This window comes from Patescibacteria group bacterium (genome assembly GCA_018900835.1).
Classification (GTDB): domain Bacteria; phylum Patescibacteriota; class Minisyncoccia; order Minisyncoccales; family PEYH01; genus PEYH01.
Genome location: JAHIFQ010000004.1, coordinates 56,896 through 98,907, shown reverse-complemented (window position 1 = coordinate 98,907; position 42,012 = coordinate 56,896). Strand labels below are relative to the sequence as shown.

The window sequence follows — 42,012 nt, the reverse complement described above, 5'->3', positions numbered from 1 at the left end:
TCTTCTAATTTTGAATTTTGAATTGTGGTTTTGGCTTTTGGGTTTTGGGTTTTGGGTTTTGTTGCAAGAGTAACAACTCTCGCAACAAGATTCCCCAATCCCTTCGCCAAATCCGCATTATATCTTTCTTCAAATTTTTCAATAGTAAAATCGCTGTCATCAAAAGGAGACGCCTCTCTTAAAAAGAAATATCTCGCCACATCTATTCCATATTTTCCTACTAATTCTTTTGGGTCAACAATATTTCCCAAACTTTTAGACATTTTCTGCCCTCCCACAGCGACATAGCCGTGGACAAATAGAATATTAGGCAGCGATAACCCAGCTGACAAAAGGGCTGCAGGCCAGTAAAGGGCATGAAAAATTAAAATCCCTTTTCCAATAACATGAATTTTATTGTTATTTTCCTGCCACCATTGCTGGAAATTTTTATCATCAATCCCATATCCTAAAGCACTGATGTAGTTTATAACCGCGTCAAACCAACACCAAATTTTCTGTGTCTGGTCGTCGGGCACAGAGATGCCCCAATTTCGCGCCCTTTCAGACGAGCGGGAAATACAAATATCTTCAAGCCCCTTATTAATAAAGCCCAATACTTCATTTTTGCGGGTTTGCGGAACAACTTCTAATATATCTTTTTCTATTAAGCCCTTAAGCTGTTCTTCATATTTAGAAAGCTTAAAAAAATAATTCTCTTCTTCTATAAGCTCTGGTCTTGTCTTGTGTTCCGGACACAATCCGTCAATTAGTTCTTCTTGTTTATAGAATCGTTCGCACCCTACGCAATAAAGACCCTTATACTTCTTTTTATAAATATCCTTTTTACACTCCTGCCATAATTTATAGACCGCCTTAATATGCCTTTCCTCAGTAGTTCTTATAAAATCATCAAAGGATAAATTGAGAATTTCTTTGAGCTCACGAAATTTTTCAGCATTATTTTTAGCAAACTCTTCAACTGATATTCCCGCTTCTTCGGCTGCCAGGGAAATTTTTAACCCATTCTCATCAGTGCCTGTTAAAAAGAAAACCTCGTCGCCCAAAATGCGATGATATCGCGCCAAAACATCTGCCTGTATTATTTCCAATGCAAACCCTATATGTGGAGCAGAATTAACATAAGGAAGCGCAGTTGAGATATAGAATTTTTTATTTTTCTTTTCCATTTCTTTTCACAATAACAACGAATTCTCCTTTTATCTTATCTTTTTCTATCTTTTCAATCACTTTGTCAATTCTTCCGCGATAAATTGTTTCAAACTTCTTGGTCAGCTCTCTGCCAACAATCGCCTCAATTTCAATGTCTAACTCTTGGAGTTGTTTGAGGGACTTTATAATCCTGTAGGGTGATTCGTAAAGAATTACCGGATATTTAGAATCAATAACTTCTTTAAAAAACTTATTTCTTCCTTTTTTCTGGGGCGGAAAACCAAGAAATAAAAACTTGTCCATAGAGATGCCTGCCACTGAAGCGATTGTTGCGAGCGCAGATGGTCCGGGTATTGGTATAATGCTCACTCTCTCACCCAGCGCTTGAGTTATTTCTTGTATCAACTTGTTCCCTGGGTCGGATATGCCAGGCGTGCCAGCATCGCTTATAAGAGCAATATTTTTGCCATTGTTTAATAATTCTATGATTGATTCTATTTTTGCTAATTTCGAATGTTGATGATAGCTTATCAATGGCTTTCTTATCTCGAAATGATTTAATAATTTTTGGCTCACCCTTGTGTCTTCGCATAAAATAAAATCAGCCCTTTTCAGCACTTCAAGGGCCCGGAAAGATATGTCTTGAAGATTCCCTATTGGAGTTGCAATAACAAAAAATTCTGGCATTTTAATTCACAATAACCGCTGTTCTATGGCCTCTTTTTTTTCAAGAAATCCTTGAATAATCTCAAAAAACATTCCCACTAAGGGGATGGCTAAAATCGCTCCCAAAAGTCCCCAGAGCTTAGCGCCAACTAATAAAGATATCAAAACAAGCGAAGGTGAAAGCCGTAAAAATCTTTTGCTTAAAATCGGCATAATGATATAGTTTTCTATCTCTTGCGCGACAAAGAATATGATGAGAAAAATAATTGCTTTTGGCAAACCAGCGATTGTTAAAATAAACAATGAAATAGCAGTCCCGCTCAAAAACGGACCAATTGTTAAAATTATATTAAAAACGCCGGCAAAAAGACCGAAAAAGGCGGCATACTTAATATTCAAAGCATAGCAAGCGATTCCTGTTGCCAGACCTATGAAAAAACAACAAATAATTCTCACACCAAACCAAGCAGCCACTTTTTTCTGGCTTCTCTGCCAAACAGTCAAAATTTTTGTTTTATAGCGGTGCGGGAAAACGAGCATTATTGCTTTTGCCAAGCCCTCTTCTTCAAGCGACAGAAAAAAAGCAATAGAAAAAATGACTATTGTAGTCACAATCCCTCCAAAGATTGCTCCAATGGCAGTGAATATATTGGATGAGGCGCTGGACAGGCCTCTGCCCAATGCTTCGGTGAATGACTGGAAGTTCTGCAATGCCTCTATTTTTAAACCGCTGAAATACGGGGATGCTTGGTCAAAATATGTCGGTAGGTTGACGCTAAAATGTTGTAATTCCGAAAAAAGCAAAGGAGCGAGGATGTATATAAACACTCCAAGAAAAACAAAGGTGCTCAAATAAATCAAGATTGCCGCCAGTACTCTTGGGATGCGAAATTTACGAAGAAAATTTATGGCTGGATTAAATAGAATAGAAATTACCAATGCAAAAATAAACCAAATAAGAATATCTCTTACCAAAAAAACAAAATAAATTACGGCTAATGCAGATATAATTTTTAAAATAGTTGCCCAGGAAATATCTAAAACACGGGAGCCATTAGTTCCACCCATGCTGTCTGAAATATAATCTATTTGCCCATCCTCGTTCATTGTGTCGCTTGTTTATTATATTAATATTAGAACTCTTTTAGTAAGTTTTCAAATATCTTTTTGTCTTTAAACGGACCGAGCAAGGCAAGGTTTAATTTCTCGGGCTGAAAAATATCTTGAGCGACTTCTAATATATCCTCTGGTTTAATTTTATCAATCTCTTTAAAAATTTGCTTTTGGCTCAAAATTTTATTTTGTAAAAGCTCCTGTGCTCCATAAAAAGAAGCTAATGCGTCAGACGCTTCCAATGAAAGCGCCATCTTGCCCTTGATATAATCCTTGGCTTTCTGGAGCTCTGCTTTTGACACGGTTTTTTCTTTCATATTCTTATATTCCCCCAGAATCGCCCTGATTGCCTTATCAACATTTTTATTATCCACTCCTGCTCTTGTTAAAAGGAATCCTGTGTTTGGGTCGCTCTCTGGCAAGGTGACAATATAATAAGCGAGTCCAAGTTTTTCCCGCACTTCTATAAACAAGCGGGAGCTCATCATCCCTCCCAACATTATAGCTAATAATTCCATAGCATATCTTTTTGGATGAAATAAGTTATACGCTCTGACTCCAAGGCAAAGGTGCGTTTGGTCGGTCTTTTTAAAATAAATCAATGAATTCGGTTTTTTCTGGCTTTCAATTACTTTCGGCTTGGGGCGGATTTTGCCTTTTGATAATTTAGAAAAATATTCCCTTATTTTTTTCTTTGCTTCCGGTGTGTCAAAATTCCCAGCTATACAGACCAATGAATTTAAAGTAGTATAATGGGTTCTCCAATAAGATAATAGTTCTTGTCTGGTAATTCCTCTTACGCTTGATTTTTCTCCTGCCACGCTCCATCCAGCTGGCTGGTCTCCATAAAGCAATTTCTTCCAGAGGTTCACGATATGCGCCATTGGATTATCATGATACATATTGATTTCCTCTACAATCACTCCTTTCTCTTTTCTCATTTCTTTTTCAGGCAAAATAGAATTTAAATAAATGTCTGCCACCCAATCCAGCGCCAAATCAAAATGAGACGCCTCCACTTTAGCGAAATACCCTGTGTATTCTTCGCTCGTAAAAGCGTTGTAACTCCCGCCCACCTTGTCCAGCGATTCAGCGACATCTGTGGAAGTAGGGCGTTTTTTTGTGCCCTTAAAAAGCATATGCTCTAAAAAATGAGAGATGCCATTTGTCTCTTTTGTTTCATTTTTGCTTCCTGTTTTTACCAAAAACAAAACCGTCACTGCTTGAGTGTTTTTATCCGGCACAGTAATTATTCTTAATCCGTTTTTTAAAACTGTTTTCTGATACATATGAGCAATAATTGAAATGATTGATTACCGCTATTTTACAATATCACACTTAGGCAAAACAAAGAATAAAGAAGCGCCAATTACGACGCTTCTTTATTCTTTGTTTCTTATTATCTATTCCTCATCTTCTGACTCTTTGTCTTCTCCGAGATCCTCTTCATCCTCTTCTAGAGATAGTCCTTCAACTTCCTCTTCTTCGGACTCATTATCCCAGTCGTCGAATAATAATTCGTCGTTAATCATTATTTTTATGGGCTCACTAATATCTTGAGAAAAATCTTTCTCTCTGATATTCTCAAGTCCAATATATTATCCGAATGATTATGAGAGACCAACCTCATAAAACCATTCTGAAAAAGATTATATTCTAACTAAAAAAGCTGTCAAGTGGACTTATCCAGAGGTGCCTAAAAAAAGAAACACGCGATGCGAGCCAAAACAAAAGGCACCTCAAGGGTGCCTTTTGTTTTATTTCTTTTTCTTTTTCTTTGCTGGCATTTGACCAACGGCCGTCTGGGGCAAAGAGAATAATATAATTATTCTCTACCTTGCTAAACCGTTTTCAATGAAAGGCGGTAAGGAGACCAACCCTTAATATCCCTTTCTATTATTAATAATAGATTACACACAATGCGTGTCAATAGAAAAAGTTATTAACAATTAAAAAAATATATTAATGAATCTCTAATTTTTTATTAAATCTTTTTTCTGTGAAAAAACGCACAAATAACGCGGATATTATGCCTATAATCATTCCACCCACAATGTCAGAAGGATAGTGAACCCCAGAGATAACACGGCTCATATTCATAAATATCGCTGCAATAAAAAAAGTTATACCCAATTTTTTATTGTAAAAATAAATCGCTGTTGCCATTGCGAAAAAAAATGCCGAATGCCCAGAGGGAAAAGAATATCCGTTAGAAAATATCAATTGATGAATACTATTAAAAATGAACGGCCTTGGACGATGATAAAAAAGACGAATAAGTCCTGTGATACAGACACGAGATACAATAATGGAGACAATAGTTGTCAAAAAAGCACGAATTTTTTCCTGCTTATTTTTCAAGCAATAAAAAAGAAAAATGAAAAATAAAACAACTAAAAAATATTGGATATATTGGGCGAAAAAAATAACAATAATATCAAAAACACGCGATTTGTCCGTCAACCCATTTAAGAAAAAAAATATATTTAAATCCAACGACATATGTTAATCGCATTATTTTTCTTTCACAGCACTCTCGCCTGCCAAAAAACCAGTGCTCCAGCATGACTGGAGATTGAATCCGCCAGTTGGTCCGTCTATATCAATAATTTCGCCGGCAAAATATAAATTGTCAATTATCTTTGACTTCATTGTTTGACTATCTATTTCTTTCAGACAAACCCCTCCCTTGGTGACTATCGCTGAATCAAATTCCAATAATCCCTCCACAGTCATTTCCAAATTTTTTAAAATTTTTGCCACGCGATGTCTTTCTTCTTTGGTTATACTGTTTACTTTTTTCTCTTGGTCTATTTTAGACATTTTCACTACAATGCCTATTAATTTACGAGGCAATAAATCATCTAAAGAATTTTTAAATGATTTATTCTGATATTTTTGAAAATCCCTTTTAATGCGTTCGTCTAATTTTATTGAATCCAATGCTGGTTTTAAATCAATGGCTATTTTTACTTTTCCATTTTTCAACAACTCCCCAACTTGCTTACTTATATCCAAGATAATCGGTCCGCTCAAGCCGAAATGAGTGAACAGGCATTCGCCAAATGCGCTACATTGTTTTTTATCATTCTGCCAAGCGCTTATTTCCACATTTTTCAAGCCCAACCCTTGAAGCTCCCACACCCAACTTTCCTTTATCTTTATCGGCACTAAGGCAGGGGATAACTCTTCAATTTTATGTTTCAAATCACTCGCCCATTTAAATCCATCGCCAGTTGAGCCGGTCAAAGAATACGATTTTCCTCCTGTGCAAAAAATATATTTTTTAGCAAAAATTTCGCTGTCCTTCAAAATTAATTTTTGAATTCTGTTTTTCCGTTGTTCAATTCCGATTACTTCCGAATTATAAGAGATTTTCACTCTTCCTTTTAGTAAATACTTAATCAACGATTTCAATATATCGTCTGCGTCATCGCTTTTCGGAAAGACCCTTTTTCCTCTTTCAATTTTTGTTTTTACTCCAAGTTTTTCAAAAAACTTAATAACTTTTTGCGGCCCAAAAACAAAAAAGGAATGGAATAAAAATTTTCCATTCTTGCCGTAATTTTCAACAAACTTATTCAAATTAAACTCGGCATTAGTAAAATTACATCTGCCTTTGCCGGTTAAAATCAACTTTCTGCCCGGCTTCTTGTTCTTTTCCAGCAAAATTACTTTTGCGCCAAGTTCTCCGGCCCTGCCTGCAGCAATCATCCCAGCCGGACCAGCGCCAATAACAGCCACATCAAAATCGTTTTCTCCTTTTGTCATTTTTTTCTTTTTATATAAATTTATCTTTCACTTTCTAATCGAGCTCTCAATAAAAAAATTGTTTCTGTTCGAAGTTTTGCCCGAGCCCAATCTTTCTGTGATTCGATAAGAGATTCGCCCAAGCCAACCAGAATATTCCGATTATCCATTTTCTCTAACTGTTCTGCGCACTTTTGTAGAAGTTCATTAAAAGGCAAACCAGACCTTTGTTCAATAATTTCTTTGTTCACCGGCCAGTTGTTCTTCAAGAAAAACCAGACATCATAAATATCGCGACTTGTTTTGCCAACTCGTTCATACATGGCCATGAGTTTATGGGCGAACATATCTTCCCTAACCATGACCAACATTGAAATGCCAAGCAGAGTTTTCAATTCATATCGTGAACCAAAATCTCGCCTATTTACCTCAATTTTAATATTCTGGGATTTTGTGTCATAAGAGATTATATTAATCAAATTGAAACGCTTAATCCGTGATTCAATAATTCTCCCATAGACAGTGGCGATTTTTTGGATTTTATCAAACACGGACTGCTCTTTACTTTCATCAAGTAAGTCAAAATCTAAATCAACCGAATAGCGATTCAATTCATAAAACAGGAGAGTAGCTGTGCCACCCTTAAACCCCAAATAAGGAGCAATCGACGTGTCAGAGTAAATGTCCTTCAAAATCTGAAGTAGTATATTTTTATGTTTTAAATAATCTAATGTCATGGTTGAATAAACTCGTCACAAGTATTTTATTTTGTGGCCTTATAATGTTCAAAATATTTTCCGACTTTTTTCTCCATCCTCTTATTGTTGTATATGGGCAAAATTTCAAATACCTTATCCCAATCCAACGCATCTAAATTATCAAAATGATAATCCTTGCTGACATATATCCTATCCAAAAAAGCGCGCTCTTTAGTCGCCGTAGCAATACCATCTTCGTGCTTGATGCCGATAATATTGCTCAACACATAATCTTTCATCCGAATAAAGGAAATTTTCTGGCTACCAACGCTAATTTCCCGAGTTATATAGGATGCGACGAAAATACTTTCATAGTATTGAAAATTTATTCCGGCGCGGGTCAATACCGTCTCGAAGCTAATGTATGCGGGAGTATAAATACGAGTTGCCAATTCAAAACGATTATAATCTTTGTCTTTGGCGTAGAGTCCGCGTCGAACCCTGATTAATTTACTGGCTCTGACATATTTATTTAATCGTCCAGTAATTATTTGCTCTCTTTCTTCTCCCCATAACAAAGCAACATCTTTGGTAGAAAAGATGGTCTTCTGAGAGCGTAACAAAACATCTAAATATTCGCCTTTAGTTGGTTTTTTATCCATATATGGACTGGAAATAGGCTTTAAGGTATTTTCCAGTTCAATTATATGATATCACAAACACCAAGTCAAGTCGAAAATGGAATGGAAAAAATAGTGTCATACGAAGAAAAAAATGTGAGAAAATGCAAAAGAAAAATGGTATAAAAATTAGAGTTGAAACCATTTTTCATTGACATTTTTCACTATCAGCAAATACCATTTTTTCATCAGCCATATCTTTGCTATCTGACTTAATCGTCTTAGTTTAATTTTTCAGAGAGGTATTCCAAGAGTTTGCCTATTTTCACTCTTTTTTGTTTCATTGTGTCCCTGTCGCGGACCGTGACATCATTATCATCCAATGTATCAAAATCAATGGTTACGCAGTAAAGCGTTCCTATTTCGTCCTGTCTGCGGTATCTCCTGCCAATAGAGCCGGACTCATCGTATTGTGCCATAAAATGTGGTTTCATAAGTTGGTATATTTCTTGAGCTTTTTTAGAAATATCCGGTTTATTTTTAACCAAAGGCAAAATCGCCACTTTAATCGGCGCTAATTTTTTATCAAGTTTCAAGATTATTTCCTCTTCTTTGGTCGCTTCTGTGGTTTTTGTCCTTCCGCCAGAAACCTCCTGATATGCTTCTGTAAAAAACGCCAACAAACTTCTTTCAACCCCAACTGATGTCTCAATTATATGAGGAATATATTCTTCTCCTGTTTCCGGGTCTTTATAGCTCAAGTTCTCGCCGCTATGTTTCTGGTGTTGGGACAAATCCCAATCTCCGCGGTTATGGATTCCTTCAATTTCATGCCAACCAAATGGAAAATTATATTCCAAATCAATCTGTCTTTTGGCATAATGCGCTCTTTCGCCATCAGGAATTTCCAACATTTTTAAATTTTCTTTTTTCACGCCTAAATCAAGATACCAATTCAATCTTTGCTCTTTCCAATATTCAAACCATTTATCCGCTTCTTTTGGATGGCAGAACCATTGCATCTCCATTTGTTCAAACTCTCTCATCCGGAAAATAAAATTTTTGGTGGTAATTTCATTCCGGAACGATTTCCCAATCTGGGCAATGCCAAATGGGAGTTTTAATCTCATTGAACCCAAAACATTTTTAAAGTTAATATAAATTCCCTGGCAGGTTTCAGCGCGCAAATAAGCAATTGCGCTTTCATCCTCAACAGAGCCGACAAATGTTTTCATCATTAAATTGAATTGCTTCGGACTTGTAATCTCTCCTCCGCATTCCGGACATTTGTCTTTCTTCATTTCATCTACACGAAATCTTTTGTGGCAAGATAAACATTCTACTAATTCATCGGCAAATCCTGCAGTAAGATGGCCTGAGGCCTCCCAGACCTTAGGAGACATCAAAATCGCAGCATCAAGACCGACAATATTATTTTGCTTCTTTAACATTTCGTCTGACCACGCTTTTTTGATATTGTTTTTCAATAACGCTCCCAGGGGTCCAAAATCATAACTGGACCCGAATCCGCCGTAAATTTCAGAAGAAGGGAATATAAATCCCCTGCGTTTTGAAAGAGATATAATTTTTTGCATTAAATCCATATTTTTACTTTACTTTTCCATTATCGCCAAAAACTTCGGTAGTCAAAATTGAAGATTCTGTTTGTAAGCTCCTTTCGGTCCATTCATCAAATCCGCTAAACACTGTGCTTTCAACTAATTCAACGAATTTCCCTTTCTGACTGGCGTTTGGTTTCAGTATAACCTGAAAGGCCAGTTGGAGCAGTTCATCAATCCCCTGATTTGCCGTCAAATCACCGGCTGTCCAGATTATTTCTCTTGTTTCTGGGTCAAAACTAAGTTTCTGGGGCATTATTTGTCCTGTCAAATTAACGCCTATTGGCAAAACAGCCCTTACATTAGCTCCTTTTACTGGATTATAATAATTTTTTATTTTCCAAATAATAGTAAAATTACCCTCTTTATTAACTTCAAGTGGGAAATTTGCATTACTACCGAATATCTCATCATCCACAAACACATTTTGAACAAACTCTAGGTTGGCATTGACTTTATTAACAAACTTTCTCCTTGTCTGTCCTAAAATAATCTCGCTTTCTATTTTTGCGCTGCTCATTCCGCTCACTTCTTTTTTCAGCTCAACCCAGAACTCAACCACACCCTCTTCTCCTGCGTCTAAAAATTGTAATTTGGGAATCTTGTGCCAATCCCAAATTATGGAATTATCTCCTGATTGGGTTTGGCCATCTGGCGTTTTAATCGTCTCAAAATCGAATAACTGGCTATTAAGTTTGCTGGCTAAAAATAAGTTTTGCAAAGGAAATGTCCCTATATTCCTAAATGTAATCTCATAATGAAGCAGGTCTCCGGGCGTAGCAGCATATTCAGGGGAACTATTGATTGTTTGAGTGATATATAATGACTGCTCTACAATTTTCACTTGTTTCATTGTCTCTTTAATCACTATAAGATTTCCATCTTTCCACATACCGAGCTCTGCCTTGAATATCTTTGTTGAACCAACCTCTCCTGACAAGCTTCCTTTTATATCAATTCTTCCGCCTTCCGCTTTGTTCAACAATGGTATACTCCATTCAGTGTTAGAAAGCCCTTTCGGGTCTGTTTCTTTCAAAGAAAAATCTGAAGGATAAGTGATTTTAATCTGTAAATCAGACAAAGGATAGTCAATGCTGGAAAAATAATTTAAAGAAAAATTTAATTCCTGGCTTCCGCCAACGCTTGAAGGGATATCAAATTCAAAGGTCAAAGGAACTTCATTAATGGTCATTAAATGGCTGGTTCTTGAAACATATCTTGCTTTAATATTTTTCGGACGGTAAGAAACAATTGCCTTGGCTTCCTTTAATTCTCCCTGCTTGCCTAAAATTACTGCCTTAAACCGAAAAATTTTCTCCTGACCTGGATATATCGAACTATCATCAAAGGCATCGCTTTCTTTTGTTATTCTTAACCCTTCACCATTCATTGGCTGAGCGGATTCTGGAAATTCAAAAATAAGACGAGGTTCTTCCAACCGAACATCGCCGTTATTTTTAATTCTTACGCTGTATTCCACTTCTCCTCCTGCGGAAACAGTTTCCGGACCCAAAATATCCAAACGCAAAATCTCTTTGGAATAATCATTTCTCTGATACAACCAATATCCAATTGCTCCTAAAACCAAAAAAGCAACTATAATAATAGCCAATATTTTATTTCTCATTTTCTTCTTGTTTTCCTTTTAATGCTTCTAAATACTGCATTTGTTTTCTTTTTTCAAGCTTCCTGCCTATATCTCTTTCGCGAACCATTTCGCGCTTCAAATTCTTTAAACGACGATTAACTTCATAAGGCGTAATATATTCTCCAAATTTCTCTTTTGGAAACAATTCTTCAAGAGCCATTCTTTCCTTCTCCATAAATCCGCCGACTACTCCAGGCAATTTTTCCGGAGCTTTTTTTAATGCACGACGAAACTCAATTCTTCTTAAAAATGGCTTTCCTTTAAAAAGCCCTTTATCACCACCAGCACGTTTTGTAATCTCTACTTCAGGAGCCCGTTTTGCGCCAAAACTACCCACAGATGGCTTGGAATTAGTGCTGGGCGTAGTTAAAAAAGTTTTTAAAAATTTCGGAATCGCCATATATCTATTCTACTATAATTTTATCCCTAACCAAAGCTCCTGCCCATCTATTTTTGAGATTGACTCTATTTTTAGTCCTTTGTTTTCTTTTGAAGAAATTATGTCCTCTGCTACAACTTGAGATAATATTTCTTGTTTTCTATGGGTAATCAATTCTGATAAACTCCCTTCTGTAGAATAATAAATCTTAATTTTATCCTCTGGCTTACATCCTGCTTTTTTCCTCATATCTTGAACCTGCCTTGCAATATCTCTTATAATGCCCTCGCTCTTTAGTTCTTCTGTAATCTCAAAATCATATTCCAATTCCCAGTTCCCCTGACTAATAATTCCATCTTTTAACTCTACTTCCTTAACATTCAACTCATCTTTTATAAGTTCTAATAAATCTTTTTCTATTTTTGGCTTTTGGCTTTTGATTTTTAGTTTTGAAAGTGGTTGCCTCACCTTAATCCCCTTATCACTCCTCATCTTAAGTCCTTCTGCAACGATTTCCCTAACTATATTCATATCTTTCTCTAAATCCTCGTCTGCTCTTGTTTTATCTAGTTTGGGCCAGTCTTCCAAATGAACACTTTTATTCTCTCCTTTTAATCCTCGGTAAATTTCTTCACTCAAAAAAGGAATAAACGGCGCAGTTAATTTGCAAATCTCAATAAGAACATTTGCCAAGACAGAGGCACATTCTTCAGCTTCTTTCTGGTTTTTAGGTCTCTGTAAGCGGTTACGAGACCGCCTGATATACCACAATGATAAATCGTTTATAACAAAATTTTCAATTAAGCGCGCTGCAGTAGTTATGTTATAATTATCAAGATTGACTGTTGCTTGTGTAATTAAATTATTAAGTTTAGACAATATCCATTTATCGAGCAAATTGCTTGTGTCCGGCTTATTCGAATTTAAATCTAAATCCTTTGGCCTGTATGTCTGGAAGAAAATATAGCAATTCCATAATGTAAGAATAAATTTCTTAAGAGCGCTGTCAATATCTTTCTCATTGAACAATTTCGGGTCTCCTGGCTGATTAACAGTATAAAGATACCATCTTAAAGAATCTGCTCCATATTTCTCCACAATCTTCCAAGGGTCAACAACATTGCCCTTGGATTTGGACATTTTTTGGCCATTTTCGTCTAACACATGCCCCAAAACAACCACATTTTTATAACTCGGCCCGAACCCTAATAAAGTGGAAATTGCAAGAAGAGTGTAAAACCATCCTCTTGTTTGGTCTATTGCTTCTGAAATATAATCAGCCGGAAAAAACTCCGGCGGATGGGATTCTTGCGCTTTGAATTTTATGTTGTTGTTTTGCATTTTGCGTTTTGCATTTTGCGCTTGAGCGAACGGCCAATGCCCTTGACTAAACGGCATTGAACCTGAATCTAACCAGCAATCAATAACTTCCGGCGTTCTCTGCATTATTTCCCCGCATTTAGGGCAAACAAACTTTATTTCATCAATATATGGCTTATGAAAATCCAATTCTCCTTCCTTATTATATGGAAAAGCGCGAAAATCTAATTCTTTAAATTCGCCGGTTTTCACAGAGAGGTTATCCCAACTATCAACAAACTCTTTCGCGGTCAAGCCAAGGACAATGCTTTCAAACATCATAATTGGAATTTCATGGCTGACTATCAATATCTTTTTATTCTTATATTTTTTATTGATGTCATTTAGAAAATCCAGCATCCTTAGCTTAACATCTAAATAATTTTCTCCTTCCGGAAATCCGTGTTTGAACTTTCTCAAAGAAACTTCGCTAAAGCTTATTTTGTTTTTGGGATTAAAATAATTAGCTCCCTCTTGTGCTGGTTTTCCATTTAATGAGCCAATATCTATTTCGCGTAATCGTTCGTCATATATTACTTCAACCCCAAGCGCATCTGCCATTATTTTTGCAGTTTGCGAAGTCCTTAAAACATCTGACGCAATTATCAAATCAATTTTATTACGCTTCACTAATGGCGCCTGTTTTTCTATCTCTTTCCTTCCTTTATCTGTTAAAGGAACCTCCTTGATTTCAGGCCAAGAAGAAAAGAAATTTTCTGCGTTAGAAATGGCCTCTCCGTGCCTTAGTACAAAATATTTGTTAGTAGTAAATGTTTGTTCTAATAAATCATTTCTTGAGCCAATAACGATTTCTTTGTCGCATTCTTGACATTTCCAAATAGGCAAAGGAGTGCCCCAATATCTTTCGCGGGAAATAGCCCAATCCTTAAGCTCATTCAACCATTCGCCAAATCTTCCGTCTTTTATATGAGAAGGTATCCAATTAATTTTCTGATTATTGCTTATTAATTTATTCTTAATTTCTGTTGTCTTTATAAACCAACTCTTTTTCGCATAATATAAAAGAGGGGTGTCGCACCTCCAACAAAACGGATAGTCGTGCTCATAAAGTTCTTCTTTAAATAAAAGCCCTTTTTGTTTTAAATATCCAATAATCAATGGGTCTGCGTCTTTAACAAACATTCCTGCCCACTCTTTTACTTCTGGTTTGAATCTCCCGCTTTCATCAACTGTCAAAAGAACCGGAAACTCTCGGTTTTCGTTATCTTGCTTTCTATTTTGTGTTTTGTGTTTTGTGTTTTGGCTTTTTATAAGCTCCATATCATCCTGACCAAAAGCAGGGGCGATATGAACCAACCCAGTGCCTTCGCTTATGGTTACAAAATTCGCTGGCAAGACCTGATAAATATTTTTTCCCTCTGTTGAAATAGAAACAACGCTTTCATCAAACAGCGGAGAATAATTTAATCCGACTAAATCTTTGCCTTTCAATTCTTCTATGATTTCAAAATTTTCTCCCAAAACCGCTTGTCTTTCTTTGGCTAAAATTAAATATTCGTTATCTTTCTTTACTTTTACATAATCTATTTTTGGATTAATTGCTATTGCCACATTTGCTGGCAAGGTCCATGGAGTTGTTGTCCAAATCAACAAATAGGTATTATCTTGAATTTTGAATGAATTTTTGGCTTTTGGCTTTTGGCTTTTGGCTTTGAATTTCACATATACCGCCTTCTCCGCTATCTTCTTGTATCCTTGCGCCACTTCATGGGATGAAAGTCCTGTGCCACAACGCGGACAATATGGCAAAACCTTATAATCCTGATACAATAACCCTTTTTCCCAAACCATTTTAATTATATGAAAAACGCTTTCCATATAATAAGGGTCAGAAGTGACATATGGGTCTTCTAAATCCAACCAAAAACCAATTCTTTCAGTAAGCTCTTTCCATTCGCTGGCATATTTCCAAACAGATTTTTTACATTCTTCGTTAAATTGCGCTACACCGTATTCCTCTATTCCCTTTTTGTCCTGCAATCCAAGCTGTTTTTCAACTTCCAACTCAACCGGAAGGCCGTGGACATCCCAACCTGCCTTTCTTAAAACCCTTTTTCCTTTCATTGTCTGATAACGGCAAATTATATCTTTAAATGTCCTTGCTAAAACATGGTGCACGCCCGGCTTTCCGTTGGCAGTCGGGGGCCCTTCATAAAAAATAAAATCTCCTCCTTTTTTGTCCAAGGATTTTTCGAAAATGCGGTTTTCTTTCCAAAACTTTATTATTTTTTCTTCAATTTTGGGAAAAATTATTTCCATATTTTACATTCTTTCAGGGATAACTATCCCTAATAATTTTAAGCTATTCTCCAAAACCTGCCTTGTCGCAGTTGTAATAGCAAGGCGGAGCTCTTTTTGCTGTTCGCTGTCAGCGTTCAAAATCTGGCACTTCTCATAGAAAATATTATATTTTTGCGCCAACTCAAAAGCAAAATTGCAAATCAAGTTCGGAGAAAATTTTTCAGCTGCTTCTTTTACAATCTCTGGAAAGATTTTTAAAAGACGGATAATGGATTTTTCTTCTGAATTTAATTTAATTTCTTTTATCACTTTGTTTATTTTTCCTGCTCTGTCTAAAACGCTTTGGCATCGCACAGCAGTATATTGAAGATAAGGGCCTGAATTGCCATCAAGCGTTACCATTCTGTCTAAATCAAATATAACATCTCTTTCTGGTTGGCGGGACAAATCATTGTATTTTACCGCTCCGATTCCAACTTGTCTGGCAATTTGTTCTTTTTGTTCAGCGCTGATATTCTCGCCTTCTTTTGGTTTCATAATAATGTATTCAGCTCTTTTGATTGCTTCGTTTAAGACCTCTTCTAAGCCGATGGTGTCTCCTTTTCTAGTGGAGAACTTTCGGTCTTCCCAGCGAATCAAGCCATGAGCAATATGCTTAAACTCAACGCCTTTTTTGTAGTCAAGCATTTCTGCTGTTTTGAACACTTTTTCAAAATGAAGTTTTTGGTCAGCCCCGACTTCATAGATAATTAGGTCTGGTTTCCATTTTTTCAACCTATATTTAATAGTTGCCAAATCCCTTGTTTCATAGGTAGTGGCTCCATCTGATTTTAAAAGCATCAGCGGAACACTTATCCCAGGTAGCATAATTACCAATGCGCCTTGGCTTTCTTGGGTAATGCTTTTTCTTTTGGCATTATCAATCACTTCTTCCATCTTGTCCTCATAAAAACTTTCTCCCAATACTTTGTCTATTTTTACGCCGAGAATATCATATACCTTGTCAAACTCTTTTATGCTTGTATTAACGCATATTTTCCAAATTTGTCTGGCTTCTTTATCTCCTTGTTCAAGTTTTTTAAACCATTGTCTTGATTCTTCTAAAAACTCTGGCTTGGTTTCTGCTTCAGTATGAAATCTAACATATAATTCCTGCAAATCAGAGACAGATAAGTCCTTTAATGGTCTTTTGTTCCATTTTTTTATTGCTGTTATGAGTTTGCCAAATTGGGTGCCCCAATCGCCGAGATGATTGTCGCCGATGCATTTCCAACCCAAAAATTTATACAAATTATATATCGCCTGTCCAATGATTGTAGAGCGGAGATGACCGACTCCAAATGGCTTAGCAATATTAGGAGCAGAATAATCTATCACCATTACCTTGCCTTTTCCTTTTTTGCTGGAGCCGTATTTATCTTTCTGTCTTAAAATAATATTCAAAGAATCTTGCATCTCTTTATCTGAAAAATAAAAATTCACAAAACCTTCTTTTGCTTTTGCGGATTTTGTTTCTTCTTCCTGCGCCAGATAATCTGCCAAAATTTTTGCCACTATTTCTGGGGTCTGGTTAATTTGTTTGGCAATGGAAAATGCTATCGCTGTATTATAATCCCCATATTCCTGTTTTTCAGAATAATTTATCAAGATTTCCGGAATATTAAAATCAGGAAGCTTTCCTTCTTTTTGAGCTATTAAAATCGCCTTTTTGATAAGGCCTGCTAATTTCTCTTTATCCATATTTTTCCAGTTTAACCTTAAAATATGGTTTTGTAAAACCAAAAACCGCATAAAAGCGGTATCTAATTCTTTTCTTGGCTAACCCAATAAAGTCTTGGCATCATTGACCAATGGCAAAATTCTATTCTTTTCAATGCCTATAATTCTGGCGATTTGTTCCGGGCTTTCTGCTAAAACATCTCTTGCCAACATTATTTTCGCTCGCGAACATGATTCCATTAAATACCCCTTGAATGAAGGCAAAATCGTAATTGGATAGAGTTGTTCCGCCTCAATCATATATTCCAGTCCTTTGTTCAGAGGATGCTTCCATCCTAAAAGTTCTATCCCAACGCCATTAGCATATCTAACTGCCTGTGAACTGAATTTTGCATTGGTAACCATAATCGGTAATAAAGCGATGCTTTTCGGCAAATTAAAATAATTGCTGTTTTTAAGGTCTAAAAATTTGGCGTAGAACGCCAATAATATCGCCAAATCGATTCTTTCTCCGGGAGAAATACGATATTTACATTCTCCAACATACAGGACTTTCTCATTTCTCGCCAGGAAATCAATTTCGTGCATTGCGAATTTTCCTTTAATTTTCCGGTTCAGCGATACCTCATATCCATGAGCGGAAAAAATATCGTCTATATATTTTTCAAAAGGAAACCCGCTTGGGCCTAATTTTCTCATTGCCTCTCTTAAGCTGAATCTCAAGCTTGATTGCTTGTCCTCTTTTTTGAGAAGTTGATTGACTTGCTTAAAAATCTCGCTGGTTTTTATACCCGAATAAATGTTCCTCTCTATTTCAATAGCAATTTTTTGCGCCAAGTCCTTTGAAGCACCTGATTGCTGGGCGCTTCTAAAAACCTTTGCCAAAGAAAATGGTTCTTTCTCTCCCTTCAAATTGACTACGAAACAATTCTTCATACATTTTCTCATACATTCTTTCATATATTTAATTTTATCTCATATTCCAAATATGAGCAAAAGTTACGACTACAACGAGACCCGTCCTCATAAAGAGGACGGGTCTCGTTGCTAAGATTTCAGAATGTTTAGAGGTTCAACCTCTAAACATTCGCAATGGACATTCAAACAAAAACAAAACGCTTAAAAAGCGTTTTATCTAATTTCAAAAATGTCTTTTATTATTTTAAATCCTACTCAAAACGAAACGTCTCCTCTGCCCGAATGATCTCCTCTAAAAACAGCAGTTTCAGCTCGTCCCTCATCTTTTTCCCCAACATATCCTGCCGTAAGTCCTTTAGCAACAACATATCCGCCTGTGCCACCGCCATAGCCACCAGAGCCAAGAGCTCTCCCTTGCGAATCGCCATTATTCCCGCTTTTAACGCCTTTATTGTACATATTTTTAGAGTTAATTATCCTACCTTTAGTATAATCCTCCTGCTTAACCCTTGTCAACCTTTTTCCATATTTAACCCCTTCCCCCTGTGGATAACTTTCCCCTAAAAATTACGAGGCCCGGCCTCGTTGTGAGAATCTTCATATCTGGTAAGGGTTTCTGCGTTTCACGAAAATTACGAGGCCCGGCCTCGTAATTTTGGCAATATTGGGGTCAAACCCCAACAAACCATAACAAACTAATAGAGCGACACTGATAGAACTTAATTTATCTCGTAAGTAATAGTCACATTTACCGAGATTTTGTTCTCCCCTGTTTCTATCTGCGGTACAGATTCTTCTACGCTCATTGCTTTGGCGCTTATCGCGCTATCATAATAAATCGGCGGATAATAGCCACCTTCGCTAAAATTGGTAATCTTGGACAATCTCACGCCAAGCTGTTTCGCCAATAACTCTGCTTTATCTTTTGCCTCATTAATCGCTTCTTCTCTTGCTTGATTCTTCAAACCATCTGGGTCATCAAAAGTAAATTGAAGCCCGCCTGCCTGATTGGCTCCAGCAGAAACCGCTTTCTGGATAATGTCTCCAATTTTCGCCATATCCCTTATTTTAACCTCAAGCGACTGGGTTACATCATATCCAACCAAAACCCTTGTCTGTGGCCTTGGCAATGATAATGATTCAACGCTGTAATCAGTTCTGTATTCATAGCGAGGGGAAATCCTAAAATTAGTTGTCTTTAAATCCTTGTCTTCAACTCCAGCGCCTTTCATCGCACTAATAACAGCATTCATTTTCTCGGTATTGTCCGACATCGCACCCTCTACTGTTTTAGCTTCTGTTTTCACGGTGAAACTCGTAATTGCCAAGTCCGGCTTAGCATATACTTCGCCTGTTCCACTAACGGAGATGGTATTCCTTGAAACCACATCCTGACCAATATATCTGCCTATTTTTATTTTATTGGAAATTTCTACACACACAAAAACAGTCAAGGCGAGCAGGAGCAGGACTAAAACTGCCTTGAAAATCCCTTTAGGATGTTTGTTATGAAAAAATTGTTTTGTATCTTCCATGTTGAATCTCTTAATAATTAACCCGCCCGAGGCGGGCAAATAATCAATGATTAATAATTGTTTTTTTGCCGACCTTTTCTAGTTATTATTCTATAATTCTACCTTAAATAAGCTTGAAATAAAACGCTGTCCCCTTAATATTTTGCCCATTTATGATACCATAAGATAATGGCAAAAAATTTAGCAGAAAACAAAAAGGCCTTTTTCGACTATATGCCGATAGAAACATTTGAGGCAGGCATTGTGTTGAACGGCTATGAGGTAAAATCAATCAAACTCGGCAGAGCCAATCTGCAAGGGTCTTTTGTGGTTTTTAAAGACGAAGACCCATATCTCCTCAACGCAAGCGTTCCGCCATATCAACCGAACAACACTCCTAATAGTTATAACGAAAAAAGAACGAGAAAGTTACTGCTAAATAAATCGGAAATCAAGCATTTAATAGGAAAATCAGCCCAAAAGGGCTTGACATTAGTGCCTTTAAGAATGTATACTAAGCAGGGTAAAATAAAAATTGAGATAGCAATTGCCAAACACAAAGGCAAAGTTGACAAAAGAGAGGTTCTCAAAAAGAGAACAACACAAAAAGACATCAGAAGAGAATTAAAAGAACGGGGGTGAAAGGCATCGATGGGAAATAGCTGATGAATTGCGCAAGTCCAGCTCTTGGAACCTGGTTAAACTTCCAAGAATCAAATAAGTGCCAACTTATTTCAAAGACCAGCTTATGCTTACGCATAACGCTTTGGTCGGCGCTTGATTAGCAATAATCAACGCCCATCTGTCTTGCTGACTCTCGATAGGCAATACGGGTGTAATTTATCGAGATAAGCAATCCTTAATTGGCCGACAAGGATTGCCAAAAACAGGCCTAAGCCAGAAGCTTTTTCCCTTGATTCAAGGCATCTGGCCGACAATATCAATCAAGGTAAGCTTGTAGAAACGATTCAAACGCCTTCCTATACGTGGGTTCGAATCCCACCATCTCCACTAAAATAAGTAATTATAAAAGTATTCAGAGTAAACCATTATTAAACCACCAAATAAAAGTAAGAGAGGTAAGGCTAATCGACGAAGACGATAAGCAAGTAGGGGTATTATCCCTGGAACAAGCGCTCAAAATGTCTTCCGAGCGCGGTTTAGATTTAATACAGGTGACAGACAAGGTTTCTCCACCGATATGCAAGATAGGCGATTTTGGGAAATATCTTTATCAATTAAAAAAGAAAGCTGGGAAACAGTCCCGCCAGAAGAGCGGAGGAATCAAGGGGGTAAGGATAAAATTCAATACTTCTTTACACGACATAGAAACAAAGGCGAATCAGGCGTACAAATTCCTGAAACAAGGAAATAAAATAAAAATAGAATTGCGATTAAGGGGGCGCGAGAAAGCATTGCGTCAGCACGCTGAAGAACAAATAAAAAAATTCGTAGAAATATTAGGGGCTCAAATTCCAATAGAGACAGAGCTGCCTCCAAGAAAATTGCCGAACATATTAATTCTTATTATTAAACGAGGACAAAAAAATGCCACAGAAAACAAGAAAGGCGAAGACAAGAAAATCGTTGACCAAAAGATTTAAGCTAACGAAAAGCGGGAAAATCTTACGAAAAGCGACCGGACAAAATCATTTCCGCTCAAAAAAATCAGGAAATCAGATACAAGAGAAAAGAAAATGGGTGGAATTGCCGAACTCTGAATCCAAAAAAATTAAAAAATTGATGTCAATTTAATCCATGGTACGAGTAAAACGCGGAACAACGGCCCACAAACGGAGAAAAAGTGTATTAAAACAAACTAAGGGATTCCGCTGGGGCAGAAAAAACAGATATACTTTAGCAAAAGAAGCATTACTCCATGCCCTGTCTTATAATTACAGGGATAGGAAGGTAAGAAAACGCGAGAAGAGGCAGTTGTGGCAGATTCAAATTAATGCTGGTTCCAGAAAACAAGATATTTCCTATAGCAAATTAATGGGTGGTCTTAAGAAAAAGAATATCGCAATAGACAGAAAAATCTTGGCTCAATTAGCTCAAGAACAGCCAAAAATATTTGAAAAAATAATAGAAGAGGCAATTAAATAATCACTAATCATTGATAATTTATAATTGATAATTGATTATTGATTATCTCAAAACCCAAAAACCCGCCATGAGGCGGGTTTTTGGGTTTTCAAATCGCCACATCTTTATAGCTCAAAATTTTCCCTCAAGGAATATTCTTCACTACTTGATAAACTTTTTCTAGAAAAGAAATTTTCTTCATAAATTATCTGCAAACACCATCCTGACATCCATTTGAACAAGCATGTACCGTGGTATAAGGCACTCCGTTTTGACAAATTGCTTCGTATAGATAAAGACCCGAGGTTACGCAAGGGCCTCCTCCTGGGCCAATATGGTCCACAGAATTACCCATTTCAGTTGAGTATAATGCCTTGCAACAATCGACTCTCCCTTCAACCCCAGAAACGCTTGAAGACGAACTACCTTTAACAAAATAATTTGCGCCTCCATCAGAGTCCGTGCAAGTAGCCATGTTCAATGCAGTCACGCTAACCACAACTTGACTTGGGGCAGTATCAGTATTCTCTGAATTATTATTCAAATCATATCCATAGACCTTAGCATAATAAGTATATGTTCCTGCTGTTGATTCGTATAATTCATAACTCTTTGTGCAGGATGTCTGGCCAACGCAATCAAATGTGTGCCATGAGTCCTTATAATAAATCTTAATTTTGTCCACTCCTTGGTCGTCTTGCGCAATTACTTTGAGAGTAAAGAATCCCCTTTCCGCAACACTTGTTGCGCTTGTGGAAAATATTCCTGATACAGGATCGTTTTGTCCAATAGATCCCCTTATAACTGTAATATTCTTTGAAAACGCATTATTGGTTTCACTTCCTTCTGACAATCTATTGCTTGAGTCAGTCAAAAATGTAAAGCTGTGGCTGCCAGCAGAAAGAGATTGGACAATCGGACAATCTATGGTCGCGATTTCGCCTGCCTTAAGCCGAGTTGTCATTGCATCACATATTCTATAACCAGACCCATCCATAGAGCTTGACGATACCTTTGTTATAATCCCCCCGCTCACCGCTGACATCTGCTGTGTGCCAATATTCTTAATAGTCACCCTGAAATCAACCTCATCTGCTGTGGTCAATGAGCTCGGACTCGTGCTTATTGAAGATATAATCAAATCCGGTCCTTCAACTTGGGCGCTACGGACAGTGACTGTCACAGCCCTCGGCTCGGTCCAATCAAACTCTAAATTACCATTAAGTGTTTTGCCATAAATATACCCTAAATAGCTATAAATCCCTGGTTGTGTTTCTGAAAACGAAAAGTCGGCGCTTGCACTTGTTCCTTGCACTAATTTTCTATGCCATTCGCCTTTGTAATAAGCCAAAAGCGCATACAGTCCATTGTCATCCTGTCCAGTGATGGTCAGGGTAATATTGTCTCCCGGCTCAACTGTTGTGGATGAAACAGACAATGTTCCTGAAGCAGAATCATCATCATTTCGCTGACATGTCACGCAATAATTGGCGCTTCCACCGCCTGATAACTGGCACTTCTTTTCATTGGGCAAATAATTTGCCTTTCCTGTACCAGAACACTCTTGCTTCCAATCATCATAATTAGCGCACCAATATTCTTGGCCATACTCTCTTTGGCAATCTGTTTGAATTGCCCCAGGACATTTCAATGTTATGTTATAACAATTATTATCCTCATTAGATTCAGAAACTTTATGGTCCCAATCAGCGCAAATGCCAATTCTATAAGATTGAGCTGGTGTGCATTCCCAATTTTTAAAATGGAAAATTTTAGACGAGCCAGCTGTCATAGAAGAGATATACTCCACGCCTCCTCGTTCTCCGTCTATTGTAAAAAATGATTCTGATGTTGGGGCTGTGGCATTCCCTTGATTTTTAACAGTGTAATAAAGTTTGTTATCATTATTGCTTAGCTCGGCGCTTGTAATTGTGAGGTCGGGTTTATTTAAAACAACATTGATTACTTTAACGGTCACGCTTGGGGGTTCTGTCCAAGCGGTTTCTTTAATTCCTGTTGGTTGGCTACCATAAACATATCCTTTATAAGTGTATGTCCCTGCTTTTGACTCTGAAAATGAAAAAGTTGCGTCTGCCGCTTTGCCTTGAACCGACTTATTATGCCAACTTCCCTGATAATGTGCCCAAAGATTCTGCAGGCCATCATTATCTTTGCCTATAACTGTGAGCGTGATTGTCTCTCCGACATTTACTTGGGTAGCGGAAGTAGAAAGCGTCCCAGACGCTGGGTCATTTTCAACAGACGGAATAACACAATCATAAAACATAAATCTTATCACAGCCATAAATCCATCTAAACTTAAATTAGATGGAAGCTCATCATAATACTCCATTGCTTTTTTGGCTTCTAAATACTCAATTTTATTATTGCTATTAATATCATACTCTTCAATAATCTCTCCGTAATTGTAGTAAGCAGAAGTACACGCATCGCCAGCCATAGCTGTAAGCGGAATAATAAATCCGAGGAAAACTATAGGAAAAACAAAGTATTTTTTAAACATATTTTTAAAAGATTAATTATTAATTATCAAAGCTCAACTTAATGATAACAAAATTATATATTAAACGCTAATTTTTGCTAACTAAAAATTTAATTTCTCCCTTGCCCTTCCTTAATTCAGGAATAACCCATTTGATGCCAAGGGCTAAATAAATATCTTTTTCTTTCTCTCCAGCCACTCTTTTTTTTCCTTTGTAAAGTCCGTATTCGTTAAGCTTCATCCCTTTTTCAATAGCTATTTTCCTCAAAGCCACATTATGCTCTTTTGAGCCAGTAAAATACTGAAGCGCAGCGCCATAGCTGATTTCCGGAATAACCCTTAAGTCCGCATCTATGCCATATTTCAAGTGGACAGAGGCCTTGGTCTTGCCTTTGCCCCAAATTTTCACCACCTCTGGAAGATTAACAAAAAAAGACACTACTTTTTCTGGATGCAAAGTCATTGCTAAAATATCAATATCGCCAATTGTGTCCTCTCTTCGGCGCAAAGAACCAGCCAAATCAACTTTCTTTACCTCTTTCAAAGAGTTTAACCTTGTTTTAATATCTCTTGCTGTCGGAAAAATCCTTTCAAACGGGAATCTCTCTTTTTTTGATTTCAAAAGGGCAATGCTTTGCAATATATTTTGTTCCTTTTTCTCGCCAAATCCAAAGAGGGGAGAGATTTTATGGTTCATGGCAGCCCTTTCCAACTCTTTCCTTTCAGTAACCCCGAGTTCTTCGTATAAAACTCGAATTGTTTTTGGGCCCACCCCCTCCACTGCCATCAGCCCCTCAATATCAACCGGCACTTTTTTCTTCCATTTCTCATAATATTCAATTTTTCCTGTTTTAAGATATTCTTCAATTTTTTTCGCGATACTTTCTCCTATGCCAGGCATCGCAACAAGCGCCTTTATCCCTCCCTTGTTATAAATATCACGCACACTCTGTCCTGTACTTTCCAAAACAATCGCTGCTTTCTCATATGCCTGGGGCCTGAAAGCAGCTTCTTCCATTTCAAGAAAATATCCGATTTCGTATAAGATATTTGCTAATTCCTGGTTAATCATATTAAATCCATTTTATCACATCTTCTTGTCACAGAAAAAGCGAAAAGCCCCTAACAGGGCTTTAAAAAAAATTTAAACATAAAATTATTTTTTCTTTGGACTCTTGGTTTTCTTGGATTTCTTATCTCTCTCAGATACCTTAGTTGCTATGGCAAACTCTTTATCCAATTCGTCAACAAATCTTAACAAAATCGGGTCATCAACTCGCTCTTTTATCAATATCCACCATGGCAAAATCGGAAAGCTTTTGTCCTTTTTCCAATACTCAATGGCCTGAAAAAGATTGACCATCTTATCTACTTGCGCTACAAATCTACCTTCTTTGGTTGTCCCCTCCTCAATATCTAACCATAAATTTATTATTTCTTCCCTTAACTCTTTTGGCAACAAAGATGTCAACTTAACAACTGCCTTCCATTCTTTTTCCTTTTTTTGCAATAACCATACTAACCGTTGGGAATGCGGCACTCTGGCTGGTTTCCTAACTATTTTAAGAACCTCTTCTTTGCTTAAATTTGGAACGAGTATTGGGTCATACGGCGATTGGTCGCCGGCATAAACCTCACACAAATCATGGGCTAAAGCAATTTTAACGATTCTGTCAGTATCTAATCCTTTCATTTTCCCAAGCACCCAACTCATTATTGTCATTTGAAAAGTATGTTGAGCAACACTTTCCGGTCTCTTGGCTTGAGCCAAAACCCATCCTGTCCTTTTCAAAGATTTTAATTTACCAACCTCCTTTAAAAAATGGACCATTTCGCACAAAGCGTCTTTTTCACATTTTCTGCGCTTATCTATTAAATTCCTATCTATTTCTTTCCGAAATTTTATTATAAAGGACTCTTTTAGATTCTTTTTAACCCATTTATTCCATAATTTATATTGAACCTTTCCCTCTTTTCTCCAATATTCCAAGGACTGAAGATAGCTTTCCAGTTTGGCTGATTCCCATGTGAATTTGCTCAATTTCGTCCTTCTTTTATTTAACTCTAACCATAAGTCCCCCAGTTCTTTTTTAATTTCATTTGGCAATTTTACCACAATCCTATGAAATGTTTTCTCTTCAAGTTTCTGCCTCTGAACAGCTCTCTTTTTCTCTAATCCAGTTGAACCCTGCGGAAATTTCTTAAGTATTTCTTTAATTAAGTCCTGGTCTTTTTGGGGATTTATATCTTTCGGGAGCAAAGAATCATAGGGGGTCTCTTCGCCGATATAGATATCTGGCAAGTGGTGAATTAAAATACTCTTAATGATTTTGGCATCGCTTAACTCTTTTTTCTTATTCATACTGTTCAAAACCCAACCCAGAATAGCTGACCTAAAAATATGGTCAGCGGTTGCTGCCGGGTCTTCTATGCCACAAAGAACCCAACCCTTCCTTCCATTGATTTTTAATTTCCCGAGTTTTATAAAAAAGTCAAGCAACGAACTCATTGGATTTTAAAAGAGGGCATAGCCCTCTTTTGCGTTTAATTCTAAATCCTATATGTAATTTTCTTAATTTTATAAATAGTCACAACTGCTGATTGGACTCTCACCTCTTCCCCTGTTCTTCTGCCCAAAAGCGCTCTGCCAACAGGCGATTCATTACTGATTTTGCCAAGCATAGGATTTGCCTCTAATGAACCGACTATCGTAAATTCATCTTCTTGCCCCTCCACTTCCACAATGACTGTCGTGCCTAATAAGACCTCCCTATGAACGCCCTTGCTGGGCGGTGTTATTAGTTTATAATTCTTTAAAATGGTTTCCAGGTCAGCGATTCTCGATTCTAACAAATTCAAATCATCCTGAAATGCTAAATATTCAGAATCAACTTCTAAAGAAGCTGCTGTTGTGGGGGCATCTTCTTTTGTCCTTTGACTTTTCAAGGCCTTGAGTTCCTCGTATTCTTGCTCAAGCTTATTTAGTCCTTCTTTTGTGAGATAAATTTCTCTTTCTAAGTCCATATCTTTTGCTCTTATGAGCTTTAATGGATTTTCCGCCACATTTTAATTTTAATCATTAAAAACATCCTGTCAAGCTATTTATCCAAAAATAAAAAAGGCCATAAAAACAATAACCTTTTTAAAAATATCTATAATTATCCACGGAAAAAATGAGAAATTTCTGCAACCATTCCTAAAACGAAAAATATAGCTAACAGAAAATAGAGGGGATTCATTTTTTTGCCTACTTTTTTCTTTTTCACAAAACTCCTGTAGAGGAAAATAAGAGTAAAGCCCTCTACGCCGCCTGCGAGCGCGCCGGTAAAGCCGATTATATTAATAAACTCCCTTGCCCCGAAAAGAAACATGGCCATTGGCACGAAAGAAGCAACTGTCCAAGAGGTTTTTTCTGACATCTTCATGTCATACCAAAAAATCTTTTTTAAAGTGAGCCCAAGCATCAAATAAGAGCTAAAACAAGTGAGTAGTCCGAAAATAAATCCTATTCTTGAAACATTCCCACCAACAATTGAACCAAATCCGGAAATCGCATCTTCAGAAGTTCCTTGTCCGCTAACTCCCATTATCGCAATAATAAAAATAAGGTAAACGATGGCTGAAATAATTATGCCTGATATAATGACTTTTCTTAGGTCCTTTTTCCTTTTCCCCAGAATCTCTTTAACTTCTGGTAAAATAGCCGAACCCCACAAAGAAAAGACGATTACCCCATAAGGCAGGAAAATATATTTAAGGTCAACTTGTAAAAAATTAACTGGATTGATATATGGCAGCGCCCTAACGACAAAGAAGACGAGGATACCCAAGAAAAGAATAAGAATCAGAAATTCTGTCAAACAAATACTCTTGATGCCTCTGTAGATTAACAAGCTTCCGATGGCGAAAAAAAATAAAACATAAATTAAAACACTTCCGCCGAGATAAGGGCTCAAAATATTGGCTAAAAATCCGCCTCCAACAACCAAATAGGCAAGTTGCGCGCCAAAAAGCCCAGCGCACATAGCAATAAAAGAAACTGTGCCCCATCTTTTGCCTAAATATTGTTTAACATAGCCCGGAAATCGGCGTTCCTCTTTTGTTCCGACCACAATCTCTCCCAAAATCAAATGGACAAGAATCGCCACTGTTCCCAATATTAAAAAATACCCTAATAAAACAAAAAATCCGCTTTTAGCAGCGACCCATGGCAAACCGAATATGCCTACCCCTATAATTGTGCTAACAAAAACAGTTAACGCTTTCCAAAAAGCTGTCATTTTTGAGAAAATCTTTATTTAAATTTCTTAAACTTTATAAACGCGATAGCCGTCCCTTGCTTTTTCAGCAATCTTTAATCCGACCTCATCGCCTTTTTTGGCTTTTTTTATTTCTTTATGGTCAACCTGTATCGATTCCACTGTTTGTTCAAAGTCCGTATCGCCACCGACAATTCTAATCGTGTCTCCTGTTTTCAAGGGACCAACAAGCTCAATCACCGCAACTTGAATTTTATCAAAAAAATGAATGATTTTACCTATTAATTTTCCTTCAATTTCTTCTTCTGGCATGTTTAAAAATTATTAATTATTTATCACTAATCACTAATCACTAATAAATGATTAACTCTAACCCGACCTTTTTTCTCTTTAAATCATTATAGCAAAAAAAGTCTGTTTTGTAGTCCTATGTGTCTGCCAAGATTATGGCGTAACCTTCGTCATATACCTTATAAGGCATTATCAACTTTTCACCAACGGGAAAATTAAAACAAATTTCGAGCCAACACCCTTAATGCTTTCTAATAAAATTTTCCCATCCATCTTTGCGCAAATTTGCTTTACGATCCATAATCCCAAGCCAGTTCCCTCTATATCAGCTGTTTCCCGATTCTTCACTCTATAAAATCTTTCAAAGAGATGAATGCTATCTTCAGCAGAAATTCCTAGACCAGTATCGGCGATTGTAATATAAAACTTCCCCTTGGAAGAATTTATTTCCGTAATTATGTTTATCTCGCCCTTGGGAGTATATTTAATGGCATTATCAAGAAGATTATAGATTACTTCCTTGAAGCGATTAGGGTTGACCATAATTTTGTCCACTGTACCCGGTTGAATAAAATTAATTTTTAAGCCCTTCTTAGCGATCTTAAATCTTAATTCTTCCACCACTTCATTGATAAGTTGCCAGGGTAAAACGACTTCTGAATCAAAAGATAGTCTGCCCTGTTCAATCTGTATAACATTTAAGACATCTGAAATCAGATTATCAAAACGGTTAACCGAAAGTTCTATTCTATTTAAATCAAGCTTCTGCTCACTACTCAATAGATGAAAGATTCCTTTTTTGAGTTCTAATATATAATTTCTTATATTTACCACTGGCGAACGCAATTCATGAACTGTCATATTCATAAAGCTGTCTTTAGCTCTGTCTATCTCGCTCAACTTCCTAAATAAGCTTACATATTGAAAAAGGCGAGTATGATGTATAATCAAGCTCAAAATCAAAATAATAGCAATAGTTACAAAAATATAGGCCTTCTGCAGCCCTTGAGTAACCAAATCGTCGGCCTCTTTTAAAGACAATGCGATGCCCGTCATTCCAATTTTCTCCTGGGCGTTATTATAGGCGGGACTTATAACATTCCAAAACCTTATGCCTTCTTCCCGACTTAAAAAAGCGATAGCCTGGTCTTTGTGCCAGGCAAGAGTAAGGGGGGTTTCGGATATTTCTTCGTCTTTTTCTTCTTCTAAATTAGAAGCGACTATTCTAAAATTGTCTCCTTCAGCCGGAACGAAAACCCTAATTTTTTTAAGGTCAGAATTATTTTCGGCTAAATATTTTAATCTTTCTTGTAATATTTCCGGTTGACTATAATGCTCAAGCACATAAGGAGATAAAACATCTTGAATCATTATCGCTTGTTTTTGCAAGGTAAGGTCTATGTTGTCCTGAAATGATTTTGCCAAAAAAGAAGTAATAAAAAATACCAAAGCTGGTATTACTATAATCAAAAGCAAAGAAAAAAGCAGGCTTGGATTTTTCCTTATGAATTTTGCTCCCTTAATTAAAATGCCGAACATTTTTTTAGTTTGATTAAATCCAGAAAGGGCGTCTGAATTTCTATTTCTTAATCTTCTTAATTTTTCCCTTCTTTTTGTCTCTGATTGCCGGGCTTAAAGAAGAAATGTTCATCTTTAATTCTTTTTTATTTAGAATGCCCACCAGAAGAAGGGCAACCCCAATAGCTAAAGTAATAATAGCTAAGGTAAGAATGATAAAACTTCTTTTTAGAATTTCGTAAGGAGAAGCTATGTCTTCTGCCACTTTACCTGTTTCTTGCGCCCAAACTTCGGGAATTAAATGTAAAATATTGGCTCCGGATTTTATAAAATTAAATGATTCTGACCTGGCGGTTATCTCTCCGTGATTATTGGTTAAAACCACATAAACCTCATGCTGACCGGGATCCAATGGCTTATCAAGCTCATAAATCCATCTTCCGTTAGCATCCACTTTAGTGACCACAATTATAGGCAAGGATGAATAGATATAAATAGAGATAAAGGTATTGGGAAGGCCATTGCCTTCAAGGCGGAGAATTGACTTATTTGTTATTTCGGATTTTTTAATGCCTACTTTCTCAATGGTAAAAATATCTGCTTTTTGGGGTTTTACTTTTCTTGGGTCTTGATACACGACCTCATTCCTCTTAGATGGCTCCATGATGTCAGACCCTAATGCCGCTTCTTCTCCATCCATATAGCCATCGCCATCGCTGTCGGGGTTTAATGGGTCGCTTCCAAGCTCAACCTCTAAGGCGTCCGGTAATCCGTCGCCATCGCTGTCTCTTATCATTTCCTCGGTGAGCGCCGCTCTTGTCTCCTCTTCTCTTCCAATAGTTTCTTCGAAATTAGCTATTTTCTCTTGAATTTTTGTTGTCATGCTTTCAACCCGAATCGCCGTATCTTCAAATTTTTCTGTCTGTTGGCCAATCTTGTTTATCGGCTTTAAGGACTCTTCAATTATTTTATTTTTATTTGCTTTCTTGACTGCTTCAATTTCTAATAATTTTTTTTCTTTTTCTTGAACCTCTTTTTCTATCTCCTCTTTTTGCTGTTGCTGCTGCTCCAACATCTCTTTCTTCTCTTGTTTAATCTCTTCCATCCTTTCTCTCATAATTTCAACTGGTTCTGCCGCTTCAAGGGCTTTTATTTCTTGCTCTTTTTTATTGATTTGTTCTTCAAGCAGTATTTTCTTATCTTGCTCTTTTAATATTTCCTGCTTGGTTTGTTTTTCTTCTTTGATATTGGCAGACAAGTCCTTTATTGTTCCATCAATCGTTTCGCTCGTGAGGCCCATCTCTTTATCTAATTGTGTTTTTGTTTGTCCCCCGCCACTCTCCCCGCCTATTTCTGCGGCTAATGTATTGACCAGAGTAGACACTTCTTGGACAATTTCTTTTGTTGCCTCATCTGTGTGCTTTTTTATCGCTTCCTCTTTTTGTTGAAGTTGTTCGCTGATTTTGCCAATTTGTTCTTTTTTGTAAGACGAATCCACGGTTTTTTCAATTGTATTGTCAACTTTAACTAAAATTAGTTCGCTCTTATAGCTGCCATATATATTTGTAATCTCGGCAAAAAAATCATACTCTCCGTTTGGAGTATTCAAAGTGTTCCAAGAATAGTGCCAAATATTGAGCTTCTTATCCGCATAAGGGTCAGCAACAGCTCCCGACCCCAAATATATTAATATCTGGCTATCGAATCGCTGAATATAAAAATCAACACCCTGAGCGTTTTCCACTTGAACTTGGATATCAACAACTTTCTCTAACTTTTTATTTTTTGTCGGCGAAATAATCCGGACAGAAGGAGTCATTTCTACTTTTTTATTATCTTGAGCTACGCCAGAAACGATTGCAACAGCGCCTGTAGTCGCTGACTCATCTATAGAATTTCCTTGTTCCAACGAAGACGAGAAGATATTGTTCGATGGTTCCTTCGCTAAAATAACATTATTAAAAACAAAAAACGAGACTATTAGGATGATTACAAAATTAAAAAATTTCATAAGTTAATCATTAATGATTCGCGATATTCAAATGGGAAAATTATGACTCTAAGTAAAGTTAAAAAATATTTTATATTATATATTATATCACTTTTATTCTTAAACAATAGAGGAATATTAAAGGCTGGCGCTGAAATCAACATCATCGGCATGCTCAATTTTCCCGTGGTGTTTGCCCATATTTTGCTCCGATGATTTACGAGTATAGTCGTATATAATATCTCTTTTCTTTCTTGTAGATAGTTTTTTGTTATTAATGGCAGGACCTCCGATACATCCCCCAGGACAATTAAGAATATCTAAAAATCTATATTGTTTTTTGCCGGACTTGATATCTTCAAGCGCTTTCTTAATGTTCTCTGTGCCATCAGTTATCAATATTTCCTTGTTCTTAAAAAGTTCGCTGATGCGGGAAGTGGCAGCCAGTCCTCCTGAAACAGGATAAATTTTTGTGTATTCTCTGATTAAAGAATCAAAATAGTATTTTCTGTTAAAGTCCTTTTCGTCAATCCCTTCTGCGTCAAAAATTTGTTGTAATTCTTCAAAAGTAATCACCGCGTCTATTATTTTTTTATACTTCGGCGCCTCAATATTCTTCTTGGCATAACAAGGAGATATAAAAACAACTTTATAATCCTTATTCCTTTGTTTGTATATTCTCGCCATTGAAGCCATTGGTGAAACCACTGGAATTAAAAACTTCATAAATTCCGGGTATTGCGACTGAATAAGGGCAACCACAGTCGGGCATGGCGAGGCGATAAACAATTCTTGTTCTGAATGCTCTTTAATATATTGAGCATAGGCCCAATTAACCATTCTTGCGCCAAAAGTAAGCTCTGTAACTTTATCAAAGCCAAGATGCCTCAACATCCCGATAATATCCGGGTATTTGAAATCAATCGGAAAAGACGGAGCAAGCAAGGCAACTGATTTATTTTTTCGGATAAGATTAATAATGTCTTTCATTTTTTGTTGCGGTTGTGCTATGGATTACGAAATAAGCGATAACCCCGCCACTAATGGCAGTGATGAGCTGGATAATGCCCATTGAAGTTAAAAATATTTTTGGAACCAAATGAGAGCCGATATAGAGATAAGCGACTAAAAATAATACAAACGATTTTAGAACAGAGGCGATTATAGCTCTACTCAAAAATGGCCAATGACTGATTTTTTTCAAACACATAACCCTAACTAAAACCGCATTTCCTAGCCAAATAAACGGAAGAAAATACAAAAGAAAAATCGTTGAAGGCCCGAAAATAACTCCATGCGCCCAAGCGCCGATACTCGGAAGGATGATAACTGGCAGCTGTTTTTTGAAATTAAGCTTTTCAGCAGAAATAAAAAGTATTGCATTGACTATCGCGCCAATCAACCATTGCGGATGGGAAAACAATAGCGGGGCAAAAAACCCGGCGCTGGATAAAATTAAAGACGAGCTTATAGCTCGGTCGCCTGACAAGGCAATGACTTTCGTTCGGCTCATCGTTCTGTTTGTTAATTTTTCTGGAATCATTGGGTTCTGTTAATTACTAATTATTAATCACTAATCATTAATTATTAATCACTAATCATTAATAATCTATCATCAATCGCTGATTATTGATTGTCGTTTATTTTTCATATCTTTATTCTACCAAAAAACCATTATGTAATAAAGAAAAATCGCTCAAAAAGCGATTCTTTGTATCTATCATTTTGGAAGCCTCATCTTGGAAACCTGGTTTCCAAACTCACAACGAGGTCGGGCCTCGTTGCGACATTTGAATGTTGAATATATTGATTCAATAAAAAAGTATTACCGCTACCAGCAGAAGGCGTTTCGGCCTGATTTTAGAATTTCAAAGATTTGGTGTTTGGTTATTAAAATATGATTTGTTTATAATGCATAATCATGCTCCAATTTTCCAAATTCCTTTTTCCAAAAAAGCTTCTATTGTTTGACGCGTAGCTTTATTAATAAGATTTGAATGAGAAAGTTTTTTCTCTTTAGCATAATCAATTAGTGTCATTATCTTCCTGCTCTCCAAGTATGCTAATCGTTTATAATAACTATTAGTAAGAGCCTTAGCTACAATCTCTTCCATTATCTCTGTTTTGCCTTTCTCATCAAATTCTTTAAAAGCATTATAATACTTTTTTCTATCAATAAATTTAATATTTATTGGCACAAAGCCTTCTCGTATTAATAGATAATTATTTATAACTCTTCCTATGCGACCATTACCATCACAGAAAGGATGTGTGTGCTCAAAATCAAGATGCAATCTCGCAATTCGTTTAATAATATTTTGATCACCGCTAGCATTATATTCCATCAACATCTTTTCTAATCGCTCTATTATTTCCTCTGATCTTGGCGCAATATGGCTTCCCACTCTCACATATTCTCCAGACTTACGAAATCTGCCCGCAACATCATCACGAATATTTGAAATAAGCATTTTATGAAGCAATAAAATAACATCAAGATTTATTTCTTGTTCCTTTGCTCGTTTATCTATATATAAAACCACATTAGCAAGATTTTTTGCTTCAAATATTTCTCGTTCACTAATAAATCTATCAAGGTCAATCTTAAGCAGAATCTTTTCTGTTTCTTCCAATGTAAGCGCGCTGTTCTCAATTGCGTTTGAGTTATACACTTGCTCAGGAATCTCAGCTTCATTGATAAGTTTAATAAGCGCCTCTTTTCCAATAGACGCCTTATAATATCTCTCGCGCAATGAGTTTATTTTATTGAAAACACTTAATACTTTAGTCATATGTCTATATTATAGTTTCTTTCACGTTTTTGTCAATAAAACCGTGAAAAAATACGATTTTTGATAGTTTTTCACGGTTTTGACCTGATTTTAATATTTTGAAGATTTGGGGCTGGGTTATTAATCTATTCTAGTCATTCAATAAACCTCTTAGACATATACGCTCAAAAAGCGATTCTTTGTATCTATCATTTTGGAAGCCTCATCTTGGAAACCTGGTTTCCAAACTCGCAACGAGGCCGGGTCTCGTTGCAAACTCATTGTAAATAAAGCGTATTTCAACAACTGATTCCCAATTTCGCAAATGTTGAAGAAAGATTCTGCTCTGTCTGGCAAAAAAAGTCGTCAGTCATTTTGTTTTCCAATCCGTATTTCGAATATACCCAATCAGCATAATGATAATTCATTCTATCAATTATCGCATAGTCAACTTTTCCTGCGAGCATTTCTGGAAGGCCTACTGTCCCCGGAAGTATCGGCGCAATCATAACATAGGTCCTTATGCCAGCGCTATGCAATTTATCAAGCGCCCTAATTCTGTCTTTTATTGGAGGGGCTTGAGGTTCAAAAATTCTTCTAACACTATCATCAGCTGTGGCAATACTGAAACCAACCTCAAAATTTTTCCCTTTTTTCAAAATATCCATGTCCCGCAAAACTAAAAGGGATTTTGTCTGAATCACCACTGGCCAGCCAGCACACGCCAATATCTCTAAACATTGGCGCGTAAGCTTGTATTTCTCTTCTATTGGCTGATATGGGTCGCATACTCCGCTTATCCAAACCTTGTCTTGTTTTTTCCTGCCAACTTCCGACCTCAACAAATCAGGGGCATTAATTTTAACATCAACAAATTGGCCCCATGGTTCCTTGTATCCTGTAAACCTTTTCATAAAACGAGCATAGCAATACGAACAACTATGCTCACAGCCAACATATGGATTAATAACATAAGGGAAAATTTTGGATTTAGATAAAATGGTTTTTGGCCGAACCTCTCTTATGATCATATTTAAACAAAAATAATAAACATCTCTAATTTAGTTGTGTCTCTTGGCTGATTCGAACAGCTATCTCCTACTCCGGATATTGAGCTAATTTTGGAAGAGTTATTCTTAATAATCTTGCCATATTTGTATATTATAATAAAAAATAGTGTCAAAAACCAGAGTTAACGCCATTTTAAAAAATGGAAGAGATTGACCTTTTAAAAATTTTGTAGTATAAATAAAGTATAGAGATTCGCATAATTTAAAGCTGTTTTACCGCTTTATAAAGGCGGTTTTAATTTTTATGGAAATAAGAAATATTGCAATTATCGCTCATGTTGACCACGGCAAGACAGCCCTTACTGACGCATTAATGCGGCAAACAGGAATGTCAGAGATCGGGGACAGCATGGATAGTGATGTTCTTGAAAAGGAAAGAGGAATGACAATCTATTCAAAAAATACCTCTGTTTATTACAAGAATACAAAGATAAATATTGTGGATACGCCAGGCCACGCTGACTTTGGTTCAGAAGTTGAGCGTGTTTTGCGTTCTATAGATTCTGTCATTTTAGTAGTTGACGCCCAAGAAGGCCCAATGCCTCAAACAAAATTTGTTTTGAAAAAATCACTTGAATTGGGACTGAAACCAATTGTAGTGCTGAATAAAATAGATAAGCCTGCAGCAAGACCCGATATTGTGCAAGAAATGATTTATGAGCTTTTCCTTGATTTAGAAGCAAGCGATGAACAGCTGGAATTTACTACAATTTATGCTATCGCTCGAGATGGCATTGCCAAAATAGGGATAGATGATGATTCTAAAGATTTGACTCCCCTCCTAGATACAATTTTGAAAGAAGTATCTATCTCTTCCAATGAAAAAGCAAGAAATAAACCTCTTCGCATGCAACCCTTTAATCTTGCTTATGATAACTTTATGGGACGACTCGCGATTGGAAGAATTTATGAAGGAAAAATAAAAAACAACTCTAATATAATCATTAAAGATATAAAGGGTGAAACTCGTGAAGGCAAAATCACAAAATTGTTTACTTTTGAGGGATTAAAAAGAAAAGAAATTGAAGAAGGTTTTACCGGAGACATCATAATGATTGCCGGTCTTCCTAATATATTTATTGGAGAAACTATTTGCGTGGATGTGGAACAAAAAGCTTTGCCAGCTATTAGTATTGACGAACCAACAATCTCGTTAAATTTATTGGTAAACAACTCCCCGTTTGCTGGGCAAGACGGAAAATATGTCACAAATAACCAACTTAAAAAAAGATTAATAAAAGAATTAGAGGTTAATGTTGGTTTAAAAATTGACTTTTCTGCTCTTGATTATTATAAAATCTATGGCAGGGGTGAAATGCATATCGCAATCCTGCTTGAAAATATGCGTCGCGAAGGTTATGAAATGCAAATATCACAACCACATGTAATTATCAAAGAAAAAGATGGCATAAAGCTGGAACCGTTTGAAGAGGTTACCATCATTGTGCCCAAAGAAATGTCTGGAACTGTTATTAAAAAACTTTCGAGTCGATGCGGCAAAATGATTAAAATAATGTCCAAGCGTAGTAATGTAAAAATTATTTTTGAGATTCCAGTCAGGGGATTACTTGGATATCGCAATGAATTTATAGTTGATACTAGAGGCGAAGGGATTATTTATGCTCAAATCATAGGATTTAAGCCCTATGTTGGAGATATCAAAAAAAATGATATGGGGTCAATGATTTCAATGGCAACCGGAAAAACTCTTGGGTTCTCTCTTTTTAATCTTCAAAATAGAGGAACTTTATATATTAAGCCGAGCACAGAGGTATATGAAGGAATGGTTATTGGAAACACGGCGAAGGGACATGACTTAACTGTAAATCCAACAAAAGGGAAAGAATTATCAAATATGCGCGCTTCAGGATCTGACGAGGCAATTACTTTAACGCCTCCAGTGAAACTAACGCTCGAGAAAGGCATTGGGATTATGAACCAAGATGAATACTTAGAAATTACTCCACTTAACATTCGTTTAAGAAAACAATTTCTAACCGAAAACGGAAGAACTAAGGCAAGCAGAAATAAATAAACTAAATTATTTCAATAATTGATTTTTGTAGATTTTTCCATCCGTGACAGTTTTTAAAAAAAACAGAAGCTCTCGCTTCTATCTGTACACATTGGCTCCGGGAAGCGGACGACGTTCGAACCTACTGGCAGACCACAAAAGAGTGGTTTGAGATACCAACTTTGACTGCTCCCTAATCTACTCCACCCTGCCACTCACTATTGTTTTTATCAGCTCCGCAGATTAGACGATGTTAGAATTATTTTATGCGTTCATAAAAATAAAAAAACACTAAAATAGTGGTCCTTTAACTAATATTCTAACTTCAGATTTAATTTCTCGGCTAATAATTGAATCCACTTATCGTGTCTATCTATTTGAGAAGTTATGCTAATATATTCTGTCTTCAAATCAGAGATAGCTTTTACTAAACCATCTACGGAAATTACTAAAAATTGTACTGATTCTCTCAGCCCATTAATATCTTCTCTCATCTCTTTTATATCCTCTTTCGTAGCACAGACTTCTGCTATTTTTTGTATATCTTCTTGGGTTAACATATTTTTATTATATATTAACTACAAAGATTGTGTCAAATATTGCTCCGGGGGTAGGGTTCGAATCTTGTGTCCCTGGGCTGATTCGAACAGCCATTTCCTCCTCCGGAGGGAGGTGTTTTATCCATTGAACCACAGGGACTAAATCATTTTGGAAACCTGGTTTCCAAAATTATTTTTGGGCGATTATGAAAATGTTTTTTCCTTTTTTGCTTCTTTCTAAAATTCCTTTTTCTTTTATTACAAATCCCGCGCTTTCAATAATCTTTTCCAACTCCTTTTCTGAAAAAATATGAATATATCTGTTTATAACAAGCTTGCCAGCGCTGTTTTTCCAAGGATAAAAAATATCTTTGAAATCAAGCTTTGTTCTGCCTATTAATTTAAGCAAAATATATTTTAATAAAAGTCGTCTCGCTTTCTTGTTATCATTTAAATCCCAAACAGTTAAGACAATCCTGCCTTCTGGTCTTAAAACCCGCCTCACTTCCTTTAAAAACTCTTTTCTTATAGCGCTTGACGGGATATGATGGAAAACAGCCAAGCAAAATACTTTGTCAAAAAAATTATCCTCAAAAGGCAGAGATAATGGCTTGCTGACAAAAAACTTGGCATCTGGATATTTGGCTTTAGCGATTCGTATTAAGGCGCCGGAAACATCAACTCCGCGATAATCAACATTATCCCCGACCACTTCCTTGAACCGCCCATTTCCGCATCCTAAATCCAGAATCTTGTCTCCTTCATTAATATAGTCCTGTAAAATCGCAAAATCAGGAGGAATATAATCTCGCTTTTTATCAAAATCATCTGCAATCACATCATAGTCCTGCCTTGTCTTATCCAATAAATATTCAGCAAAATCTTTTTTCATAATATGGAATTGGCAAAAGAAATCATTATCGCTCTTTTTAAAGAAAAGGATTTAAGCCCCGAGATTTTGAGTTCATTGAAGCGTTCTTATTCCAAGAAAAAAAGCGCGAAAATGATTCCAAACTCCCAATTATTAGAAGCTTATCACACCTTAATCAAAGATAAAAGAATAAGGCCAAGCCAGAAAATTGAGGAAGCTTTGCGGATTAAAAAAATCCGGTCGCTTTCAGGGATAGTTATTGTTTCTGTCCTTACAAAACCATTTCCTTGTCCGGGAAAATGTATTTACTGCCCTTCCCAAGCTAATGCGCCGAAAAGCTATCTTAAAGAAGAGCCAGCAGTGGCAAGGGCGATTAGATGCGAATATAACCCATATAAACAAGTTCAATTGCGGATTCGCGCGCTTGAGGCAATCGGCCACCCAACAGATAAAATTGATTTAAGAATTATCGGCGGAACATGGTCGTTTTACCCGAAAAATTATCAAAATTGGTTTATTAAAGAATGTTTTAAGGGAGCGAACAACTACAATCAAAAACAAAAAAACCAAAAGCCAAAACCACATGCAAAAAATAAAAACCTAAAACAAATACAAAAAGAAAATGAAAAGGCGGGACACAGGATAATCGGAATTACAATTGAAACAAGACCGGACTTTATTGATAAAAAAGAAATAAAACGATTAAGGGAACTTGGGATGACCAGGGTTGAGCTCGGAGTTCAGAGCATCTATGACAATATTTTAAAAATAAATAAAAGGGGGCATAATATTGACGCAACAATAAAGGCAACTCAACTCTTAAAAGACGCTGGATTTAAAATTTGTTTTCAGATGATGCCAAACCTGTTGGGGTCTGACCCGAACAAGGATGTTGAGATGTTTGAACAACTTTTCTCAAATCCAGATTTTAGGCCTGATTATTTAAAAATATATCCCTGCGCATTATTAAGAGAAGCTCCTTTGTATGATATCTGGGAAGAACGAGAATATAAGCCCTACACAGAAAAACAACTTTTGGAAATCATAATCGCAATCAAAAAGACAGTCCCATATTACTGTCGGATACAAAGAATTATTAGGGATATTCCGTCCCAATATATAATACAGGGCGGAACTAAAACATCTAATTTAAGGCAGATGATAGAAAAAATATCAAAACAGCAAGGATGGCAATGTAAGTGCATTAGGTGCAGGGAAGTTAAAGACAACTACAATCCAAAAGAAAAAATATATCTTTTCCGAACTGATTATGAAGCGTCTAATGGAAAAGAAATATTTTTAAGTTTTGAGAATAAAAACCGAACTCTGCTCCACAGCTTGTTGCGGTTAAGAATACCTGGCGAGATTGTTTTGCCTGTTCTAAAAAATTCAGGCATTGTAAGGGAAATTCACACTTACGGAAAATTAGTGCCAATATCCCGAAAAATAAAAGCTCCCCAGCACCGAGGGCTTGGTAAAAAATTGATGCAGGAAGCAGAAAGAATTATTAAAAAAGAATTCGGCTTGAAAAATATCGCTGTGATATCCGGAGTTGGAGTGAGGGGTTATTACAGAAAATTAGGATATGGACTGAAGCAAACTTATATGATAAAAAAACTGCAATAAATCTGCCTTGATTTTACTTTCCTTGGATTATTTTGCGTTTTATTTGGCACTTTCTGCCTATAAAGGGAGATGGAGTTCTAAAAGCAGTATTACCTGCTTTTCCTTTTTTCGCTTGTTTGGAAAAATATTTTTTCATACATAATTGATTATTGATTCCGGGAGACCCTAATCAAGCCGGAGCAAGGCACGATTTCAATCCCTTTTTTCTCCAATTCGTCTAAAAAGAGATTCACGCCAAGGGAATCGGAAGCCATATGTCCGGCTATCACCATATTAATATGAGCTGATTCCGCTTCTCTTTTATGCTCTTCTGAAACATGCATTCCTACAATGGTTCCAACCCCTGCCTGCGCCATTTTTTCATAAAGCTTTGGCGAGCCCTCTGTGCCTCCGGTAATCTCTGTAAAAGCGATTCTTCCGCAATGACTGTCTTTTTTGCCTACAAAAATCTTGGGTCCAATTCCATTTTTGATTGATAATTTATATTCGGGAATTTTTTCTATAATATCCAACAGTTCTCCCACTGTCTCCGGTTTTTTGCTTTCAACAATTTTTTTGAGGAAATCGGCTGCCAAATTATCACAAACAGTATGGAGACAGATTAAATTGGATTTCAAAAGCTTAGCTGCGTCAACTGTTCTTTGAGAATTTGGCTTGTTTAAGCCGCGGGCCACTTCTGATATTTTCTCTCTCATCAGCCCCTCTGCTATATTTATCGGGACTCCGTATTTGGCAAGAACTTCGCATTGGAGATTCATTACTTCATGAAGAGTTGCTAACGCTTTTCCTAATGGATGATGAGAAATAATCAAATCAATATTCCCAATTTCTTTTGCCATCAAAAGCTCGGCCGGGTCTATATCTATACCGATTAAAATCTTTTTTATTTCCTTGTCTTCAGATATGTTTAAAATGCGAGAATCAGAGTATGGATTTTTAAGCATTTCTAAATCAAAGTCCTGTTTTTCTTTTTCAGAAAAATTTTCATAATCGCGCTGTTTTTTGCTTAAAAACTTTTCTACTGCCTCTCTGCCTCGGAGGTCAGCAGTCATAGCCAT

General features: G+C 36.6%; 37 protein-coding genes, 1 tRNA gene and 1 other RNA gene (1 of these 39 only partly in view). 7 read left to right on the top strand and 32 right to left on the bottom strand.

Annotation, left to right across the window (positions count from 1 at the left end; all coding sequences use genetic code 11):
• From metG to KJ562_00720, 16 genes are all read right to left on the bottom strand, one after another.
• A partial coding sequence (gene metG / locus KJ562_00795) for a methionine--tRNA ligase (protein ID MBU3964262.1) occupies positions 1-1,169 on the bottom strand: 1,169 nt, incomplete at its 3' end.
• Positions 1,153-1,839, bottom strand: coding sequence for a 16S rRNA (cytidine(1402)-2'-O)-methyltransferase (rsmI, locus tag KJ562_00790; protein MBU3964261.1), 687 nt, complete (start codon positions 1,837-1,839; stop codon positions 1,153-1,155). The genes rsmI and metG, both read right to left, overlap by 17 nt.
• Before the next feature lie 6 nt (positions 1,840-1,845).
• Positions 1,846-2,925: an AI-2E family transporter gene (locus KJ562_00785; protein MBU3964260.1), complete on the bottom strand. Its 1,080-nt coding sequence runs from the start codon at positions 2,923-2,925 to the stop codon at positions 1,846-1,848.
• A gap of 26 nt (positions 2,926-2,951) precedes the next feature.
• Complete coding sequence (locus tag KJ562_00780) at positions 2,952-4,220, bottom strand: insulinase family protein (protein ID MBU3964259.1); 1,269 nt, start codon at positions 4,218-4,220, stop codon at positions 2,952-2,954.
• Between the two features lie 673 nt (positions 4,221-4,893).
• Positions 4,894-5,433 carry a phosphatase PAP2 family protein gene (locus tag KJ562_00775; GenBank protein ID MBU3964258.1) on the bottom strand — a complete coding sequence of 180 codons (540 nt, stop codon included), beginning with the start codon at positions 5,431-5,433 and terminating at the stop codon, positions 4,894-4,896.
• A gap of 12 nt (positions 5,434-5,445) precedes the next feature.
• Entirely contained in the window at positions 5,446-6,702 is a 1,257-nt protein-coding gene (locus KJ562_00770; protein MBU3964257.1) for an NAD(P)/FAD-dependent oxidoreductase, read from the bottom strand.
• 20 nt (positions 6,703-6,722) lie between these two features.
• A complete protein-coding gene (locus KJ562_00765) occupies positions 6,723-7,418 on the bottom strand; it encodes a nucleotidyl transferase AbiEii/AbiGii toxin family protein (GenBank protein MBU3964256.1) in 696 nt (231 codons plus the stop codon).
• A 26-nt stretch (positions 7,419-7,444) separates the two neighbouring features.
• The gene (locus tag KJ562_00760; protein MBU3964255.1) at positions 7,445-8,041 is read right to left on the bottom strand and encodes a hypothetical protein; all 597 of its coding nucleotides are present in this window, start codon (positions 8,039-8,041) and stop codon (positions 7,445-7,447) included.
• A gap of 239 nt (positions 8,042-8,280) precedes the next feature.
• Positions 8,281-9,603, bottom strand: a complete 1,323-nt coding sequence (locus KJ562_00755; GenBank protein ID MBU3964254.1) for a glycine--tRNA ligase — start codon at positions 9,601-9,603, stop codon at positions 8,281-8,283.
• Between the two features lie 4 nt (positions 9,604-9,607).
• Complete coding sequence (locus tag KJ562_00750) at positions 9,608-11,245, bottom strand: hypothetical protein (protein ID MBU3964253.1); 1,638 nt, start codon at positions 11,243-11,245, stop codon at positions 9,608-9,610.
• Positions 11,235-11,666, bottom strand: coding sequence for a hypothetical protein (locus tag KJ562_00745; protein MBU3964252.1), 432 nt, complete (start codon positions 11,664-11,666; stop codon positions 11,235-11,237). Before KJ562_00745 ends, KJ562_00750 begins: the two co-directional genes overlap by 11 nt.
• Positions 11,667-11,678: 12 nt before the next feature.
• Positions 11,679-15,284, bottom strand: coding sequence for a class I tRNA ligase family protein (locus KJ562_00740; protein MBU3964251.1), 3,606 nt, complete (start codon positions 15,282-15,284; stop codon positions 11,679-11,681).
• Between the two features lie 3 nt (positions 15,285-15,287).
• Complete coding sequence (gene argS / locus KJ562_00735; protein MBU3964250.1) at positions 15,288-17,006, bottom strand: arginine--tRNA ligase; 1,719 nt, start codon at positions 17,004-17,006, stop codon at positions 15,288-15,290.
• A 78-nt stretch (positions 17,007-17,084) separates the two neighbouring features.
• On the bottom strand, positions 17,085-17,921 hold the full coding sequence (locus KJ562_00730) for a hypothetical protein (protein ID MBU3964249.1): 837 nt from the start codon (positions 17,919-17,921) through the stop codon (positions 17,085-17,087).
• 237 nt (positions 17,922-18,158) lie between these two features.
• On the bottom strand, positions 18,159-18,362 hold the full coding sequence (locus KJ562_00725; protein ID MBU3964248.1) for a hypothetical protein: 204 nt from the start codon (positions 18,360-18,362) through the stop codon (positions 18,159-18,161).
• Between the two features lie 260 nt (positions 18,363-18,622).
• Positions 18,623-19,438 carry an SIMPL domain-containing protein gene (locus KJ562_00720; protein MBU3964247.1) on the bottom strand — a complete coding sequence of 272 codons (816 nt, stop codon included), beginning with the start codon at positions 19,436-19,438 and terminating at the stop codon, positions 18,623-18,625.
• 168 nt (positions 19,439-19,606) lie between these two features.
• On the opposite strand from KJ562_00720, the gene smpB reads away from it, so the two are divergent.
• The 5 genes from smpB (at position 19,607) to rplT (ending at position 21,523) form a co-directional block, all read left to right on the top strand.
• Positions 19,607-20,059 carry an SsrA-binding protein SmpB gene (smpB, locus tag KJ562_00715; GenBank protein ID MBU3964246.1) on the top strand — a complete coding sequence of 151 codons (453 nt, stop codon included), beginning with the start codon at positions 19,607-19,609 and terminating at the stop codon, positions 20,057-20,059.
• Positions 20,052-20,431: a transfer-messenger RNA gene (ssrA, locus tag KJ562_00710) on the top strand. Before smpB ends, ssrA begins: the two co-directional genes overlap by 8 nt.
• Complete coding sequence (gene infC, locus KJ562_00705) at positions 20,404-21,021, top strand: translation initiation factor IF-3 (protein ID MBU3964245.1); 618 nt, start codon at positions 20,404-20,406, stop codon at positions 21,019-21,021. Before ssrA ends, infC begins: the two co-directional genes overlap by 28 nt.
• Positions 20,966-21,172: a 50S ribosomal protein L35 gene (locus KJ562_00700; GenBank protein MBU3964244.1), complete on the top strand. Its 207-nt coding sequence runs from the start codon at positions 20,966-20,968 to the stop codon at positions 21,170-21,172. Before infC ends, KJ562_00700 begins: the two co-directional genes overlap by 56 nt.
• A gap of 3 nt (positions 21,173-21,175) precedes the next feature.
• The gene (gene rplT, locus KJ562_00695) at positions 21,176-21,523 is read left to right on the top strand and encodes a 50S ribosomal protein L20 (protein ID MBU3964243.1); all 348 of its coding nucleotides are present in this window, start codon (positions 21,176-21,178) and stop codon (positions 21,521-21,523) included.
• Between the two features lie 184 nt (positions 21,524-21,707).
• Here rplT and KJ562_00690 read toward each other — a convergent pair whose 3' ends face one another.
• The 12 genes from KJ562_00690 to KJ562_00635 form a co-directional block, all read right to left on the bottom strand.
• Positions 21,708-24,026, bottom strand: coding sequence for a hypothetical protein (locus KJ562_00690; protein ID MBU3964242.1), 2,319 nt, complete (start codon positions 24,024-24,026; stop codon positions 21,708-21,710).
• Between the two features lie 67 nt (positions 24,027-24,093).
• A complete protein-coding gene (locus KJ562_00685; protein MBU3964241.1) occupies positions 24,094-25,077 on the bottom strand; it encodes a hypothetical protein in 984 nt (327 codons plus the stop codon).
• Between the two features lie 84 nt (positions 25,078-25,161).
• Positions 25,162-26,514, bottom strand: a complete 1,353-nt coding sequence (locus KJ562_00680) for an HD domain-containing protein (protein MBU3964240.1) — start codon at positions 26,512-26,514, stop codon at positions 25,162-25,164.
• A gap of 41 nt (positions 26,515-26,555) precedes the next feature.
• Positions 26,556-27,068: a GreA/GreB family elongation factor gene (locus tag KJ562_00675; GenBank protein ID MBU3964239.1), complete on the bottom strand. Its 513-nt coding sequence runs from the start codon at positions 27,066-27,068 to the stop codon at positions 26,556-26,558.
• Positions 27,069-27,163: 95 nt separating this feature from the next.
• Positions 27,164-28,285 carry an amino acid permease gene (locus KJ562_00670; protein MBU3964238.1) on the bottom strand — a complete coding sequence of 374 codons (1,122 nt, stop codon included), beginning with the start codon at positions 28,283-28,285 and terminating at the stop codon, positions 27,164-27,166.
• A gap of 27 nt (positions 28,286-28,312) precedes the next feature.
• Positions 28,313-28,576 (bottom strand): hypothetical protein, encoded by a 264-nt coding sequence (locus KJ562_00665; protein MBU3964237.1) that lies wholly within the window; start codon positions 28,574-28,576, stop codon positions 28,313-28,315.
• A 171-nt stretch (positions 28,577-28,747) separates the two neighbouring features.
• Positions 28,748-30,094 carry a HAMP domain-containing histidine kinase gene (locus KJ562_00660; protein MBU3964236.1) on the bottom strand — a complete coding sequence of 449 codons (1,347 nt, stop codon included), beginning with the start codon at positions 30,092-30,094 and terminating at the stop codon, positions 28,748-28,750.
• Between the two features lie 40 nt (positions 30,095-30,134).
• Entirely contained in the window at positions 30,135-32,084 is a 1,950-nt protein-coding gene (locus KJ562_00655; GenBank protein ID MBU3964235.1) for a hypothetical protein, read from the bottom strand.
• A gap of 117 nt (positions 32,085-32,201) precedes the next feature.
• Positions 32,202-33,053: a hypothetical protein gene (locus tag KJ562_00650; protein MBU3964234.1), complete on the bottom strand. Its 852-nt coding sequence runs from the start codon at positions 33,051-33,053 to the stop codon at positions 32,202-32,204.
• Positions 33,037-33,606: a hypothetical protein gene (locus KJ562_00645; protein ID MBU3964233.1), complete on the bottom strand. Its 570-nt coding sequence runs from the start codon at positions 33,604-33,606 to the stop codon at positions 33,037-33,039. Before KJ562_00645 ends, KJ562_00650 begins: the two co-directional genes overlap by 17 nt.
• Before the next feature lie 376 nt (positions 33,607-33,982).
• A complete protein-coding gene (locus KJ562_00640; protein MBU3964232.1) occupies positions 33,983-34,855 on the bottom strand; it encodes a Fic family protein in 873 nt (290 codons plus the stop codon).
• Between the two features lie 278 nt (positions 34,856-35,133).
• Complete coding sequence (locus tag KJ562_00635; GenBank protein ID MBU3964231.1) at positions 35,134-35,865, bottom strand: radical SAM protein; 732 nt, start codon at positions 35,863-35,865, stop codon at positions 35,134-35,136.
• 283 nt (positions 35,866-36,148) lie between these two features.
• Between KJ562_00635 and typA the strand changes: the two genes are divergently transcribed.
• Positions 36,149-37,939: a translational GTPase TypA gene (typA, locus tag KJ562_00630; protein MBU3964230.1), complete on the top strand. Its 1,791-nt coding sequence runs from the start codon at positions 36,149-36,151 to the stop codon at positions 37,937-37,939.
• Between the two features lie 290 nt (positions 37,940-38,229).
• On the opposite strand, the gene KJ562_00625 is transcribed toward typA, so the two are convergent.
• The 3 genes from KJ562_00625 to KJ562_00615 form a co-directional block, all read right to left on the bottom strand.
• Positions 38,230-38,478: a hypothetical protein gene (locus KJ562_00625; GenBank protein MBU3964229.1), complete on the bottom strand. Its 249-nt coding sequence runs from the start codon at positions 38,476-38,478 to the stop codon at positions 38,230-38,232.
• Between the two features lie 67 nt (positions 38,479-38,545).
• A tRNA-Arg gene (locus tag KJ562_00620) sits at positions 38,546-38,617 on the bottom strand.
• A gap of 30 nt (positions 38,618-38,647) precedes the next feature.
• Complete coding sequence (locus KJ562_00615) at positions 38,648-39,349, bottom strand: class I SAM-dependent methyltransferase (GenBank protein ID MBU3964228.1); 702 nt, start codon at positions 39,347-39,349, stop codon at positions 38,648-38,650.
• Between the two features lie 3 nt (positions 39,350-39,352).
• Between KJ562_00615 and KJ562_00610 the strand changes: the two genes are divergently transcribed.
• Positions 39,353-40,954 (top strand): tRNA uridine(34) 5-carboxymethylaminomethyl modification radical SAM/GNAT enzyme Elp3, encoded by a 1,602-nt coding sequence (locus KJ562_00610; GenBank protein MBU3964227.1) that lies wholly within the window; start codon positions 39,353-39,355, stop codon positions 40,952-40,954.
• A 146-nt stretch (positions 40,955-41,100) separates the two neighbouring features.
• Here KJ562_00610 and KJ562_00605 read toward each other — a convergent pair whose 3' ends face one another.
• Positions 41,101-42,012, bottom strand: the 3' portion of a protein-coding gene (locus tag KJ562_00605; GenBank protein MBU3964226.1) for a Nif3-like dinuclear metal center hexameric protein. It continues 36 nt past the right edge of the window; only the last 912 of its 948 coding nucleotides appear in the window; its start codon lies beyond the right edge, outside the window — the gene reads right to left on this strand; it ends in the stop codon at positions 41,101-41,103.

Coding starts and splice junctions, on each gene's coding strand:
- KJ562_00635 (MBU3964231.1), bottom strand. CDS start 35,865: ATGATCATAAGAGAGGTTCGGCCAAAAACCATTTTATCTAAATCCAAA.
- rplT (MBU3964243.1), top strand. CDS start 21,176: ATGGTACGAGTAAAACGCGGAACAACGGCCCACAAACGGAGAAAAAGT.
- KJ562_00740 (MBU3964251.1), bottom strand. CDS start 15,284: ATGGAAATAATTTTTCCCAAAATTGAAGAAAAAATAATAAAGTTTTGG.
- KJ562_00765 (MBU3964256.1), bottom strand. CDS start 7,418: ATGACATTAGATTATTTAAAACATAAAAATATACTACTTCAGATTTTG.
- smpB (MBU3964246.1), top strand. CDS start 19,607: ATGGCAAAAAATTTAGCAGAAAACAAAAAGGCCTTTTTCGACTATATG.
- argS (MBU3964250.1), bottom strand. CDS start 17,006: ATGGATAAAGAGAAATTAGCAGGCCTTATCAAAAAGGCGATTTTAATA.
- KJ562_00785 (MBU3964260.1), bottom strand. CDS start 2,925: ATGAACGAGGATGGGCAAATAGATTATATTTCAGACAGCATGGGTGGA.
- KJ562_00745 (MBU3964252.1), bottom strand. CDS start 11,666: ATGGCGATTCCGAAATTTTTAAAAACTTTTTTAACTACGCCCAGCACT.
- KJ562_00725 (MBU3964248.1), bottom strand. CDS start 18,362: ATGTACAATAAAGGCGTTAAAAGCGGGAATAATGGCGATTCGCAAGGG.
- rsmI (MBU3964261.1), bottom strand. CDS start 1,839: ATGCCAGAATTTTTTGTTATTGCAACTCCAATAGGGAATCTTCAAGAC.
- KJ562_00680 (MBU3964240.1), bottom strand. CDS start 26,514: ATGAGTTCGTTGCTTGACTTTTTTATAAAACTCGGGAAATTAAAAATC.
- KJ562_00690 (MBU3964242.1), bottom strand. CDS start 24,026: ATGTTTAAAAAATACTTTGTTTTTCCTATAGTTTTCCTCGGATTTATT.
- KJ562_00730 (MBU3964249.1), bottom strand. CDS start 17,921: ATGAAGAATTGTTTCGTAGTCAATTTGAAGGGAGAGAAAGAACCATTT.
- KJ562_00700 (MBU3964244.1), top strand. CDS start 20,966: ATGCCACAGAAAACAAGAAAGGCGAAGACAAGAAAATCGTTGACCAAA.
- typA (MBU3964230.1), top strand. CDS start 36,149: ATGGAAATAAGAAATATTGCAATTATCGCTCATGTTGACCACGGCAAG.
- KJ562_00615 (MBU3964228.1), bottom strand. CDS start 39,349: ATGAAAAAAGATTTTGCTGAATATTTATTGGATAAGACAAGGCAGGAC.
- KJ562_00650 (MBU3964234.1), bottom strand. CDS start 33,053: ATGAAAGACATTATTAATCTTATCCGAAAAAATAAATCAGTTGCCTTG.
- KJ562_00775 (MBU3964258.1), bottom strand. CDS start 5,433: ATGTCGTTGGATTTAAATATATTTTTTTTCTTAAATGGGTTGACGGAC.
- KJ562_00770 (MBU3964257.1), bottom strand. CDS start 6,702: ATGACAAAAGGAGAAAACGATTTTGATGTGGCTGTTATTGGCGCTGGT.
- KJ562_00750 (MBU3964253.1), bottom strand. CDS start 11,245: ATGAGAAATAAAATATTGGCTATTATTATAGTTGCTTTTTTGGTTTTA.
- KJ562_00665 (MBU3964237.1), bottom strand. CDS start 28,576: ATGCCAGAAGAAGAAATTGAAGGAAAATTAATAGGTAAAATCATTCAT.
- KJ562_00760 (MBU3964255.1), bottom strand. CDS start 8,041: ATGGATAAAAAACCAACTAAAGGCGAATATTTAGATGTTTTGTTACGC.
- KJ562_00755 (MBU3964254.1), bottom strand. CDS start 9,603: ATGGATTTAATGCAAAAAATTATATCTCTTTCAAAACGCAGGGGATTT.
- KJ562_00660 (MBU3964236.1), bottom strand. CDS start 30,094: ATGTTCGGCATTTTAATTAAGGGAGCAAAATTCATAAGGAAAAATCCA.
- KJ562_00645 (MBU3964233.1), bottom strand. CDS start 33,606: ATGATTCCAGAAAAATTAACAAACAGAACGATGAGCCGAACGAAAGTC.
- KJ562_00685 (MBU3964241.1), bottom strand. CDS start 25,077: ATGATTAACCAGGAATTAGCAAATATCTTATACGAAATCGGATATTTT.
- KJ562_00640 (MBU3964232.1), bottom strand. CDS start 34,855: ATGACTAAAGTATTAAGTGTTTTCAATAAAATAAACTCATTGCGCGAG.
- KJ562_00655 (MBU3964235.1), bottom strand. CDS start 32,084: ATGAAATTTTTTAATTTTGTAATCATCCTAATAGTCTCGTTTTTTGTT.
- KJ562_00720 (MBU3964247.1), bottom strand. CDS start 19,438: ATGGAAGATACAAAACAATTTTTTCATAACAAACATCCTAAAGGGATT.
- KJ562_00625 (MBU3964229.1), bottom strand. CDS start 38,478: ATGTTAACCCAAGAAGATATACAAAAAATAGCAGAAGTCTGTGCTACG.
- KJ562_00670 (MBU3964238.1), bottom strand. CDS start 28,285: ATGACAGCTTTTTGGAAAGCGTTAACTGTTTTTGTTAGCACAATTATA.
- KJ562_00780 (MBU3964259.1), bottom strand. CDS start 4,220: ATGTATCAGAAAACAGTTTTAAAAAACGGATTAAGAATAATTACTGTG.
- KJ562_00610 (MBU3964227.1), top strand. CDS start 39,353: ATGGAATTGGCAAAAGAAATCATTATCGCTCTTTTTAAAGAAAAGGAT.